The sequence below is a fragment of the Janthinobacterium sp. FW305-128 genome (genome assembly GCF_020858135.1).
GTDB lineage: Bacteria > Pseudomonadota > Gammaproteobacteria > Burkholderiales > Burkholderiaceae_D > Janthinobacterium.
The window spans coordinates 338152-395822 of the sequence record NZ_JACYMK010000001.1; the positions used below are offsets into that span (position 1 = coordinate 338152).

Below are 57671 nucleotides of genomic sequence, written 5' to 3' on the forward strand. Positions count from 1 at the left end.
ATGCACGAGGAAGTGCGCGACGCGCTTGCGCAAGTGAACGCCGACAGTTCCGTTCGCGTCTTCGTGCTGACGGGCGCGGGCCGCGGCTTTTGCGCGGGCCAGGATTTGTCCGACCGCGCCGTGGAACCGGGCTCGAAGGGCGTGGACCTGGGCGAATCGGTGGAAAAGAACTACGCGCCGCTGGTGCTGGCCTTGAAAGCCCTGGCTATGCCCGTGATCTGCGCCGTCAACGGCGTGGCCGCCGGCGCGGGCGCCAACCTGGCGCTGGCTTGCGACATCGTCATCGCCGGCAAGTCGGCCAGTTTCGTCGAAGTGTTCTGCAAGCTGGGCCTGATTCCGGATACGGGCGGTACCTTTTTCCTGCCACGGCTGATCGGTTCCGCGCGCGCCATGGGACTGGCCATGCTCGGCGAAAAACTGACGGCGGAAAAGGCCGAGGACTGGGGTTTGATCTGGAAATGCGTGGATGACGCGCAGCTGGCGGAAGAGACGCGCAAGCTGGCCGTGCACTTTTCTACCGCACCGACCAAGGGCCTGGCGTACACCAAGCAGGCGCTGGCTCTCAGTGGCGCCAATACCCTGCCGCAGCAGCTTGCGCTGGAAGCGCGCATGATGAGCGATCTCGGTAACAGCGACGATTACCGCGAAGGCGTGGCCGCCTTCATGGAAAAGCGCACACCGCAATTCAAGGGACACTGATATGGCAGCTTTGGACAACAACAGTATCGTCGCCGTCATCGGCAGCGGCGCCATGGGCGCCGGCATCGCGCAGGTGGCCGCTGCCGCCGGCTACAGAGTCAAACTGTACGACACGCGCGCGGAAGCGGTGAGCAAGGCTTTGCTTGATATCGGCAAGATGTATGCGAAGCTGGCCGAGAAGGGCCGCATGACGTTGGACGAAGCCACGGCCGCCACGGCGCGCCTGCAGGCGGCCGGCAGCCTGGCCGATGTGAGCGATTGCGCCCTGGTGGTGGAAGCCATCGTGGAAAACCTCGACGTCAAGCGCGGCCTGTTCGCCGAACTCGAAGCGTTGGTCAGCGACGACTGCATCCTGGCGACGAATACCTCGTCGATCTCCGTCACGGCCATCGCCGCCAAGCTGCGCCGGCCGGAACGCCTGGTCGGCATGCATTTCTTTAATCCCGTGCCCCTGATGGCGCTGGTGGAGGTGATCAGCGGGCTGGCCACCAGCGAGCAGGTCGCTGCCACCGTGTATGACACGTCCATCGCCTGGGGCAAGAACCCCGTGCATGCGAAATCGACACCGGGCTTCATCGTCAACCGGGTCGCCCGTCCGTTCTATGCGGAAGGCTGGCGCTTGCTGAATGAACAGGCGGGCGATGCCGCCACCATCGATGCCGTGCTGCGCGAAGCGGGCGGCTTCCGCATGGGGCCATTCGAACTGATGGACCTGATCGGCCACGACGTGAATTTCTCCGTCACCCAGTCCGTGTTCGGCGCCTATTTCAACGACCCGCGCTTCACGCCGTCCGTGCTGCAGCAGGAAATGGTCAACGCGGGTTTCCTGGGCCGCAAATCGGGCCGGGGATTTTACCTGTACGGTGAAGGCGCCAGCGCTCCTGTCGCGCAGGCGGAAGGCGCGCAAGCGACCCCGGAATTCGTCGCCCTGTCGGCGGCCATCGGCGGCGATGGCCGTGGCCACAGCGGCATCATCCGCAGCCTGGTGCAGCGGCTGGAGCAGGCGGGCGTCACCGTCAGCCGCCGCGTGACGCAGGAAGGCCAGGCGCATGACGAGGCACCGGCCCTGCATTGCCATGGCGCCGCGATCTATCTGACCGATGGGCGCAGCGCCACCCAGCGCGCGCACGACAACCAGCATCCGGACACGGTGCTGTTCGACCTGGCGCTCGATTACGCCAGTGCAAAGCGCATCGCCGTGGCCCGTGCCGACCAGTGCAGCGACGACGCCTATGCGGCCGTCGTCGGCCTGTTCCAGGCGGCCGGTTTCACCGTCACGCGCCTGGACGACGTGCCTGGCCTGGCCGTCATGCGCACCGTCGCCATGCTGGCCAACGAGGCGGCCGACGCCGTCAACCAGGGCGTGTGCACGGCGGATGCCGTCGATATCGCCATGCAGAAGGGCGTCAATTATCCGCGCGGACCGCTGGCCTGGGCCGATGCGGTAGGCGTTCAACAGATCGTGACCGTGCTGCACCACCTGGCGCAAGGCTATGGCGAAGACCGCTACAGGGTCTCGCCGCTGCTGCGCCGCAAACTCGCCAATGGAGCACCGTTTCATGCATAAGGAAGACCATATTCACGCTGCCCAGGCTTTGGCCGAAGCGGCTGCCGCCTCCATGCTGTCGCGCGATAACGCCACCGCCGCCATGGGCATCGCCCTGGCCGACGTGGGTCCCGGCCATGCGCGCATGACGATGACGGTGCGCGCCGACATGCTCAATGGCCACCAGACCTGCCACGGCGGTTTCATTTTTGCCCTGGCCGACAGCGCCTTCGCCTTCGCCTGCAACAGCTACAACATGAATACCGTGGGCGCCGGCTGCACCATCGACTACCTGGCGCCGGGCCGCGAAGGCGACGTGCTGACGGCGCACGCCGTCGAGCAGGCGCTGGCGGGCAAGAGCGGCGTCTATGACGTCAAGGTCAGCAACCAGGAAGGCCGCGCCGTCGCGCTCTTCCGGGGCAAGTCGATCCGCGTGGCGGGCGAAGTCATACAAGAGCAGGCTTGAACTGCCGGAACCGATTGAATAGTTAAAGAATTAAACAGGAGACAATGATGGTCCAACGTACGCCTTCCCCGAATGACCTCGAGCCGATCGAGCGCGCCAGCAAGGATGAACTGCAGGCGCTGCAGCTCGAACGCATGAAATGGACGCTCAAGCACGCTTATGACAACGTGCCCCATTACCGTGCCGCCTTTGACGAAGCGGGCGTGCATCCGGACGATCTCAAATCCTTGTCCGATCTTTCCAAATTCCCGTTCACGGACAAAAAAGTCTTGCGCGACAATTACCCGTTCGGCCTGTTTGCCGTGCCGCGCGAGCAGGTGGTGCGTATCCACGCCTCGAGCGGCACCACGGGCAAGGCCACGGTGGTCGGCTACACGCAGAACGATATCGACACCTGGGCCAATGTGGTGGCGCGCTCGATCCGCGCCGGCGGCGGCCGCGCGGGCGACATGGTGCATATCTCGTATGGCTACGGCCTGTTCACGGGCGGCCTGGGCGCGCACTACGGCGCCGAGCGCCTCGGCTGCACGGTCATCCCGATGTCCGGCGGCCAGACGGAAAAGCAGGTGCAGCTGATCCAGGATTTCAAGCCGTCCATCATCATGGTCACGCCTTCCTACATGCTCAACATCATCGAGGAATTCACGCGCCAGGGCCTGGACCCGGCCGAATCGTCGCTGAAGGTGGGCATTTTCGGCGCCGAACCGTGGACGGACGCCATGCGTTCGGAAATCGAAGCGCGCGCCGGCATCGACGCCGTCGACATCTACGGTCTGTCCGAAGTGATGGGGCCTGGCGTGGCGTCCGAATGCATCGAGAGCAAGGACGGTCCCGTCATCTGGGAAGACCATTTTTACCCCGAGATCATCGATCCGGAAACGGGCGAAGTGCTGCCGGACGGCGAAGAGGGCGAACTGGTGTTTACCTCCTTGTCGAAAGAGGCGCTGCCCATCATCCGCTACCGCACGCGCGACCTGACCCGCTTGCTGCCGCCGACCTCGCGGGCCATGCGCCGCATCGGCAAGATCACGGGCCGCTCCGACGACATGCTGATCATCCGCGGCGTGAACGTCTTCCCCACGCAGATCGAAGAGCTGATCCTCAAAATGCCGAAGCTGGCGCCGCAGTACCAGCTGGTCGTCACGCGCGACGGCCACCTCGACAAGCTCGAAGTGATCGCCGAGCTGCGCATCGACCTGACGGCCACCATCTCGGCCAGCGAAACGGATGCCCTGGCGCGCGAGCTGGAACACCGCATCAAGACGCACGTGGGCGTGAGCACGCGCGTACGCCTGGTGGCCGCCGCCGGCATCGAACGCACACTGACGGGCAAGGCCCGCCGCGTGGTCGACCAGCGCCCGAAGATTTTCTCCTGATAGCCCGAACAAGGAAGCAAACATGAATGAAGCCTTTATCTGTGACGCCGTGCGCACACCTTTCGGCCGCTACGGCGGTGCCTTGTCCAGCGTGCGCGCCGACGACCTGGGCGCGCTGCCGATCGCCGCGCTGATCGCCCGCAACCCGTCCGTCGACTGGTCCGCCATCGACGACGTGTTCTACGGCTGCGCCAACCAGGCGGGCGAAGACAACCGCAACGTGGGCCGCATGGCCGCGCTGCTGGCGGGCTTGCCGGCGGCAGTGCCGGCCAATACCATCAACCGCCTGTGCGGCTCCAGCCTGGACGCCGTGGGTATGGCCGCCCGCTCGATCAAGGCGGGCGAGGCGGAGCTGATCATCGCCGGCGGCGTGGAAAGCATGACGCGCGCGCCTTTCGTGATGGGCAAGGCCGACAGCGCGTTCTCGCGCGCGGCGAAAATCGAAGACACGACCCTGGGCTGGCGCTTCGTCAACGGCAAAATGAAGGCGCAGTACGGCATCGATACCATGCCGGAAACGGCGGAAAACGTGGCCGTGGAATTTGGCATCAGCCGCGCCGACCAGGACGCGCTGGCCTTGCGCAGCCAGCAGCGCTGGGCCGCCGCCAACGCGGCCGGCGTGTTCGATCGCGAAATCGTGCCCGTCGCCGTGCCGCAAAAAAAGGGCGAGCCGAAGATGGTGACGATGGATGAACATCCGCGTCCGGACACCTCGCTGGAAATGCTGGCGAAACTGAAAGGCGTGGTGAAGGCGGATGGCACGGTCACGGCCGGCAACGCCTCGGGCTTGAACGACGGCGCCTGCGCGATCTTGCTCGCGTCCGCCGCCGCCGTGGATAAATACAAATTGACGCCGCGCGCAAAAGTGCTGGGCATGGCCACGGCGGGCCTGGCGCCGCGCATCATGGGCTTTGGTCCCTCGCCGGCGTCGCGCAAGGTACTGGCGCAGACCGGCCTCACCATTGAGCAGATGGACGTGATCGAACTCAATGAAGCGTTTGCCGCGCAGGCGCTGGCCGTCACGCGCGACCTGGGCCTGGCCGACGATGCGGCCCACGTGAACCCGAATGGCGGGGCGATTGCCATCGGCCACCCGCTGGGCGCATCGGGCGCGCGCCTGGTGATGGCGGCGCTGAACCAGCTGGAACGCACGGGCGGGCGCTATGCGCTGTGCACCATGTGCATCGGCGTGGGGCAGGGTATTGCTGTCGTCATTGAACGCGTATAAAAAAGTAAAACAACAAAAAAGGCGCAGGCTTGCAAAAAAGCGCCAACCATAATTGACCGTAGTGCCAACCTGGTGGAGACCATAATGATTGCCAATATCTTCAAGAAAACCCTGATCGCCGGCGTGCTGGCCATGACTGCCGCGGGTGCGTACGCGGCCGACAACATCAAGATCGGTTCCGTGCTGTCCGTCACGGGTCCGGCCGCCTTCCTGGGCGACCCGGAACTGAAAACCCTGCAGCTGTATATCGAGAAAATCAATGCGGCCGGCGGCGTCCTGGGACGCAAGCTGGAACTGGTGCACTACGACGACGGCAGCGATGCGGCCAAGGCCAACGGTTTTACCAAGCGCCTGATCGAGTCGGACAAGGTCGACGTGCTGATCGGCGGCACCACCACCGGCGCGACGATGGCGATGGCGCCGCTGGTGGAGCGCGCCAGCATGCCGTTCATCTCGCTGGCGGGCGCCGTGGTCATCATCGATCCGGTCAAGAAGTGGGTGTTCAAGACGCCGCATACGGACCGCATGGCGGCCGAGAAGGTGTTCGAGGACATGAAGAAGCGCGGCATCAGCAAGGTGGGCCTGCTGTCGGAAACGAGCGGCTTCGGCGCCTCGGGCCGCAAGGAGTCGCAGATCGTCGCTTCCAAATATGGCATCACCCTGGTGGCCGATGAAACCTACGGCCCGAAGGACACGGACATCACGGCGCAGCTCACGCGCATCAAGAATACGGCCGGCGTGCAGGCCGTCTTCGTCTTCGGCCTGGGCCAGGGCCCGGCCGTCGTGACCAAGAACTACGGCCAGCTGGGCATGGCCGCGCTGCCGCTGTACCAGTCGCATGGCGTGGCGTCGGACGAATACCTTAAGCTGTCGGGCAAGGCTGCCGAAGGCGTGCGCCTGCCGACGCCGGCCCTGTTGATCGGCGCCATGCTGCCCGACAGCGACGCGCAGAAGGCCGTCGTCGTCGGCTACGACAAGACGTATAAAGAGCGCTACAAGATCGATCCGTCGACCTTTGGCGGCTATGCGCTCGACGCCCTGAACCTGTCGGTGGACGCCATCAAGCGCGCCGGCGGTACGGACCGCGAAAAAGTGCGCACGGCGCTGGAGCAGACCAAGGGTTTTGTGGGCACGACCGGCGTGTTCAACATGTCGGCCAAAGACCACATGGGCCTGGACCTGTCGGCTTTCCGCATGGTGGAAGTGAAGAACGGCGAATGGCAATTGTCGAAGTGATGTAAGCCAGAGTACTGCGCGAGGCCGCCCTCGAAGGCGGCCCGCGCATAGCCGAACATAATGGAGACACCATGGAAGTCGCACAATTTCTACAATTTCTGTATTCCGGGATGACGGTCGGTTCCGCCTACGCGCTGGCGGCGCTGGGCTTTACCATCATCTACAACACCAGCGGCGTGATCAATTTCGCGCAGGGCGAATTCATCATGCTGGGCGGGATGCTGGCCGCCGTGATGTCGGCCGCCGGCGTGCCGCTGCCGCTGGCCATCATCCTGGCCGTCATCGCCACCGGCACCGTTGGCCTGTTGATGGAAAAAGCCGTGATCGAACCGGCGCAAAACGCGCAGGTCATCACCCTCTTGATCATCACCATCGGCGCGTCGCTCGTGCTGCGCGGCCTCGTGCAAATCTGGCTGGGCAAGGATACGCACTCGCTGCCGGCCTTTTCCGGCGACGCGCCGATCGAATTTCTGGGCGCCAGCCTGCTGCCGCAAAGCCTGTGGGTGCTGGGCGTGACCGTCGTCATCGTGCTGGTGCTGGGCTGGTTCTTCGGCCGCACGCTGATGGGCAAGGCCATGCTGGCCACCTCGCACAACAAGCTGGCCGCGCAACTGGTGGGCATCAACACGCGCAAGGTCCTGCTGTTCTCGTTCGGCCTGTCGGCCCTGCTGGGCGCGGCGGGCGGCATCCTCGTCGCACCGATCACGTATACATCGTATGACGCGGGCATCATGCTGGGCCTGAAAGGTTTTGTCGCCGCCGTATTGGGTGGCCTCGGTGGCGGCGCAGGCGCGATTGCCGGCGGCCTGATCCTCGGCATCGCCGAAGCCATGACGGCAGGTTACATCTCCTCCGCCTACAAGGATGCGGTCCCGTTCGTGCTGATTTTATTGATCCTGTTCTTCCTGCCGCAAGGCTTGTTTGGCGCTAAAAATTCGGAGCGTGTATGAAGAATTTCCTTACCCGCTCGCGCCATGGCGGCTTGCTGGTGCTGGCCCTGGTGCTGGCCATTTTGCCCCTGTTCCTCAGCAATGCGTTCTACTATGACGTGGCGATCCGCATCGCGCTGAACGCCATCGTCGTCATCGGCCTGAACCTCTTGATGGGCTATACGGGCCAGATCAGCCTCGGTCACGCGGGCTTCTATGGCCTGGGCGCGTATGCGTCGGCCGTGCTGACCACGCATTATGGCTGGCCGCCGCTGGCCGCCCTGGCCGCCGGCGCCGTCGCCACGGGCCTGCTGGCGCTGCTGCTGGCGCGTCCCGTACTGAAACTCAAGGGCCATACCCTGGCCATGGCGACGCTGGGACTGGGCATCATCATTTCCATCGTCATCAACAACGAGACGCAATGGACGGGCGGTCCAGACGGCATCGGCGTCTCCGCCTTCAGTGTCGCCGGCCTGGAAATCGCCGGCGAAAAATCGTGGTACCTGGTGTGCGCCGTGCTGCTGTTGCTGGTCACGTGGCTGGCCCTGAACCTCATCGATTCGCCTGTCGGCCGCGCGTTGCAGGCCATCCACGGTTCGGAAGTGGCGGCCCGCGTCGTCGGCGTCGATACGACGCGCTTCAAGGTGCGCGTGTTCGTGCTGTCGGCGGTGATTGCCAGCATCGCGGGCAGCATCAGCGCCCATTACATCGGTTTCATCACGCCCAACCTGGCCGGCTTCTTCCACTCGATCGAGCTGGTGACGATGGTGGTGGTGGGCGGCATGGCGTCGATCTTCGGTTCCATCATCGGCGCCGCGCTGCTGACGATTTTGCCGCAACTGCTGTCCAGTTTTGAAGGCTGGGAAACGGTGGTGTTCGGCGTGATCCTGATGGCGACCATGATCTTCATGCCCAAGGGCCTGGTGCCGAGCCTGGCCAGCCGTTCGCGCAAGCGTTCTGCCACGCCGAAAGCACCGCCTCAATCTGCACGGGAGGTGTGAGATGCTGACGATTAACAACCTGAGCAAGAGCTTCGGCGGCGTGCATGCGGTGCAGGACGTGAGCTTTACCGTCAAGGAAGGCAATATCCACTCCGTGATCGGGCCGAACGGCGCCGGCAAGACGACCCTGTTCAACCTGATCACCGGTGTCTATACGCCGACCAAAGGCGAGATCCTGCTCAATGGCGAGAACGTGGCCGCCATGTCGCCCGATGCGCTGGCGCGGCGCGGCATGAGCCGCACCTTCCAGAATCTGCAGGTATGCATGAACATGACGGCCATCGACAATGTGATGGTGGGCGCGCACCTGCGCCTGAACCAGAACCTGTTCGCCTCCATGCTGCGTTTGCCGTCCGTGCGCCGCGCCGATGCGGCCTGCCGCGACGAGGCGGCGGGCCTGATGGAATTTGTCGGCGTGGGCCGCCACATCGGCGACGAGGCGGGGCAGATGTCGTATGGCGCATTAAAACGCCTGGAAATCGCCCGTGCGCTGGCGGCCAAGCCGAAGGTGCTGCTGCTCGATGAGCCGGCGGCGGGCCTGAACCACACGGAGACGGGCGAGATCGAAGCCCTGATCCGCAAGGTGGCGCAATCGGGCGTGACGGTGGTGCTGGTCGAGCATGACATGAAACTGGTGATGAATTTGTCGGACCATATCCTGGTGCTCGACTATGGCAAGAAGCTGGCCGAAGGGACCGCCGCCGAAGTGCGCGCCAATCCCGACGTGGTGGCGGCATACCTGGGAGTGGCGGCATGATGAAGATGGAAAAACCTCAGACACCGCTGGTGCTCGATATCGCCGGCCTGACCAGCCATTACGGCCGCATCCAGGCCCTGCACGGCATCGACCTGCAGGTGCGCCAGGGCCAGCTGGTGGCGCTGGTGGGCGCCAATGGCGCCGGCAAGACGACCTTGCTGCGGGCGATCTCCGGCGTGCAGCCGATCAGCGCCGGCAGCATCGCCTTCGCCGGCCAGGACGTGAGCCGCATGAGCGCCGACAAGCGCGTGCGCGCCGGCATCTGCCAGGTGCCGGAAGGGCGGCAAGTGTTCGGCCCCATGACGGTGGAAGACAATCTGCGCCTGGGCGCGTTTACACGCCCCGCACAGGACGTGGCGGGCGACATGGAGCGCATGTACGGCCTGTTTCCGATCCTGAAGGAAAAGCGCCTGCTGCTGGCCGGCACGCTCTCCGGAGGACAGCAGCAGATGCTGGCCATGGCGCGCGCGCTGATGGGCCGCCCGCAACTGCTGCTGCTCGATGAACCGAGCATGGGCCTGGCGCCGCTCCTGATCGCGGAAATCTTCCGCATCGTGGCCGAGCTGCGCGACCAGGGCATCACCATCTTCCTCGTCGAGCAGAACGCGCACGCCGCCTTGTCGATCGCGGACGTGGGCTATGTGATCGAGACGGGCGCGATTACCCTGTCCGGTCCCGGCCCCGAATTGCTGCACAACGAGCAGGTACAGAGCGCGTACCTGGGTATGTGAAGACAGCAGCGGAGGGCCGGGGTCAGACCCGCCGGGTCTGACCCCAGTTTTCCGCTGCGTCTAGTAATAGCGTGCATGGCGCGCAGATGAATAGGAGTTTGCATGGTCAAAGTCTACGAAATCAACGGCGTCACCCCCGTCGTCCACCCCAGCGCCTATGTGCACCCATCGGCCGTGCTGATCGGCGACGTGATCGTCGGTCCGCGCTGCTATATCGGTCCGCTCGCTTCGATCCGCGGCGACTTCGGCCGATTGATCCTGGAAGAGGGGGCGAACCTGCAGGACACGTGCGTCATGCACGGCTTCCCCGGCTGCGACACGGTAGTCGAAGTCGATGGCCATATCGGCCATGGCGCCGTGCTGCACGGCTGCCGCATCGGCCGCAATGCGCTCGTCGGCATGAACGCCGTGGTGATGGACAACGCCGTCATCGGCGAGGAATCCATCGTCGCCGCCATGAGTTTCGTGAAGGCAGGCATGGTCGTCGCACCGCGCAGCATGGTGGTGGGCACGCCCGCCAAGGTGATCCGCACGCTGACCGACGATGAAATCAAATGGAAAAGCTCGGGCACGGGCCAGTACCACGAACTGGCCGTGCGCTCGATGCAGACGATGCGCGAAGTGGAAGCGCTGACGCAAGTCGAGGCGAACCGCCAGCGCCTCAATTTCGAATCGGCCTTGCCGCTGCATTTGCACAAGAACGCTGCTGCGCAATAACCTTTAACCCTTTAAATGCTGGGGTCAGACCCGACGGGTCTGACCCCTAACGGAGAAACCACATGGCTCACATATCCACCCTGCAAAGCTTGATCGCCGGCCGCTGGCTGGGCGAAAGCGCCGCCGTGCCCCTGCACAGTGCCTTGAACAACCGCGTCATCTATCATACGCATGCGGAAAAGATCGACTTCGACGAAGCCGTCACGTATGCGCGCAAGACGGGCGTGCCGGGCCTGATGGCGCTCGATTTCCAGCAGCGCGCCGCGCGCCTGAAGGCGCTGGCCCTGTACCTGGTCGAGCGCAAGGAAGAACTGTATGCGATCTCGCACCTGTCGGGCGCCACGCGCGCCGACAGCTGGGTCGACATCGAAGGCGGCACGGGAACGCTGTTCGCCTACGCCAGCATGGGCAGCAACGAGCTGCCGTCGTCGAACGTGCTGCACGAAGGCCCGGCCATCGCGCTCGGTAAAAAAGGCGGCTTCGCCGGCACGCACATCCTGGTGCCGCGCGGCGGCCTGGCCGTGCACATCAACGCCTTCAACTTCCCCATCTGGGGTCTGCTGGAAAAATTCGCGCCCAGCTTCCTGGCGGCCATGCCCTGCATCGCCAAGCCGGCCACGGCGACCAGCTATCTGACGCAGGCCGTCGTGCACATGATGCATGAATCGGGCTTGCTGCCGGCCGGCAGCTTGCAGCTGGTGATCGGTTCCACGGGCGACTTGCTGGACCGCCTGAATGGCCAGGATTTCGTCACGTTTACAGGGTCGGCCGCCACGGCCGCCAAGCTGCGCACGAATTCCAACCTGATCGCCCAGTCCGTGCCTTTCAACGGCGAAGCCGATTCGCTCAATTGCGCTATCCTGGCACCGGACGTCACGCCCGACGACGTGGAATTCGACCTGTTCGTCAAGGAAGTCGTGCGCGAAATGACGGGCAAGTCGGGCCAGAAGTGCACGGCGATCCGCCGCATCATCGTGCCCGAGCACCTGATGGACGCCGTCGGCACGCGCCTGCGCGAGCGCCTGGCCAAGGTGGTGGTGGGCGACCCGTCCATCGAAGGCGTGCGCATGGGCGCGCTGGCGTCGAAAGAGCAGCAGAACGACGTGGCCGAACGGGTCGCCACCCTGTCGCAGGGTAATGAAGTGGTGTTCGGTGTGGCCGACGGATTCAATCCGCTCGGCGATGGCGCGCAGGACGGCAGTTTCTTCTCGCCGACCCTGCTGCTGTGCCGCGATGCCTTCGGCAACGATGCCGTGCATGACGTGGAAGCGTTCGGCCCCGTCAGCACCATGATGGGTTACAAGGATATCGATGAAGCGCTGGCCCTGGCCGCGCGCGGCAAGGGCAGCCTGGTGAGCACCCTGGTGACGCGCGATCCGAAGATCGCCGCGCGCGTGGTGCCGCAGGTGGCGGCTACGCATGGCCGCGTGCACGTGCTCGAGCGCGTGGCTTCCGTCGATTCGACGGGCCATGGCTCGCCCCTGCCGCAGCTGAAGCATGGCGGCCCTGGCCGCGCGGGCGGCGGCGAGGAACTGGGCGGCGTGCGCGCCGTGCGCCACTACCTGCAACGGGCGGCCGTGCAAGGCTCGCCGACCATGCTGGCGGCCATCACGGGCGAATACGTGCGCGGCGCGGACGTCAACGAAAGTCCGATCCACCCGTTCCGCAAGCACTTCGAGGACTTGAAGACGGGCGACTCGCTGCTCACGCACCGCCGCACGGTCAGCGAAGCGGACATCGTCGCCTTCGGCGGCATCTCGGGCGACTTCTTCTACATGCACTTCGATGAAATCGCGGCCAAGGAATCGCAGTTCGGCAAGCGCATCGCCCACGGCTACTTCGTGCTGTCCGCCGCCGCCGGCCTGTTCGTCTCGCCCGGTGTCGGTCCCGTGCTGGCCAACTACGGTCTGGACAACCTGCGCTTCGTCGCTCCCGTCGCCATCGGCGACACCATCCGCGCGCGCCTCACGTGCAAGCGCAAGGTCGACCGCAACCGCAAGGACGTCTTTGGCGTGGGCCAGGGCGTGGTCGCGTGGGACGTGCAGGTGACCAACCAGAACGAGGAGCTGGTGGCCAGCTACGACATCCTGACCCTGGTGTCGAAGCGCGAGTAAGTCCGAGAGTAAGCGTCTCCGGCAGGACCGGTGTGAATGGCGCCACCCGCGAACTTCGCGCGGGTGGCGCTTTTTTTATGGGGGTTCTTTTGGTCTTGAATTATCCATAAGTGTATGAAAAATATAGGCTAAGTGTGGTTTTGCACAGCGTGCTATTTAGATAAACCCCTCTAGAACGCGTGCTTTTTTCATCAAAAGCGGCGAATTCGCTCATTGCCGCAAGAAAACTTTCCAACGTAAAACCTTTTCTATGTAGCATGGTTTTACTCACTGGTCACGCCGCCATGCACGCCCAAGGCGATGGCGGCGCGAAAAAAACGGACCCGGCCTTTTACGGCCGGTGAGCCCTCGACCGCGAGTTCCATTCCACGATTAACGTTCACCGCTACGGGTATTTAATTACTATGAATAAACACGTCCTGATTTTCCTGTTGGCCATGCCCCTGGCCATCAGCCATGCCTACGCCGAAGAGGCCGTTGGCCCCGCCGTCAAGATCAGTGGTTACGGCACGGCCGCCCTGACCATGGCCGATACCGACAACGCGCAGTTCGCGCGCCCGAACCAGGCTGCCGGCGCCGGCCGCACCGCCCGCACGGGCGTCGATTCCAACCTGGGCTTGCAAGCCAATGTCACCGTCAACCCGTGGCTGTCGGCCACCGTGCAGGGCCTGGCGCGCAAGGATGGCGAAGATGATGTCGGCGCCGAACTGGCGTGGGCCTTCGCCAAGGCCAAGGTGTCGGACAGCTTCAGCGTGCGCGTCGGCCGCATGGGCCTGCCCGTCTTCATGATTTCCGATTATCGCAATGTGGGCTATGCCAACACCATGCTGCGCCCGCCCGGCGAAATGTATTCGCAGGTGCCCCTCAATAGCATCGACGGCATCGACGGCACCTACCAGTTCAGCGCGGGCGACACCAGCATCACCACGCAGCTGGCGCTGGGCCGCACCAAGGCCACCCTGGCCACGGGTCCCGCTTCGACTGTGCAGGTGGAAGGCAAGTCCATCGTCGCCTTGAACGTGGTGGCTGAACATGGCCCCGTCACCGTGCGCTTCGGCCGGGCCGAGACCAGGTTGACGATCAACGATTCGCCGAGCCTGAACACCTTGATGGGCAGCTTGCGCGCGGCCGGCAGCGGCTACCGGATCGCCCAGCTGGGCGCCCTGGCCGATGCGCTGGAAGTCAAGGACAAGAAGGCGTCGTTTACCTCCGTGGGCCTGGGCCTGGACTGGAACAATGTGCTGCTGCAGTCGGAATATGCGAAGCGCAAGACGGACAGCTATGTCAGCGACAGCACCTCGTGGTATGTGATGGGCGGCTACCGCATCGGTGGTTTCCTGCCCTACTACAGCCACGCCAGCCTGAAGGCCGATGGCCGCGTGAACAACACCGTGCCCGCATCCTGCCCTGCCGGCTATCCGGCCGCCTGTACGCCGACCCTGCGCGCCCTGTCGGCCGGCGTCGAGACCCTGGCCACCATGCGCAACCAGCTCGAGCAATCGACGGACAGCATCGGCGTGCGCTGGGACTTCCACCGTTCGGCCGCGCTGAAAGTGCAGATCGACCGCATCAAGCCGAAGAATGGCCCTGGCCTGTTCGTGCAAGCCAAGCCGGGCTTCCATGGCCCCGTCACGGTGGCTGCCGCCGCCATCGATTTCGTTTTCTGAGGAGCGCCGCATGAAACCATTGATCTTGAATGTGGCTGCCTTGCTGGCGCTGTCGACCGCCGTTCCCGCCATGGCCGAAGTGGTCGTGGTGGTCAATCCGAAAAGCGCCGCCGGCGCCATGACGAATGAACAGGTGGCGCAATTCTTCCTCGGCAAATCGACGGCCATGACGCCGATCGACCAGCCGGAAAGCGCCCCCGTGCGCGCCGAGTTCTACAAGAAGGTGACGGACAAGGAACCGTCGCAAGCGAAGGCCCTGTGGTCCAAGCTGGTCTTCACGGGCAAGGCCACCTTGCCGAAGGAAGTGGCCAATAGCGCCGACGTGAAGAAGGCCGTGGCTGCCGATCCGAAAGCCATCGGCTATATCGAAAAGAGTGCCGTCGACGCCAGCGTCAAAGTGGTGCTGACGGCGCCATAAAGCCGGCCCGGGCCGCACGCCATGCGGCGGCCCGATAATTCATCAGAATCAGGAGACAGCAATGAGCATCAAACGCAAGATATGGGCGCTGCCTGTCGTCTCGGCCGTGATTTTCGGGCTGGGACTGGCCGTCAGCGCCTACCTGTCCACGGCCACGCTCAATTCCATCCACGCCACGGAAAGCGCGGACTATCCCGTGCTTGACATGGCCAAGTCGCTGACCCTGGACGTGGCCGCCGTCGGCGACGCCCTGCGCGACGCCGTCAGCGAAGGCGACAAGGAACGCATCGGGCAAGTCGGCGGCCAGGCCGTCAAGCTGCGCGAAAAACTGGCCGCCTTTGCGGCGATCCCCGGCCAGCGCGAGCACGGCGCGCGGCTGGCCAAGGAATTCGATGCCTACTATGCGCCGGCCCTGAGCGCGGCGCGCATCATGCTGGAAATGGAAGAGGGCGACCCGCAGGCGACCGTGGCGCGCATGCAGGGCGCGCTGGCGGTGCTCAATGCCGACCTGGCAAAGACCAACGAACAGGCGCAAGCGCAGTTCAGGCAGGGCATCGAACGCAGCGCGGCCAATGTGCGCAATGCGCTCAATACCAGCATCGCCGTGGCGCTGGCCGTCATCGTTTGCCTGGTGGCCGTGTCGCATTTCGTCGTGCGCGCCATCTGGCAGCAACTGGGCGGCGAACCCGAATATGCGCGCCAGATCGCGCGCGCCGTGGCCGATGGCGACCTGTCGATGCACATCGTGACCGAGGCGGGCGACCAGGACAGCCTGCTGGCGGCGCTGAAGGACATGCGCGCCAAGCTTGGCGGCATGGTCTCCGATATCAAGGCGTCGGCCGAAACCATTCAGGTGGCCAGCGCGGAAATCGCCCAGGGCAATGCGGACCTGGCCGCGCGCACGGAATCGCAGGCGGGCAGCCTGGACCAGACGGCGCGCAGCATGGACAGTCTGACCTCCACCGTGCGCGACAACGCCGCCAACGCGGGCCAGGCGCATGCGCTGGTGGTGTCGGCATCGTCGGTTGCCGTGAAGGGCGGGCAGGTGGTCAGCCAGGTCGTGACCACCATGGGCGAGATCAACGATGCATCCAAACGCATCGTCGACATCATCGGCGTCATCGATGGCATCGCCTTCCAGACGAATATCCTGGCCTTGAATGCGGCCGTGGAAGCGGCGCGCGCCGGCGAACAGGGGCGCGGCTTTGCCGTGGTGGCGTCCGAAGTGCGCAATCTGGCGCAGCGCAGCGCGGCAGCGGCGCGCGAGATCAAACAACTGATCGGCGATTCGGTGGCCAGGGTGAATGTCGGCTCGAAGCTGGTCGACGAGGCGGGTCTGACCATGGGCCAGATCGTCGATTCCGTGAAAAAGGTGGCCGACATCATGGCCGAGATCAGTGCCGCGAGCCAGGCGCAGAGTGCCGGCATTGGCGACATCGGCGTGGCCATCGGCAGCATGGATCAGATGACGCAGCAGAATTCCGCGCTGGTGGAAGAAGCGTCGGCGGCGGCTGAATCGCTGCAGGAACAGGCCGTGCAGCTGGGTACGGCGCTGGCCGTGTTCAAGCTGGCGCAGGGTGCTGTGTCGGATTACGCGCTGCGCGCTAATCCGACCTACCAGGTATTGGCGTATGCGTAGGTTGGATTAGCGCAGCGTAATCCAACACAGGAGCGCCGGCTTATGCGCGCAAGCCGAACGGATCGTCGATGCTGTGCGCCGGTTGCGTGAACCAGCGCGGTCCGTTTTCCGTCATGTAGAAATGGTCCTCGTGGCGGATGCCGAATTCGCCGGGGATGCAGATCATCGGCTCGTTCGAGAAGCACATGCCCACGTCGAGCGGCGTCGTGTCGTTGCCCACCAGGTAAGGCCACTCGTGGATATCGAGGCCGATGCCGTGGCCCGTGCGGTGCGGCAGGCCGGGCAGCTTGTAGCCGGGGCCGTAGCCGTCCGCTTCCAGCGAGACGCGCGCGGCGCGGTCCACGTCGCCGCACGGCACGCCCAGTTGGGCGGCCGCGAATGCGGCGGCTTGCGCGGCTTTTTCGCTGTTCCATACGCTGCGCTGGCGTTCGCTGATCTGTCCGAAAACATAGGTGCGCGTGATGTCGGAGATGTAGTTCATTACCTGGCAGCCCGTGTCGATCAGCACCGTGTCGCCCGCCTTCAGGGTTTGCACGTAGTTGACGCCATGCGGATAGGCGGTCGCCTCGCCGAACAGCACGATGCAGAAGTACGAGCGGGGCGCGCCCACTTTGCGGTGCGCGCGCTGGATGAATTCCTCCACTTCCACCGTCGTGATGCCTTCGTACAGCATGCTGGCCGTGGCCACATGCACGGCCAGGGTCATGTCCATCACGCGCTGTATCAGGGCGATTTCCGCCTGTGATTTTCTGCTGCGGCAGTACGCTGTCACGGTGCGCGCGTTTTCCAGCGCGTAGCCGGGCGCCAGCGGCTTGATGCCGTCATAGATGAAGAAGGCGGCGCTTTCGCAGATGCCCACGCGCGGCGGTTGATTCGCGTCCTGGGCGATTCCCATGCGCGCCAGCACATCGACGAACAGCTGGTACGGGCTTTCATGCTCTTCCCAGCAATTGACCTTGCCCTCGATGAGCATGAAGCCTTGCAGGGTGCTTTCCTCGAAGGCGGGAGCGATGTATTCGATGTCGCCGCTGGCCGGCAGGATGGCGCCCACCATGCGTTCGCTGGCATACCATTTGGTGCCCGTGAAATAGGTGAGGTTGGCGCCCGCGTTCAGGTAGATGGCGGCGATGCCCTGTTCGCGCATGAACGCTTGCGCCTTGGCGATGCGTTGCGCATGTTCCTCCTTGCCGATGGCGACCATGCCGCCCGTCATGTCCGACAGCGATGCCAATGCCTGTTCGATGGAAGTGCCACCTATGCTCATGCCTGCTCCTTTGCTCGATGCTGAATATGGAATGCGGGCATGATATCAGTTCGCGCCTTTCGGCTTGAGGCCGGGCGTGCCGCCGGCCGCATCGGGCGGAGCCAGCACCAGGTCGTGCGGATACGTGAATTGCCAGTCCGCGTAGCGCTGCTTGCGGCGCAGGCTGGCGTCTTCGTCAAGGAAGTTGTCCTGCTTGATGGGCAGCTGCGGCGACAGCGAATGGATGCCGACGATGCGTCCCTCCTGCCGCAGCAGCCCCCATTCCGCCTTGCCCGTGACGGGGTCCGCATACAGGCGGCGCAAATGGCGCCGGGCGTTGGCAAAGCGCGGGTCGCGCAGCAGTTCCTGCAGGGTCAAGGGATAGCGGGGCCGCCCGTCGGCCGGCGTGCTGTCGTAGTAGCGGCCCAGCGCGTTGCGGAATTCATGGCCGATGAACAGCAGCTCGCGTTCCTTCTCGCGCCGCGCGGCCGTGGCAAACAGTTCGCTGGCCAGCACCAGGCCCACGCCCATGAATGCCACCAGCATCAGGGTCCAGATATACGCGAAGCCCCGTGCGCGGCGCCGGAAACTAGAGCTGTTCAAACGGAATGCCCTCGCGCGTCTTGCCCTTGGCGCCGCTGCGCACGTCGGCCACGCCGCCGATCTCGCCATTGGGCGAAGGGATCAATTGCCAGGTGGCGGCCGACTCCGTGACGGGGTCCAGCGGCACGCTGCGGAAGTAATGGTGGGTCACCAGGTCGGCCAGCGCGGCCGGGTATTCTCCCTTGTCGGCATAGTATTTATCGAGGCCGCTCCTGAGCACCTGCAGGTTTTCCTTCAGGGCGACTTCCTTCGATTTTTCCACCGAGCCGAAATAGCGGGGGATGGCGATCGTCAGCAGCAGCGAGATGATCGCCAGCACCACCAGCAGTTCGACCAGGGTAAAGCCGCGGCGTATGGTCGGGGTATGCATGGCGGTCACCATTGATTGAGCGGCACGCCGTTCAGGCCCACCTTGGTCGAGCGCGAGGCGACGTCGAACACGTCTTCGCCTTCGCTGGGATTGTCGGGCGGCGAGGCATAGGCGCGCTTGCTCCAGCTGTCGGCCGCGCTGCCGGCTTCCCTGGGCTGGAACGGGTCGCGCGGCAGGCGGCGCAAAAAGTAGATGTTCTGCTTCGACGGGCTGCGCTGGTCAGGCACGCCCTCGACCAGTTCCTCGAGTTTTTTCGGATAGCCCGATGCGCCCAGCGACAGCTTGATGCGGCCATTGTCCGACGCGCGCTTGTAGGCGTCGATCGCTTCGCGCATCTCGATCAGGGCGCTGCGCAATTGCTGCTCCTTGGCCCGTTGCAAGGCCACCTGCGCCATCGGCACGGCCACCGTGGCCAGGGTCGCCATGATGGCCAGGGTGATCATCAGTTCGATGAAGGTAAAGCCTTTATGCTTCACTGGCCACCTTTGCTTGTCTTGTCGGCGGCGGGCGCCTCGTCGCCGCCCGTCATGGGCGAGCCGGCGCGTGGCGCGGCCTGCTCGGGCGCGGCGATGGCTTCCGGCGTGCCGCCCACGCTGGCGCGCTCGCCCACGGACGCCTCGGTGCCCGAGTTGAATTCGGCCGTCATCAGGTCCGGGCGGCGGATGCTGCGCAGCAGGCGCGGCGTGATCGACAGCACGATCTCGCTGCGCATGGCGTCATCCTTCTGGCTGCCGAACAGGCGGTTCAGCACGGGCAGTTCGCCCACGCCGGGTACCTTGTTGGCCGTGCCCCGGTCTTCGTCGCTGATCAGACCCGCCAGCACCTGCGTCTCGCCATCTTTCAAACGCAACACGGTCGAGGCGCTGCGCGTGCCGATCTGGTAAGCCTGCGTGCCCGTTTTGCTGATCACTTCCTTGACGACGTTCGATACTTCCAGGTTGATCTTGATGGCCACCTCGTCATCCAGGTAGACGTTCGGTTCCACGTCGAGTTTCAGGCCCACGTCGATGTAGTTGACGCTGTCGGAACTGACGCCGTTGTTCGTCGTGACGGTAATGACGGGCACGCGGTCGCCGATGAGGATCTTCGCCTTTTCCTTGTTGCGCACGCGGATGCGCGGGTTGGCCAGGATATTGCTGTCGCTGTCCGTCTTGTTGGCGTTGAGGGTGACGCCGCCGATGCCCAGGTTGATATTGTCGCCATTGATGCGGTGCAGGTCCGCCACCTTCAGGCCGCCCAGGCCTCCCGTGCTGCCTGCGACGCCGGCCAGGGTCAGGCTGGCCTGGTCGGGCCAGCGCACGCCCAGTTCCATCAGGCGCGTGCGCTTGACTTCCAGCACCTCGACTTCCAGCATCACTTCCGGGTCGGCCAGGTCCTGCACGTTGATGATGCGCTCGGCCATGCGCACCATTTCCGGCGTATCGCGCAGCATGATGATGCCCAGCCGTTCGTCGGTGACGACATCCTTGGCCTTGAGCAGGGTCTTGATGGAGAACGCCACCGTCTTGACGTCCGCATTGGCGAGGAAAAAAGTGCGTACCACCAGCTGCTGGTAATCCTTTACCTTTTGCGGCGTGTTCGGGTAGATCGTGATCGACTTGTCGCTGGTGACGCTTTGCTCGAGCTGGTTCGCGCCCAGCAGCATGGCGATCGCTTCTTCGATGCTGGTGTCGCGCACGGAAATGGTGGCGCGCAGGGCGGGATCGACTTCCTTGTCGAAGACGAAGTTCAGGCCCGACACCTTGCTGAGAAGATCGAACACGGAGCGCAGGGGCGCGTCGCGAAACTCGAGCGTCACGGGTTTGCGGTAGGCAGCCGCCAGCTTGCCGCCGGCCGGACGGCTTTTGGCCAGCTCGTCGCCGATGCGGCCCTTCAGGGCCAGCGCCTCGCGCTGCGCGGGACGCTCCTGCAGCACCTGGCGCAAGGCTTCCTGCGCCTGCGCGACATTCGCTTCGCCGCCGCGCTGGTAGCTGGACTGCGCCTCCTGCACCAGCTTGCGGTGCCGTTCATCCTGCGCCACGCCGGCCAGGCCCCGCTGCGCCACGTCGTTGCTGGCGTCCAGCGCCAGCGCCTGCTGGTACAGCGCTTGCGCTTCGGGCAGCTTGCCCTGCTGGCGCAGCGCCTCGGCGCGGCTATTGAGGTTGTTGAGCGCGCGCATCCTGCCGTTGGTGACGGCGATGCGGTACTTGGCGTTGGTCGGTTCGGCCTGCGCCGCCTGTTCCAGCAGGGCCAGTCCCTGTTCCGTGCGGCCGGCGCCCAGCATGGCCTGGCCGTCGGTATAGGCCTGGTTGCCGGCGCAGGCGGCCAGCAGGGACAGCATCGGCAGCAGGGTGATGCCAGTACGTGGTGTGCGTCGTTTCAATTGATATCCCCTACGGCGAGTGTCTGTTTCAGGTTGAGCGGCAGATAGGTAAATTGCAGGGCTCCCTGCACCACGCCGTCGAAGCGATAACGCTCTTCGAGCGTGTCGCCGGGGCGCGCCACCACGTTGCGTTCGCCCGCCTGCAGGAAATAGGCGGCCTTGCCTTCGTCGACGAAACGGCCAAGGAACTGGAAGGGCAAAGGCGGCGGTGCGTTCGCGTCGACGGCGGCGACAGTGCGCGTGGCCTGCGCGGCCTGCTGGTCGAGCATGATCTTTTTCGGTGTCTCCGGCTGCCAGCTTTGCTTGGCGAACAGGGTGGCCGCTTCTTCGTCGTCGAGCACCCGGCGCGGTTCGATGGCCAGTGCGCGATTGGCTGGCGCAGCGGCAGTGGCGGCGACGAGGGGCGCGACCGCCACCCGTTCCACCTGGCGCGGCGTGGCCGTGGCCGGCCCCACGATGCTGCCTTCGTCCTCCGGGGCGAAGAGGGCGGCCAGCAAGGTCGCCACGGCGGCGCCCCCCAGTACGGCTTTTTTCATCGGCGCGCCTCCGGCTTCTTGACCAGCAGGATGAACTGGATGCGCGCATCGATCTCGCCCGCTTCGATCTGCTCGCGTTTGAACAGCACGGAGTCGAGCGTCAGCGTGGGCAACGCTTGCAGGGCGTCGACGATAAAGGTTTGCAGCTGCGCGTATTCGGCTTTTACCGGCAAGGTGATCTGGTAGCGCAAAAAGGCCGTGTTGCCGTCTTCCTGCGGCTTGTAGTCGGCCTTGGCCAGGGTGACGCCGCTCTTTTGCGCCACTTCCAGCAAGGCCTTCAGCTGCTCGGGAATGCTGTCGTGCGCGGGCAGGTAGGCGTGAAAGGCGGCCAGGCTGTCCGCATCGGCGTCGAGCGTGACGGGCGCCGGCGGCAGCGCCGCCTGTTTCGCCATCACGGCCAGTTGCGCGCGCAATGGCTGCTGGCGTCCGGCCAGCGCCTCGCCCTGCTGCATGGCGACGGCGGCCAGCGCCAGGCTTGCCGCGCCGATGGCGCTGGGCCAGCCCAGGGCACGCCACAGACGCGCCGTTTCCCACGCCAGGCGCGGGGGCAGGCGCAGTTGCAGGCGCGGCCGGGCCACGGGCGTGCCGGCTTTTAACACGGGTTTTATTGCCGCCATTGCGCCTCCAGCTGAAAACGGTAAGGGTGTGCGGGCGCGTTCGCGTTACTGTTCATCTCGTGCTTGAGCAGATACACGGAACTGAACATGGGCTGCTGGTTCAGGAAGGCCAGGTAATTGAGCATGTCCTGCGGGGTTTCCGCCTCGGCGGCGATTTTCAGCACGCTGGCGCCATCCTGTCCCTGCTGCGCGTTCAGGTCCAGCCCCAGGAGGGCCACGCGCACGTCGCGCGGCGCCTGCACCGTCCTGACCAGGCGCGTGACGGGCAGGTTGAGCTGGCGCACGGCGGCGGCCACCTGTTTCAGTTCGAGGTCGCGCTCGCGCTGCTGGTTCGCCGAGAGCGGAGCACGCACGGGACGCGCGGGCTGCAGCTGCGCCAGCTGCGCTTCCAGGCGCCGCGTTTCCTGCGCCTGCACCAGCCAGTACACAGCGGCCGGCAGCAGCATCAAGCCGCCCGCCAGGCACAGGGCCAGGCGCCAGCCCTTGAACGTCTGCGCGGCGCCGGGCGGCAGGAATTCCAGGCGGCTCAGGCCCATGCGGCCTCCCGCATCAGGTGGGCGGGGCCGGCCACGGCGATGGGCGCGAAGCGTTCGGGCACGTTCGCCTGCGGCGCGCCGCTCAAGTCGATCAGGGCCACGTGTTCGATGGCGTCGAGCTGCGGCGCGCGCAAGTTCCAGCGCCGCCATGCCCGGTCCAGTTCATCGCCCCAGGCCGCGGCGCAGGACTGGCTGTGCAGGGCCGTGATGCGTCCGCCGCCCGTCGTTGCCAGCAGCAGCCGGCCCGCTTCCACCAGGGCGAAGGCGTCGGGCTTGGCACCGGCGATGCTGCGCCAGGCCGCTCCGGCGATCGGTTCGATGGACAGGCAGCGCCGGCCATGCGCGGCCGCCGCGTCCTGCACGCCTTGCAGCAGGGCCGTATCGATGCCGCAGGCCAGGCGCGGCGTGCCGTATGGGGCGTCGTCGGCGACCAGGCGCCAGGCGCGCGCACCCTCGCCATACACGGCGCCGAACTGGCTGTGCAGGAAGCGCTGGGCGCTGCTCCGGTCGAGCAAGGCACCGCTCCACGGTACCATCAGCATGGCGCACCAGCGGCTGGCCAGGCTGACGGCCAGCGGAATTTTTTTGCCGCCATCGTGTTCAAGCCAGCCGCGCAGGGCGGCCAGCGCCACTTCCCAGCTGGCGTCGGGATTCGCAATGGGCAGGTGGAAGGCGCTGTCGGGCAGGGGACGGCCGGCGCGGCGCTGCACGCCGTGCAGCCCGTGCGGGGCGAGGTGCAGGCACACGGTGGCGCGGGTAAGGCGTTCAATAAGTGACACGATTGAGCTCCGCTAAAGTGGTTTCGCCGCGCCGCACGAGGTCGAGGCCCGCCTCGCGCGCCAGGCGGAAGCCGTTGCGCGCCGCCTCTTCCTTCATCTGGCTCAGGGGCGCGCGCGTGCAGATCATTTCGCGCATCGTATCGCTGAGCATCAAGACCTCGGCGACGGCCTTGCGGCCCTTGTAGCCGGTGCCGCGGCAGTGGCCGCAGCCCTTGCCGGCCATGAATTGCCAGTCCTGCACCTGATGCAGGGCCAGGCCGCTGTCGCGCAGCTGCTGCGCGTCGGCCAGCACCTCAGCGCTGGCGTCGACGGCGCAATGGGCGCAATTGAGGCGCAGCAGGCGCTGCGCCACGATGCCGTTCAGGGCGGCCGCAAAGCTGTAGGCATCGACGCCCATGTGCAGGAAGCGGCCGACCACATCGAACACGTTGTTCGCGTGCACGGTGGTAAATACCAGGTGGCCCGTGAGCGCCGCCTGCACGGCGATCTGCGCCGTTTCGTCGTCGCGGATTTCGCCGATCATGATCTTGTCGGGATCGTGGCGCAGGATGGAGCGCAGGCCGCGCGCGAACGTCAGCCCCTTCTTTTCGTTGACGGGTATCTGCAGCACGCGCGGCAGCCGGTACTCGACGGGGTCTTCGATGGTGACGATCTTGTCGCGGCCCGTGTTGATTTCCGTGATGGCCGCGTACAAGGTGGTGGTCTTGCCCGAGCCCGTGGGGCCCGTCACCAGCAGCATGCCGTGCGGCTTGGCGGCCAGGCGGCGGATCTGTTCGATGGCATCCTCGTTCAGGCCCAGGCTTTCCAGGCGCAGCGCCTGCGCCGCTTCCGTCAGCGCGCGCCGGTCGAGCAGGCGCAACACGGCATCCTCGCCAAAGATATTGGGCATGATGGAAACGCGAAAGTCGATCTCCGCCCCCTTTACGCGCACCTTGAAGCGGCCGTCCTGCGGGATGCGGCGCTCGGCGATGTCGAGGTCGGCCATCACCTTGATGCGCGAGATGATCTGCTCGGCCATCTGCAGCCCCTGCACCTGGCCCGCCTGCACCAGCACGCCGTCGACGCGGTATTTGATGACCAGGCTGGCCACGTCGCATTCGAGGTGGATGTCGCTGGCCTGGAATTTCAGGGCATCGTAGATGGTGGAGTTCACCAGTTTCACGACCGGGCTGCTGTCTTCGCTGATGCGGATGAGCGAGATGTCTTCGATGCTCTGGTCGAGGCCCGGCAGATCATCACCGTGCTGCATTTCCTGCATCGCCTGCTGCACGCTTTCCTGCTGCTGCAGGTAGGCGACCAGGTCGTCCGGATGCGCCAGCGCCACCGTGAAGGGCGTGGACAGGGCGAAGTCGGCCCATTGCAGCAGGTCCTCGCTGAAGGGATTGCCGATGACGAGCACGGGCGGCGCGCCCGGGGCATCGGGCTGCAGCAGCACGCAGTCGCGCTGGGCGCAATCGGTGTAGGGCAGCAGGGAAAAGGCGGGCAGGGCGGCCTGCAGTTCGGCCATCGTCCAGGCCGGGTAGCGGAACAGGGCGGCCAGCTGGCGCAAAAACACTTCGGGCGGCAGGGCCGCCGTTTCCTGCAGCACGGCCATCTGCGGGCGGCCCTGTTCCAGCGCACTGGCATGGGCGCGGCGCAGCATGGCCGCATCGAGCACGGCCCGTTCTTCGTCGCGCGCGTTCATGGCAGCACCTTCACGATAAGGTTCAAGACAAGCTCCCCGCCAGTTCAAAGATCGGCATGTACATCAGCACCACCACGCCGCCGATCACCACGCCGATGATGGTCATCAAGAGCGGCTCGAGCAGGCGCGAAGCCCAGTCCACCCAGCGGGCGAATTCCTCGTCGTGGAACTTGGCCGAGCGTTCCAGCATGTCGCCCAGGCGGCCCGTATTTTCTCCCACCTTCAGCAGCGATTGCGCCACCGGCGTGGCCATGCCGGCCTGTTCCAGCGCGGTGGAAAACGGCATGCCTTCCTGCACCGCGCGGCGCGCCTGCGCCAGCTGCTCCTGCTGCGCCGGCAGCAGCATGGGGCCGACCATGGCCAGCGCTTTATGCAGCGGGATGCCCGCGTGCAGCAGCAGGCTCAGGGCGCGGTAGAAGCGGGCCAGGCGGAATTCGGCCGCCTTCTCCGCCAGTACGGGCAGGCGCAAGAGGCGCAGCACCAGCGCCATGCGCATGGCGCGGTTGGCGACGCCGAAGACCACGGCGCCGACGGCGGCGGCCAGCGCGCCGGCGCACAGCAGCGGATGCGCGGCCAGGGTCTGGCCAAAACCGAGCAGCATTTGCGACATCCAGGGAATTTCGCGGCCCGAGCTTTCGTAGACGACGCTGAATTTGGGCACCACATAGCCGAGCAGGAACAGGGTCACCAGGCCGCCGACGACGAGCAGCATGCACGGGTAGATGGCGGCGGAAATGAGTTTTTTGCGGATGGCGTCGAACTGCAGCTGGTAGGCGACGAAGCGCGCCAGCGCCTCGGGCAGGTTGCCCGAGCGTTCGGCCGCGTGCACGGTGGCGATGTAAATGTCGGGGAAGATGTCGGGAAAACCGGCCAGGGTGTCGGAGAAGCTTTGCCCCTGCTGCAGGGTGAGCACGATGGCGGCCAGGGTGCTCCTCGCGCCCGGGCGCGTTTCCTTGTTGTGGAGGGTGGCCATGGCTTCGCCCAGGTTCAGGCCCGCTTCGAGCAGGGCCAGCAGCTCCTGGCTGAATTGCAGCAGGGGCAAGCCCTGTTTGCCGGGGCGCAGCGCGGCGCCCGCGTCCGGCGCGGCGTCGTCATCGACGGCCAGCACGCGCCAGCCGCGGCGCACGGCCGCACGGATCGCCTCGGCCTCGCTGGCGGCGTCGATGGCCAGCGCCTGGCTGCCCGCCGGGCCCTGCACCTGGAGGTGGAACTGCATGGCCGGCTCAGGCGAGCATGGTGGCAGGCGTAAAAATGGACAGGCTGGAATGGGGGAAAGCGCGTGCGGACAAGGTCGAAGTAGGCATCGGTCAGGAACCATCCAAAAAAGTTCAATTCGTCGCGGGTACCGGCAGCAGGCAAGATGCAATCACTGCCTCAGGGTAGACTGGAATTGCCAGGAAATCAATCGTGCTGTGCGGGCAAGCCTCGTTTCGATGGCTTGCCCGCATGTTCAGCCGCTTACTGGGTAACCAGGCTGACCTTGTCGATCACGAACGAGGTTTGCAGCGACGCGTCCTCGGTGGCGGCGAACGAGATCTGCACGGTCTGGCCCTTGTAGGCGATCAGGTCGAAAGTGCGGATCTGGTAGCCGGCCGCCTTGTTCACGTTCGAGTACGAGGCCAGGGTGCCCAGCACCGTGCCGGCGCTGTTCTTCACGGTGACGACCAGCTTGTCGTACAGGGTATTGCCCGTTTCCGCCGTGTCGATATGCAGCGCGAAGCTCAAGCTGGCGGACGTGGCGGCGGCCGGAATGGCCACGCTTTGCGTCAGCGATTCGCTGGCCGTGACGCCATTGCCGCCCAGCCAGGCGTACTGCGTGCCTTCGTACGCGGTTTGCCCCGTAAATGTGCCGATGGCGCCCGTGGTGCCGCTCCAGCCCGTGGCGCCGGCCTCGAAGCCGCCGTTCGTCACTCTTTCGGTGGCGCTGCTGGTGCCCACCGTCAAGGTGGCGTTGTTCGACGTGGCCGTCACGGCGGGCGACGAGGAATCCGTCACCGTGGCCTTGAAGACGGCGCCGCTGTCGGCCGCCACGGCCGTGAAGCTGTAGGCCGGCGACGTGGCGCCGCTGATCACGGCGCCGTTGCGGTACCACTTGTAGGTGTACGGCGCCGTGCCGCCACCCGCGCCCACGGCGAACGAGGCGGTGGCGCCCGGTGCGACGGTGATGCTGGCCGGCTGGCTGGTGATGGTTACCGCGCCGCCCGTCGTCGATTCATCGACGTCGGTACCCACGTTGATGGCCGCATACGCGCGCTTGACGGCGATCGATTCCGCGCTGCCCACGCCATACAGTTCCTCGGCTGCCTGCAGCACCTTGTTGCGCGCGTCGGCATAGTTGGTCGACGAGGTGAACTTGGTGGTGGCGGCCTTGAACCAGATGCGGTAAGCCTTGTCGCTGCCGATACCGGTCATGGCCAGCGGGCTTTTGTTCAGGTAGGAGCTGTAGTAGTCGCTGCTGGACGTGGAATTCGAGCCTTGCGACAGGAAGTAGAACATGCGGTTGTTCGGGCCGCTGCTGTAGTGGACGTCGAGGTTCTTGATGGTGCTGCTCCACGCATTCGGGCTGCTGCCATCCTTGCTCGGCTTGTACAGCCAGCGCAGCGGCTGGCCGTTCTTGGCGATCTCCTTGCCCGTCATCCAATCGTTGCCCGTGTTCGGAATCGTGGTGCCCGTGCCGCCGGCGCGCGCATACGCTTCCACCATCTCGCCGGCGATGTCCGAGCTCGATTCGTTCAAGCCGCCCGACTCCTGCGAGTAGATCAGGCCCGAGGTGGCGTCCGTGATGCCGTGACCCATCTCATGGCCGATCACGTCGATGGAGCCGAGGTTGTTGAACGCGCTGCCGCCGTCGCCGATGTACATGCATTTGCAGTTGCTGTCGTAATAGGCGTTGTCGTAGGCCGTGTTGACGTGGGCGGCGATGTGGGTGGCCGTGTTGTTGCCGTCCAGGCTGGACCAGCCCAGCACGTTCTTGTGCGTGTCGTAGGTGTTCATCAAGCCCCACATCGCATTGACGGCCGCCGTCTGACCGTTGGCGTTGGTGGTGCTGCCGCCGCTGATGTATTGCTGGCCGTCGCCCCAGGTATTGCTGGTGTTGCTGTACACGCTGCCCGAGGTGGTGCCGTGGTTGGCATTCGTGATGGCCATGCCGCCGAAGCTGCCGCCCGTGCCGCGGCTGGGGTCCTTCATGGTGTAGGTGCTGCCCGTGAGCGTGGTGTTGAGCGGCACCTGGCCGTTGTACTGGCTGTTGCCGATGCCGGCGACGGTTTTCAGGGCTTTCCATTGGCGCAGGATGCGGCCATCCCGGGCGCTGACGATGGTGTCGTAGTAGACGGGCTTGCTGCCGCTGATCATGCGCGTCTGCACCAGGTAGGCCAGCTCGTAGTGGTCGACCACGTCCTGCACGTCGAGGGCGTTCAGCGCGGCTTCCGATTTGTTCTCGGCGCCGGCCACGCGCACGGTTTTCATCACGGGATAGATCAGCAGCTGCGCATGCGGCGGCACATGGTCGACGGCCGGCACGCCGATGCTTTTTACGGCAGCGGCGATGGCGGCGGCGGCGCTGACGGCCGGCGTGGTGTCGATATCGGTGGTGGCGCTGCGGGTGACGGAATTGACGCCGCCGCTGCCGAGGCCGGACGCGCGGTCCGACACGGATTCGCTGACGATGTCGCCGGCGCTGTTGCTGACCACCACCGTCTCGGAACCGAAGACGGGCAAGCCCTTGTAGGTGTGCTGTACGCGGCTCACGCGCGTGCCGCTGACGCCCGGATGCTGGGCGCCGACGGCAAAGCCATGCTCGGTATTCAGACCGCGGCTGCGTGCCTGCGCGGCCAGCTTGTTGACCAGGCTGGCGGTCTCTTGTGGAGAAGCCAGGGCGACCGGCGCGGCCATCAGGGTCTGTGGCAGCGGGGTGGCGGCATCGGCCGTGGTGGCCATCAGCGGCAGGGCGGCGATGGATGCGGCAACTATCGTCAAACGTAAATTCATTTCTGCTCCATGGTATCGGTTAAGGAAATGGTGAATGAGCTGGCCGCGATGCCTGATGGCCACCCCGGCGCGCCTGGCGGTGGGCGGATAGCCTGCCGTTTTGTGGTGGCATGACGCCGGGTAGGGGGACACTAAACTTGTCGAGATCGCCATGTCAAAAAATTCAAGAAATGGGTCATCAGGCGATTTTTTGTTAAGAATTGAACATTTATCGGCATCGCATCGTTGGAAAGTTTGATCTACCACAAGCTGCAACTTTTGTTTTGGACTACTACCCCTATTGGCGCGCTCTGTTGGAAAAACACTGTTGCCTTTTCTAAATGTTGCGATCTACACTAGCTCTTCGCATTGCTCCCAGCGGAGCACGCGAAGACAAAAAAAGCGCACGCGGCAATGACCGCGTCCAGATACAGCGCATCGGGAAAAAAATCGGGAGTTTCACATGACGTCAGTTCTGTTTTCTGCTGTTGGTTTCAGCCATTTCCCCTCTGGAGCGGCACTCATGCTGCATCCGCCTTCCTAGCGGCCGCCAGCCGGCTCTTCCCCCGCGAGGGGATTCTTTTCTGTAAGTCCGACCGCGCCGCCCGGCGCGGCCGCTGGCGCAGTGCATCTTTTTTTCAGGAAGGGTTGCCGGCTCCTGGTGCGTGCACCGGAATCACCGGCCCGACGAACTATGCTTTCGATAGCGACCAAAGTGGAACAGATCGTGATGGAATCGGCCTTTCTCAGCGAGGGATTGGGCCGTGGCTTGCTCAACCTGTCGGAGCTGGCGCGCCAGCTGCAGCCGCAATTGCAGACCGACTTATGGAAACCGGTGGGGCAGGCCGCCGTGGTGATGGCGCTGCGCCGCCTGGCCGAGCGGATGCCGCAGCAGAAAAACGGCGAGATTGTGCTGGCGCACCGCGCGGGCGAACTGTCCACGCGCAGCGAATTGATGGTTGTTACCTACCGCTATTCCGACCAGACGTATGCCTGCCAGCGCCAGTTGCTGGCGCTGGCAGCGCCGCAGCGGGGCACATTCATCACCATTACGCGCGGCGTCAACGAGGTGATGGTGATCTGCAGCCGTTCGCTGCACGCGCTGGTGGAGGAGGTGTTCGGTGAAGAGCAGGAACTGGCGCGCCTGGAGCGGGTGACGGCCGTCACCCTGCACCTGGCGGCTGAAACCTGCTATACGCCGGGCGTGTATCACGCCATCCTCAAGCGCCTGGCCTGGGAGCGCATCAACCTGATCAACATCATTTGCACGTATACGGAACTGACCTTGCTGCTGGAAGCATCGCAGACGGGCGCGGCCTTTTCCGTATTGTCGAAAATCGTCGCGCAATGAAAAGGCTCTGTCCCCGTTAAGTAGGGGAAGTTCAGGAATCTTCCTGTATCCCTGCTGTCTGACTGTGCATCGCAGACAAACGGGAGCCTTTCATGCAGATAGCTCAATGGAAAACCTTCATCGCCCAGTTCGCCGTACTGAACCGTCGCCAGCGCCTGGCGGGCATCGCTCTGCTGCGAGGAAGCGCACCGCAGGGCGCTGCCGCGGCACTGATCGAAAGCGTGGCCCGGCAGCGGTTGCACTGTCCTGCCTGCAATAGCAGTCATGCTCACCTGCATGGCCATGCGCACGGACTGCAGCGCTACCGTTGCGTGCCGTGCGGCCGCACCTTCAATGCACTCACCGGCACGCCGCTGGCGCGCTTGCGCCATAAATCACTGTGGCTTGATTACGCCGATTGCCTGCTGGCATCAGATTCCGTGCGCAAGGCGGCGTTACAACTGGGCGTGCACCGCAACACCACCTTTCGCTGGCGCCACCGGTTTTTAAGCCTGGCCAAGACGGACCGGCCCCATTGCCTGCATGGCATCGCCGAAGCGGACGAGCTGTATGTGTTGGAGTCGGAAAAGGGATCGCGGCATCTGACCCGTCCGGCGCGCCGCCGTGGCGGTCATGCCCGCCGGCGTGGCATTTCCAATGAGCAGGTCTGCATCCTGGTGGCGCGCGACCGTACGGGACAAACCCTCGATTTCGTCACCGGAAAAGGGGCGCTGACGAAGGCGCAGGTGCGCCATTATTTATTGCCCATGATCGACAAGGACATTTTGCTGGTCACCGACGGCCACGCTGCCTATCGCGCCTTCGCGCGTGAAGCGGGCATCAGTCACCAGGCCGTCAATTTGCGCGCAGGCATCCGCGTGCAGGGCGCCGCGCATGTACAGAACGTCAATGCATATCACAGCCGCCTGCGGGCATGGCTACGCCCCTTTCACGGCGTGGCGACGCGCTACCTGCCGAATTACCTGGGCTGGCGCTGGATACTGGACGCCGGGCGCATCCGCTCCCCGGAAACATTATTGAAGGCAACGCTGGGAGCATTCCCACATCTGATGGTGACATAGCCAATGAAAAAGGCCCCGCTGCATCGCTGCAGCGGGGCGCTTGCCGGCAAGAACCGGTTTTATTTTTCCAGCTGCGTGCGCACGCGGGCGATCGCTTCGCGTACCTGGCGTGGCGCGGTGCCGCCCACGTGGTCGCGCGCGGCAACGGAGCCTTCCAGGGTCAGCACCTCGAATACGTCTTCGCCGGTCAGCGGCGAAAACGCGCGCAGCTGCTCCAAAGACAGGTCGGCCAGGTCGCAACCGGCGTCGACGCAGGCGCGCACGGCCAGGGCCACCGCTTCATGGGCGTCGCGGAACGGCAAGCCTTTCTTGACCAGATAGTCGGCCAGGTCGGTCGCCGTGGCGTAGCCTTGCAGGGCCGCCGCGCGCATCGCTTCCGGTTTCACCGTGATGCCGCCGGCCATGTCGGCGAAGATGCGCAGTGTGTCGATGACGGTATCGACGGTGTCGAACAGCGGTTCCTTGTCTTCCTGGTTGTCCTTGTTGTAGGCCAGCGGCTGGCCTTTCATCAGGGTCAAGAGGCCAATCAGGTGGCCGTAGACGCGGCCCGTCTTGCCACGCGCCAGTTCCGGCACGTCCGGGTTTTTCTTTTGCGGCATGATCGACGAGCCGGTGCAGAAGCGGTCGGCGATGTCGATGAAGCCGATGCGTGGGCTCATCCAGATCACCAGCTCTTCGGCCATGCGCGACACGTGCATCATCAGCACGGCGGAGGCGGCGCAAAATTCGATGGCGAAGTCGCGGTCCGAGACGGCGTCGAGCGAGTTGTGGCACACGTCGTCAAAGCCCAGCGTTTTTGCCACGCGCAGGCGGTCGATGGGGAAGGTGGTGCCGGCCAGGGCGGCGGCGCCCAGCGGCAGGCGGTTGACGCGCTTGCGGCAGTCGGCCATGCGCTCGGCGTCGCGGCCGAACATTTCGACATACGCCAGCATGTGGTGGCCGAAAGTGATCGGCTGGGCCACCTGCATGTGGGTGAAGCCCGGCATGATGGTGTCGGCATGCTGCTCGGCCAGGTCCGTCAGCGCGCTGCGCAACGTCGCCAGCAGGGCGCTGATGTCGTCGATGGCGGAACGCACGTACAGGCGGATGTCGGTGGCCACCTGGTCGTTGCGCGAACGGCCCGTGTGCAGGCGCTTGCCCGCATCGCCTACCAGTTCGGTCAGGCGTTTTTCGATATTCAGGTGGACATCTTCCAGGTCCAGCAGCCATTCGAACTGGCCGGCGGCGATTTCCTGCGAGATTTGCGCCATGCCGCGCTGGATTTCCGCGTAGTCGGCCGGGCTGATGATGGCTTGCGCATGCAGCATTTCCGCATGGGCCAGCGAACCTTCGATGTCGAACAGCGCCAGGCGCTTGTCAAAAAATACAGAAGCTGTGTAGCGCTTGACGAGGTCCGAGACCGGTTCGGAAAACCGGGCCGACCAGGCTTCGCCCTTTTTGGAGAATTGATCAGTCATGAAAGAAGTCCTTTAGTGTACGGCGATTATAAACAAGGTTGGCCGGCGGTAGGGCTTTTAGGGGCTTGCAGGGCGCTGAAATGGCCAGGAATGGGGCTGGCAAGCCTCAAATGCCACGGCGATGACCTGTTGTGCGTTTCATCCGGGCTTTTTGTATTCTGTCCCGCGAATCGTGCGTTTGGTCGCAATCCGATGGCAGTTCAGGGGCGATCGGCCTACAGTTCAATCATCGCAGCACACAACCAGCCACCCAAAGGACACCATCATGAACATCGCTAAAAACATGGAAGCCATCTTCGTTGCCATCATCGCCGTCGCCGCCGCCACCAGCCTGGCCACCGCTGCCGTGCCGAAGTTCCGCGCCGCGCCGGCCCCCATCGCCGCCAGCGCCGATCAAGCCACCATGCACACCGTGTACGTCAGCGCCAAGCGTTTGAGCGCCGAAGAAAAAGCTGCCCTGTAAGCGTGGCGATGGGATTGCAGGCAGTACAAGAAGCATCGGCAGCAAACAGCAACACCGCATCACGGACAGGCAGAACGGGCGGCGCCCCCGGTTCTATCGAGCCCTGGTGACAGCCGCAGCAAAAAGGCCGATGATCGTGTTTTTCAACGATAGCAGGGCCAGCGCGATGTCACATTTGATGATCAGCACCGACAAGGCGGAACTCGACGTTCCAGCCATTCACCATTTTCTCAGCACGCAATCGACATGGGCCATCGGCATCCCGTTGGCCACCGTACAGCGCGCGATCGACCATTCGCTCTGCTTTGGCGGCACGCTGGACGGCCGTCAGGTGGCGTTCGCCCGCGTGGTCACCGACTACGCCACGTTTGCCTATCTGGTCGACGTGTATGTGCTGGAAGAATACCGCGGCCGCGGCTACAGCCAGCGCCTGATGGAGGCCGTGACGGCGCATCCCGGCTTGCAGGGCCTGCGCCGTTTCATGCTGGCCACCAGCACGGCGCATGATTTGTATGCGCGCTACGGCTTTACGGCGCCGCTCAGGCCGGAGACGCTGATGGAGCGGTATGTGCCGGATATCTACCAGCGTTGATTGCCTGAGCAGCTGGACCGGCGCTCACTGCCAGTGCATCAGGCACGGCGGAATCAAGAGCAGCAGCGCCAGCACCAGGTAGATCAGCTGCAGCGGGATCATCCACTTGGCCCACGTGATCCAGGGCACGCGCGCCAGCGCCAGCACGCCGACGGTGATGCCGGACGTGGGGATCATCGGCGTGGTGAATTCGCCGAACTGGAAGGCCAGGATGGCCGTCTGGCGCGTCACGCCGACCAGGTCGGCCAGCGGCGCCATGATGGGCATGGTCAGCGCCGCCTGGCCGCTGCCCGAGTGGATGAAGAAGTTGATCACCGACTGCATGAAGAACATCTTTTGCGCGGCGAAGACGGGGCTCGACGAGGCCACCAGGGGCGTCAATGCATGCAGTATGGTGTCGATGATCTGCGCGTCGCGCGCCAGGATCATGGTGCCGCGCGCCAGCGCGATGACCAGCGCCACGCTGACCATGTCGCGCGCGCCCTGCACGAAGGAGGCGACCAGGCTGTCCATGTCGAGCCGGCCGACCAGGCCGACGATGATGGCCATCACCAGGAACAACGCGGCGATTTCATCGATGAACCAGTCGTACTTGACGACGCCGACGACCATCGTCAGCAAGGTCGCCATGAAGATCCACAGCACGGCGCGGTGCGTGCGCGTCATACCGGCAAAGCTGTCCAGGTCCATCGAATGTTCGCTGCGCTTTTCGATATCGAGCAGGTAGGTCGGGCTTTTTTCCGGATGGCGCTTGATGCGCGCCGCATACCACATCAAAAACACGATGCTGACGGCCGTGGCGATGGCCCACACGATCAGGCGGTAGCCGATGCCGGAAAAGATCGGCACGCCCGCGATGCCCTGCGCGATGCCGACGTTGAACGGATTTAAAAAGGCGGCGGAAAAGCCCACCTGCGAGCCGATGAAGGGTATCGACACGCCCGTGATGGTGTCGTAGCCCAGGGCCAGGGCCAGCGGCACGAAGATCAGGATGAAGGGAATCGCTTCCTCGTTCATGCCGAAGGTGGCGCCGCCCAGCGAAAACATGGTGAAAAAGACGGGGATGATGGCGGCGCGCACGAAGCGCGAACTGGTATGGGCCTTGGCGATGGCCTTGATCAGCGAATCGAAGGCTTCCGTTTTTTGCAGCACGGCGAAGGCGCCGCCGACGATCAGCACGAAGCCGATGATCAGGCTGGCGTCGACGAAGCCCTTGATGGGCGCCATCATCAGCGCGGCCAGGCCCTGCGGCTTGTTGGCTACGTAATGAAACGTGCCGGGGATGATCAGCTGCTTGCCGTTGACCAGCTGGGTGTCGAATTTCCCGCCCGGTACCAGCCAGGTCGCCAGGGCGATCATAGCCAGGATGGCGCACAGCAGGACGAAGGTATTGGGGAGCTTGAATGTTCTCATGGCGCTTTTTTGTGACATCTATTGGCTCAGCAGGCTGCCGCCGCGGAAGGCGATGCTGCCTGCGACCTTGCCGACGTTCATGCCGCGCAGGACGTGGCGGTGGGCGCTGCGCGCAAAAAAGACGCCGGCGACGGTGCAGCGCAAGGTTGTCGTCTCGCCGCTGACGGGGTCGATCAGGTCGGCCACCGCGTCGCCGGCGGCCAATACGTCGCCCATTTCCCGCAGGTAGACCAGCACGCCGTGATGCGGCGCGAGAATCGGTTCCACGCCCGCCAGCGGCGTTGGCGTACATTGCGGCGCGGGCAGGTCGTCGCCGGCGCCGGCGATGTCCAGCACGCCCTCGATGGCGAGAAAGCGCAGCAGGGCGGCGGCGTCGCGTTCGGCCAGGGCGTAGCTCACCTCCACCTCGCCGCGCAGTTCGACGGTGGTCGACAGGCAGGCGGCGGGAATCGGATAGCGGCCGCCGAAGTGCGCGTCGAGATCCCACCACAAGCGGCTGCAGGCTTCGTCGAACGGCTCTTCGCCTGCCGCCAGTTCCAGCAGCACGGCGCGCGCACCCAGGAGCGCGGACAGGGGCGCGATCTGTGCCGCCAGCGGCGTGCCCGTATAGATGTGCAGGGCTGCCTCGTTATCGCAATGCAGGTCGAGCACGATGTCGGCGTCGATGGCCATGCCCAGCAGGGTTTTCTTCAGCGTCTCCGCATCCGTGCCCGGCCGCCAGGCGGCGACGGCGGCGCGCGCGTGCTCGCGTATCAGCGCCACGTTGGCTTGCGCATCCTGCCCCAGCTGGCCATCGAGCGTGGTTTTCAATTCATCAGCCACGTGGCGGTAGGCGCGGTTGAAGTTGATGCCGGTGGTCAGGTCGAAACGGCCGAACGGCGCGCCATGGATGGCTTGCGCCAGGCCGATCGGGTTGGCGGCCGGTACCAGGATGATTTCGCCGTGCACCTTGCCGGCCGCTTCCAGCGCCAGCAGTTCGCGGCGCAAAAATTGCGACACCAGCATGCCCGGTACCTCGTCCGCGTGCAGGGCCGCCTGGATGTAGACCTTCTTGCCGCTGCGGCTGGTGGCGGCCGCGGTGCCGAAGTGGAAGCTGCTCAATTGGCATGACATGCTGGCGTGCGCGGTGGAGATGGAATGCTGCTGTACTTGCATGGTGGGCGCCCCGAAAAGGTGCATGGTTGATGGATTCCGGTCGATTATGTAGCAATATTTTCACGAAGTAAATCAATGAAAATCCTTTTACAAATATTTGTTGAGTTTTCTTTTTGATATGAGTACAGTAAGTTCCAGCGACCCGATTTCCCCCTCCGCCAGTGATCAGCAGTGCCCAAGAATACAGGCCGCCAGTGATATGAGAGCATCCGCCAGTCCTGCCAGAAGCAGCGCCCCCACGCCACTTGCCACCTCGCTGGCGTCGCCCGATGCCGCCTTCGCGCAATCGCCGCTGGGGCAGGCGCTGATGCACGTGCTGGCCGGCGGCTCGGCTTCGCAGCGGCAGATCGCCGATTACCTGCTGCGCAACCAGATGCGCGTGACGGCGCTGGGCATCGAGGAACTGGCCGACAGCTGCCAGGTATCGACGGCCACCATCAGTCGCTTCGCGCGCGATATCGGTCAGAAGAATTACTCGGCCATGCGCGGCGCCATGGCCGAAACCCTGCAATCGCTGCTGCAGCCGGTCGACAAACTGCGCCGCACGATAGAACGGCGCGCGCGCGCCACCTCGCCCATCACGGAAAGCCTGGAATATGCGGCCGCGAACATCGCCGCCACGTCCGATGCCCTGTCGCCGCCCGCCATGCTGGCCGTGGTGCGCCGCCTGACGCGCGCCAAGGTCGTGTACGTGATGGGTTTCGGCCTGTCGGCCAACCTGGCGGGCATGCTGGTGCAGCATCTGCAGCCGTTTTGCCCGCACGTGGTGGAAGTGGTGGGCATCGGCGGCTCGGAAGTGGCAGCCGGTCACCTGGTCAACCTGACGGCGCAGGACGTGCTCGTGGTGATCTCGTTCCCCCGCTACACGCTCGACTGCATCGGCCTGGCCAGCTTTGCGCGCGACCGCGGCGCCTGCATCGTGGCGCTTACCGACTCGCCCGCGTCGCCCCTGGCCGAACTGGCCGACCACGCGCTGTATGCGCAAAGCACGCATCCCGTCCTGCCCAGCAGCGCCAGCACGGCGCTGGCGATGATCGAGGCGCTGGCCGTGGCGCTGATGGTATCGAACAGGAAGAACGTAGAAAAAGCGGCCCGCTTGAGCGAAGTCATCTCCGCCTATCTGTATGGCGGCGAACATGGCGTGCAAGGCGCGCGGAAAACAGCTTCAAAGCAACGCAAGGCAGTCCCAAAATCATTATAAAAATCAGGCATCAACATCCGGGGAGAATGACAATGCAGATGAAAAAACAGGACGGCGGCTCCTTGCCGCGCGAATCGGTGCTGGCGCAAGGCGTGCGGCTGGCGCTGGGGGCCCTGAGCGTGTCGGCGGCGCTGGGCATGCTGGCCGGCGGCGCGCAGGCGCAAGAGCAGGGGCCGGATGTGGAGCCGGCGCCGAAAAAAATGCAGCGCGTGGAAATCACGGGGTCGGCCATCAAGCGGCTGGAGTCGGAGACGGCGCTGCCCGTGCAGATCATCACGCGGGCCGAGATCGAAAAGGCGGGCGTGACGACGGCGGCCGAGCTGATGGCGCGCGTGTCGGCCAACGTGGGCGGCCTGACCGATGGCGTCAGCATCAACGTGGGCGGCGACCAGCGCGGCTTCAACAGCGCCAATCTGCGCGGCGTGGGCACCTCGTCGACCCTGGTGCTGCTCAATGGCCGGCGCATGGCCAACTTTGCCTCGCCCGGCGACGATGCGGGCGTGGACCTCAATAACATTCCCGCCGCCGCCCTGCAGCGTGTGGAAGTGCTGCTCGACGGCGCCTCGGCCCTGTACGGCACGGACGCCATCGGCGGCGTCATCAATTTTATTACGCGCAAGGATTACCAGGGCGTGGAGCTGAACGCCTACGGCAGCGGCACGCAGGAAGGCGGCGCCGGCAAGCGCACGGCCAGCATCACGGCCGGCACGGGCGACCTGGCCACGGATGGCTACAATATCTTTGCCGTGGTCGACCTGCAAAAAACCGACCGTCTGAGCACCTCGCAGCGCAAGTTCATTCCGCACCTGCAGGTGCCGGAACGCCTCGGCCATTTGCTGTCCAGTTACACCAGTCCGGCAAATATCCGCCTCTCCAGCGACCAGCGCGACTACCTGCAGGAGCAGGGCTTCCTGCTCAATGGCCAGCCGATCACGAATCGCCTGATTAATCTGTCGATTCCGGGCTGCAGCGGACCGGCCAATGTGTACCTGCCTGCCGGCACGGGCGGCGTCGATGCGTGTACCTATAACTACATGGGCGACACCGAGCTGTATCCGAAAACGGACAAGCAGAACCTGCTCACACGCGGCGTGCTGAAACTGAATAACGATCACCAATTGTATGCGGAGGTGGCGCTGAGCCGCTCGCGCAGCTATTACGTGGGATCGACAGCGCGGCCGGATGGCGAAATCGACGCCAGCATGGTGCCGCAGCTGAACGCTGCCGGGTTGACCGGCACGCTGGCCCTGCGCATCCGCCTGAACGAAGCGGGCATGCGCACCAGCGAATTGACCAGCGAAAGCCAGCGTTACGTGGTGGGCGCCACCGGCACCGTGGGCGGCTGGGATTACGACGTGGGCTTGAATCACAGTGTCAATGTGGTCAGGGACAAGGACACGCACGGCTACCTCCTGGCAGACCAGCTACAAAAGGGCATCACGGATGGCACCATCAATCCCTTCGGCCCCTCCAGTGCGGCGGGCAAGGCGCTGCTCGAGAGCATCCAGGTCAACGACGAAGTGCGGCACGCGCGCGGCGTCATGGATGCGCTCGATTTCAAGGTGTCGCGTGCCTTGATGTCCATGGGCGGCGGCGACATGGCGTTGGCGGTGGGCGGCGAAGTGCGGCGCGAGCGCACGGATTTCCGGCCATCCGCATTGCTAATGAGCGGTAACATCACCAACGATGACGCGCCCGAAGGCGGCGTGGCCACCAGCGACAGCCGCAACGTGCAGGCCATCTATAGTGAATTGCTATTGCCGTTTAGCAAGCAATGGCAGGCGCAGCTGTCCGGCCGCTATGACCATTACCAGCAAGTGGGCGGCGCCCTCAGTCCGAAGATCGGCCTGACCTACATGCCCAGCAAGGAGGTGCTGCTGCGCGCCTCGGCTGGCAAGGGCTTCCGCGCGCCGTCGATGTCGGACCTGCATCGGCCCACTGTCTACAGCCAGACGGCGACCCTGCCTGATCCCGTGTACTGCGAAGCCGAGAACAACGACTACTCCGTCTGCGCCGACAACTGGCGTACGCGCCGCTACAGCAACGACAAGCTGAAACCGGAGCGCAGCCGCCAGTTCACGGCCGGCGTGGTGCTCGAGCCCGGCCAGCACTGGACCTTCAGTGCCGACTACTGGAACATCAGGCGCACGGATTTGATCAGCGAAATCGGCGATGACATCATCCTGTCCAACCTGTCCAAGTACGGCAATCTCGTACACCGCGACGAAGACAATGGAATCCGCTACATCGAGCTGCGCAAGGAAAACCGCGGTGCGCAAAAAGCCTCGGGCATCGATATCACGGCCGACCTGCATGGCGTGAAAACGGCGTGGGGACGCTTTGGCGGACATCTGAGCGGCACCTATGTGCTCGGCTCAAAAATCCAGACCAGCCCTGGCGATGTCTTCATCAGCAATCTGAACAAGTTTGTCACGGACGGCGTGGTGCAGCGCTGGCGCCATACGATCACCCTCGACTGGGACAATGGCCCGTATTCGGCCAGCCTGTCGAATACGTATTCGAGCGGCTACGATGACCAGAACTCGGCCATCAACACGGACGACGGCAGCGTGGTCAAGCCGAACCGGGTGAAGGCCTACACGCTGTGGGACATGTCGGGCGCGTATGCGGTCAGCCAGCAGTTCAAGCTGCGCGCCGGCATACAGAATCTGTTCAATACCAGTCCGCCATACTCAAACCAGGCCTACTATTTCCTCTCCGGCTATGACCCGACCTACGCGGACCCGCGCGGCCGACGCTTCTACGCCAGCGCCAATTACAGCTTCAAGTAAGCAGTTTTACATAGAAGCGTGGAGATAGCGCAACAACGCTGTCATATGCGGCAAGTAGTATCGTAGTTCGATGCAGTTGGGTGGCAGGCAGCAGTTTTGGCAGCAAGGGCGCGCGCCGGTATCAACAAGTGCGCGCCCCTTTCCTTGTATTCGAAAGGCATCATGAAATTATTCTCAAGCCGGTACCACACCTTTTGCGCCGCGCTGCTGTTCGCGCTGGCATTGTGCAGCTTCCATGCCGTGGCGGCGCCCGGCGGCAGCGCCATCGGCAGCGCGCCGCAGGGCACGCTCGTCATCATCGGCGGCGGCCTGCGCGCCGACAATGCCGAAGTGTGGCAGCGCATCGTCAAGTTGTCGGGCGGTCCGGGCGCGCGCATCGCCGTGCTGGCCTCGGCCGCGATGAACCCGGAAAAATCGGGTGAAAGCATCATCAGGAAGCTCAATCAATATGGTGCGGACGCCTTTTTCGTGCCGCTGGCCGTCAAGCTGGCCAATCGCGATTACCGCAAGGCGGCCGAAGATCCGGCCATCGTCACGCAGATCAAGTCGGCCACCGGCATCTATTTTGCCGGCGGCGACCAGGGGCGCATCACGCAAGCGTTGCTGCGCCCGGACGGCAGCCGCACGGCCGCGCTGGAAGCCATCTGGTCGGTCTACCGCAACGGCGGCGTGATCGCCGGCTCCAGTGCCGGCGCGGCCATCATGAGCACCACCATGTTCTACGATGCCAAACCCGTGCTCGACATGCTCAAGATGGGCGTCACGGATGGCCGCGAGATCGCGCCCGGACTGGGCTTCATCGGCAGCGACGTTTTTGTGGACCAGCATCTGCTGGTGCGCGGGCGCTTTGCGCGCATGATTCCCGTGATGCTGAAAAAAGGCTATCACCTGGGACTGGGTATCGATGAAAACAGCGCCATGGTGGTCGACGCCATGCGCGACGTGGAAGTGATCGGCTACAGCGGCGCCCTGCTGATCGACCTGTCGGGCGCCATCAGCGACCGCGGCGTGAAAAATTTCAATATCAGCAATGCTGCCATCAGCTATCTGGACCGGGGCGACAAATTCAACCTCGTCACGCGCGTGTTTACGCCCTCGCCGGACAAGGCCGACAACAAGCTCGATCCGAACCAGCCCGACATGCGCGAACCCGTGTTTACCAACGATATCCTCGGCAACAACGCCGTGCTCGACCTGATGGGCAACCTGATCGACAACGCGCAGCAGGAAGCCATCGGCATCGCCTTCGGCAACCCGCGCGACCCGTACCCGGAGCTGGGCTTCGAGTTCCGCTTCAGTAAAACGGTCAACAGCGTCGGCTACAGCTCGACCGAGGCGGAAGCGTATTCGGTGCTCAAGCTGCGCCTCGACATCCGCCCCATCCAGCTGCGCCAGCCGCTGTACCGCTACAAGTAGCTTGCACTGGCGCGCCGCCAGCGCGGCCACGCGGCGATCGTCAGGGCCCGCAGCAGCCATTCGACGGGGCCATAGGCGTGGCCGCGCAGCCACCAGCGGCTCAGGGGCAGCTGCAGGCTGAAGATGATGAGGGCCAGCGCCAGTGCGCCGAGCGGCGAGACGCTGCCCATCAAGCGTGCGCCATACGCGAGGAACAGCCAGGCGCAGACGGCTGACTGCAGCAGGTAGTTCGACAGGGCCATGCGGCCCGTATCGGCCAGCAGCGCAAACAGCGTGCCGTCGCGCAGCCGTTCGAACAGGGTCAGCGCGCATGCCAGGTAGGCGCCCGCCAGCAGCGGCGCGCTCGCCAGGCCCACGGCCAGTCCCGCCACCTGCCATGCCTGGCTCTCGCCATACACGGAGGTCCACGCATATACGGCGGCGCCGGGCAGGCCTGCCAGCGCGCCGGCCCACAGCAGGCGGCGGCGCAGCGGCAGATAGTCGGCCGCGTGCAGCAGCATCTCGCGCTTGCCGGCGGCCAGGCCGCACAGGAACATGGCCAGCGCGCACGGTGCCTGCACCAGCAGCAGGACGATCCAGATGTCGCTCAGTTCGCGCAAGTGCTGACTGACGACGGCGGCCGGCGTGGCGCGGTAGGCGGCCAGCGCCGTTGCCGCCTTTTGCGCCATCGCCACGGCGTTGTCCGCCGCGTCGCCCGCCGGCTGCAGGCTTTGCAGCCAGGCCATGCCTGCCCAGAACGCGGCGCAGACGGTGACGAGCACCAGGGCCAGGCACAGTGCCTGGCGTTCGCCGCAACGGTGCAGCGCCAGCAGCACGATGCCCAGCACGGCGTAGGTGGTCAGTATGTCGCCATGAAAAAGGAACACGGCATGCAGGGCGCCGATCAGCCACAGGCCCGCCTGCCGGCGCAGCATGCGCGGCACGAACGGCGCATCGGCGCGCGCGGCCGCCTGCATCTGCAAGGTGAAGCTGTAGCCGAACAGGAAGGAAAACAGCAGGTAGAACTTGGTCTCGAACAGCAGCGCGACAAGAAAATGCGTAGCGTGGTCGACGCCGCCGTGAAAGGCGGGATCGGTCATGCCCAGACCGAACCAGGGCGTGGCGAAGGCGCCGATATTGACGGCCAAAATGCCGAACAGGGCGCAGCCGCGCAGGGCGTCGACGTCGGCAATGCGCGCGGGCGGGGTTGGCATGGCGGCGCTCATGCCAGGGCAGGGCGCAGGAAGCGCGCCAGCAGCAGGTGCAAACTGGCGCGCTGCGCCAGCGGTGCATAATCGGGATCGACGGCGACCCGGTTGAAGATGCCGTCGATCAGCGCGGCGATCCAGCCAGCCGTTTGCGCGGCGTCCAGCGCGGCGTCGATCTGGCCTGCCGCCGCCGCCTCTGCCAGCAAGGTTTGCAGGCCGCCGCGCAGGCTGGCGTCGTTGCGCGCCACCCTGGCCGCGATGTCCGTGTCGCGCATCGCCTCGGCGGCAATGTCCAGCGCCAGTCCCGCAAAGTCCCCGTCGGCCGCCAGCGCCAGCACCAGGTCCATGAAGTCGAGCAGGGCGCCGTACGCATCGGCGCTGCCTTGCACGCCGGCGAAATAGGCGGCCGTCTCGCTGCCTTCCTGGTCGACGATGGCGGCGATGATGGCTTGCTTGGTGGGGAAATAGTGAAACAGGTTGCCAGGACTCATGCCCGCCTGCGCGCAGATGGCGGCGGTGCTGGTCTGGTGAAAGCCCTTGCGCGCGAAGCAGTGGCGCGCGGCGGCGAGAATGGCGTCGCGGCGGGCCGCGTGTTTATCGGGATCGATGGTGCGCATGGTGGTTGGCTGTCCTTTTGTTTAATCGACTAGTCAGTCTAATATAAATGGATTGCGCGGCGCGGTCAAGCGGGGCGTGAAATGGATGCTTTGCAGTGCCGATTCCTGTCGCTACAATGTGCCGCACCGGATTTTTCCATGCCCGCCGCTGGCGCCGCTGTTTGTTCGGAAAACCGCTTCTTTTACCCGTTTTTCTACCGTGTTAGGAATGAGATGCAGCAGACCCCGATTCGATCCTTCCTGTGCGCGCTGGCGCTGGCCGCCGGCATCGTCCCTGCCGCGCAAGCGGCCAATGCTGCCCAGCCGGCCACCATGCGCCTCGATTACCAGCACAGCGGCAATGCGCTGGGCGAGCACTATGCGGTCGAACGCGTGCTGGTCGAGCCCCTGCCATGGGCCGGTAACCTGGCGCGTCCCATCGACGACAGCAACCGCGGCAACAATATGCTGGAAGTGGTCGACATCAAGTCGGGCAAGGTGCTGTACTCGCGCGGCTTTTCCACCATCTTCGGCGAGTGGGCCAGCACCGACGAAGCGAAAACCACCACGCGCGCGTTTCAGGAATCCGTGCGCTTCCCGCAGCCCGAGCACCCCGTGCGCGTGCGCATCCTCAAGCGCGACGAGCGTGGCCTGTTTTCCATTGTGTGGAGCACCGACGTCGATCCTGCCGCGCAGGACGTGATCCGCAAGCAGCCGCCGGCGCCCGTCAAGCCGATCCCGATCCGTGTCGAAGGCCCCTCGTCCGAGAAGGTCGATCTCCTGATCATGGGCGATGGCTACACGGCCGCCGAAATGGGCAAGTTCGAAGCGACGGCGCGCAAATTGGCCGAGCACCTGTTTACCGTCTCGCCGTTTCGCGAGCGGGCCAAAGATTTCAACGTCTGGGCCATGGCCGCGCCGACGCCGGAATCGGGCGTGTCGCGCCCATCGACGGGCGTGCATCACGCCTCGCCGCTGGGCACGCGCTACGACATCTTCGGCAGCGAGCGCTATGTGCTGACGACGGACAACCGCGCATTGCGCGACCTGGCGCAGTACGCGCCGTACGAATTCATCGAAATCCTCGTCAATAACGATACCTACGGCGGTGGCGGCATCTTCGGCCAGTTCAGCACGGCGGCAGCGAACAACGACTGGGCCAACTACCTGTTCGTGCATGAATTCGGCCACCATTTCGCCGGCCTGGCCGACGAGTACTACACTTCGCCTGTGGCCTACCAGTCGAACGGTGAGCGCCAGGAGCCGTGGGAGCCGAACGCCACGGCGCTGCGCGATCCGTCCAAGCTGAAATGGAAGAGCCACGTCAAGGCCGGCACGCCGCTGCCGACACCCTGGCCGAAGGAAGCGTACGACAGCCATGCGCGTGAATACCAGAAGCAGCGCGCCGCCCTGCGCGCGGCCAACCGCCCGGAAAGCGAGATGAGCGGCTTGTTCAAGGCCGACCTGGCATACACGCAGCAGCTGTTCTCGAAGGCGCCGCAGCGCCATGCGGTGGGCGCCTTCGAAGGCGCGAACTATGAATCGTCCGGCTATTACCGGCCCGAGATGCAGTGCATCATGTTCGACCGCAGCGAGACCTTCTGTTCCGTATGCCAGGATGGCATCAGCACCATCATCGACCTGTATTCGCGTCCCGCCACGGTGCCGGGAAAATAATGCCGTTCATATCGTTGGAATAAGCATGGTGGGCCATGTTGCATCGCAATAGCATGGCCCCCCGTTTCACCGTTCCCCGCCTTGCGCCGCGCGCCACGGCGCCGCGTAGTTTGTTTTTCAGGCAATTCCCCCTTCTTTTGCTCGGCCGCCTTTCTGTGCGCCAGCCCCGCGATATTATCAAATAAGCACCGCGATTCGATTGCTTGTCAATTAGTTCATTTAAATAATATTGATGTAGAATTTGATGTATATCAATGTTGCATCGCCGCAATCGCACTTATAGTTGACCTAGCTCAAAAACGATAAGCATGCGGACCGGACTCATCGCGAATCACGTATCTAAATGCTGTAGAGTAATTTTCGCCCTGTACCAGTTCCCCGAGAATGCACTGGTGCCGGCCTCGAATTTCAGTGACGGAAGCCGATTCATGAAGATGCAGACCCCCGCGCCTGACGCGTGCAATACCCTCCATCCCCACACACCGATTGCCTTGCCGTATGCGCGCGCCGGCGGCGTGACCCTGGCCATGAGCGCGGCCGCCACGCGTGCCGGCGCGGTGCGCTGCGTGCAGGCGGCCACGCCGTGGCCCGCCTTGCGTCCGGTCCAGGCATGACGGCCGGCTTGCACCCGCACTTGCCTTTGCAGGGCAAGCGTGGGCTGGTGGTGGGCATCGCCAATGCGCAAAGCATCGCCTGGGGCTGCGCCAGCGCGCTGCGCGCGGCCGGTGCCGAACTGGCCGTGACCTGGCTTAATGACAAGGCCAGAGCGCACGTGGAGCCGCTGGCGCAGCAAGTGCAGGCGGCCATCATGGCGCCGCTCGACGTGGCCGTGCCGGGTCAATTGGAGGCGCTGTTCGCGCAGATCGGACGGCAGTGGGGCGCCATCGATTTCGTCGTCCATTCCATTGCCTACGCGCCGAAACAGGATTTGCATGGCAGGGTCACGGACAGTTCGGCCGACGGTTTCGCGCAGGCCATGGATGTCTCCTGCCATTCCTTCATGCGCATGGCGAAGCTGGCCGAACCCCTGATGCGGGACGGCGGCAGCCTGATGACCATGAGCTACCTGGGCGCCGAGGAAGTCATCGCCGACTACGGCCTGATGGGGCCCGTAAAGGCGGCGCTGGAAGCGTCGGTGCGCTACCTGGCCGCCGAACTGGGGCCGCAAGGCATCCGCGTCAACGCCATTTCGCCGGGCCCACTGGAGACGCGGGCCGCTTCCGGCATCGCCCATTTCGACCGCCTGATGGCCGATGCCATCGAACGCTCGCCCATGCGCCGCCTGGCCACCATCGAGGACGTGGGCGCGCTGTGCGCCTTCCTCGCCGGCGACGGCGCGCGCGCCATCACGGGCGGCACCCTGTATGTCGATGGCGGCTACAACATTCTGAATTGACTGGAAGAAGATGACCATGGCTGTTTCTACTTTGTCCAACCGCGCCAGGACGGCCGCGCTGGCCACCGCGCTGGCCCTGGCCGGCTGCGCCTCGCTGGCGCCGCCGTACGCGCCGCCGCCGCTGCCCGTGGCGGCGCAGTATCCGGAAGCCGATCCGGCCGGCGCGCAGGCGCCCGACGTCGCCTGGCAAGCCTACTTTGCCGACCCGCGCCTGCAGGCGCTCATTGCGCAGGCGCTGGCCGGCAACCGCGACATCCGCATCGCCGCCCTGCGCGTGGAAGAAGCGCGCGCCGCGTATGGCATCCAGCGCGCGGAGCAATTCCCCACCATCGCGCTGGGCGCCTCCGGCAGCCGCGCGCGCGTGCCAGACGACCTGAGTCCGACGGGCCGCGCCATGACGAGCGCGCAGTACCAGGCGGGCTTGAACGTGAGCGCCTGGGAACTCGATTTCTGGGGCAGGGTGCGCAGCCTGAAGGACAGCGCGCTGCAAACCCTGCTGGCCAGCGACGAGGCGCGCCGCGCCGTCGGCGTGGCCCTGGTGGCGCAGGTGGCCAATGGCTACCTGGGCTTGCGCGAACTCGACGAGCGCGTGGAACTGGCGCGCGCCACGGTCGACAGCCGCGCCGAATCGCTGCGCATCTTCACGCGCCGCTTCGAGGTGGGGTCGATTTCCAAGCTGGACCTGACGCAGGTGGAAACCCTGCTCAGCCAGGCCCTGTCGCTGTCGGCCCAGCTGGAGCAGGCGCGCGCCGTGCAGGCGCATGCGCTGGCCCAGCTGGTGGGCGGTCCCGTCGACCTGACGCCAGTGGCTGGCGAGATGCGCCGCTTCGACGACTCCAGCGTGCTGCAGCCGCTGCATGCGGGCCTGCCTTCGGCCTTGCTCACGCAGCGTCCCGACCTGATCGCGGCCGAGCACCAGCTGCGGGCCGCGCAAGCCAATATCGGCGCCGCGCGCGCCGCCTTCTTCCCCGCCATTTCGCTGACGGCGGCTTATGGCACGGCCAGCGCGGAATTGAGCGGCCTGTTCGACTCGGGCAGCGGCGCCTGGAATTTCGCGCCGCGCCTGGTGCTGCCGATCTTTGACGCGGGCCGCATCCGCGCCAATATGGATCTGGCCGAGGTACGCCGCGACGTGGCCGTGGCCAATTATGAAAAGAGCGTGCAGGGCGCCTTCCGCGAAGTGGCCGACGCGCTGTCGAACCGGCGCTGGCTGGCGCTGCAGGTCGATATCGGCAAGACCACCTTGGCCGCGCAGAGCGAACGCGCGCGCCTGGCCAAGCTGCGCTACGACAATGGCGCCGCGCCCTACCTGGAAGTGCTCGATGCACAGCGCGACCTGCTGACGGTCGAGCAGCAGCTGGTGCAGACGCGCCGCGCGCTGCTGTCCAGCCAGGTCAGCCTGTACGCGGCCCTGGGCGGCGGCGCACCCGCACCCGCCGCCGCTTCCACTCACTAATTTGATCGCCCCGATACCATGAATGCTCAACTGAAGAAAAAACTCATCCCCGCGGCGCTCGTCGTGGCCGTGCTCGTGCTGGGCTACGTGGCCTGGCAAAAAATGCGCCCCACGGGCCCTGGCGAAGGTTTTGTCAGCGGCAATGGCCGCATCGAAGCGACGGAAGTCGACGTCGCCACCAAGCTGGCCGGCCGGGTCAAGGAGATCCTCGTGCGCGAGGGCGACTTCGTCAAGGCGGGCCAGCCGCTGGCCACCATGCAGGTCGACTCGCTGACGGCCCAGCGCGACGAGGCGCGCGCGCGCCAGCAGCAGGCGTCCGATGCCGTGGTCGGCGCGCAGGCGCAGGTGGCCGTGCGCGAAAGCGACAAGGCGGCCGCGCTGGCCATGGTGGCGCAGCGCGAAAGCGAACTCGATGCGGCCAAGCGCCGCCTGGCCCGTTCCGAAACCCTGTCGAAGGAAGGCGCTTCCTCGGTGCAGGAACTCGACGACGACCGCGCCCGCGTGCGCAGCGTGGCCGCCGCCCTGAATGCGGCCAAGGCGCAGGTGACGGCGGCGCAGGCGGCCATCGATGCGGCAAAAGCGCAGGTGGTCGGTTCGCGTTCCGCCGTCGTAGCCGCCGAGGCGACCACGGCGCGCATCGATTCCGACCTGGCCGATGGCCAGCTGACGGCGCCGCGCGACGGCCGCGTGCAATACCTGGTGGCGCAACAGGGCGAAGTATTGGCCGGCGGCGGCAAGGTGCTCAACTTGGTCGACCTGTCGGACGTCTACATGACCTTCTTCCTGCCCGAGACGGCGGCCGGCAAGGTGGCGATGGGTGGCGAGGTGCGCCTCATCCTCGACGCGGCGCCCAATTACGTGATTCCCGCGACGATTTCGTTTGTCGCCGCCAGCGCGCAGTTCACGCCGAAGACGGTGGAAACGGCCAGCGAGCGCCAGAAGCTGATGTTCCGCGTGAAGGCGCAGATCAGCCGCGAGCTGCTGCAAAAGCACCTGGCCCTGGTCAAAGTGGGTTTGCCCGGCGTGGCCTGGGTGCGCCTCGATGCGAAGCAGCCCTGGCCCGCTGAACTGACGGCGAAGGTTCCGCAGTGAGCATGGACGTGACTTCCTTTGTCGTCAGCATCAAGGGCGTCAGCCAGCATTACGGCAAGACGGTGGCGCTCGACGGCATCGACCTCGACGTGCCGGCCGGCCGCATGGTGGGGCTGATCGGCCCCGATGGCGTGGGCAAATCGAGCCTGCTGTCGCTGGTGGCCGGCGCGCGCGCCGTGCAGCAGGGCAGCGTGATGGCGCTGGGCGGCGACATGCGCGATGCGCGCCACCGCGACGATGTCTGCCCGCGCATCGCCTACATGCCGCAAGGCCTGGGCAAGAATCTGTATCCGACCCTGTCGGTCGAGGAAAACCTGCAGTTTTTCGCGCGCCTGTTCGGCCATGACGCGGCCGAGCGCCGTCGCCGCATCGACCAGCTGACCCGCAGCACGGGCTTGCAGCCCTTCCTCGCGCGCCCGGCGGGCAAGCTGTCGGGCGGCATGAAGCAGAAGCTGGGCCTGTGCTGCGCCCTGATCCACGATCCCGACCTGCTCATTCTCGATGAGCCGACCACCGGCGTCGATCCCCTGGCGCGCGCCCAGTTCTGGGACCTGATCGCCGGCATCCGCGTGCAGCGCCCGCAGATGAGCGTGATGGTGGCCACCGCCTACATGGACGAGGCGCAGCGCTTCGACTGGTTAGTCGCCATGGATGACGGCAAGGTGCTCGATACGGGCACGCCGGCCGAACTGCTGGCGCGCACCGAAAGCGGCAACCTGGAAGCGGCCTTCATCAAGCTGCTGCCCGAAGCCAAGCGCGCCGGCCACCAGCCCGTCGTGATCACGCCGCTGGACGCCGCCAGCGCGCAGGACGTCGCCATCGAGGCCAAAGACCTGACCATGCGCTTCGGCGATTTTACCGCCGTCGACCATGTGAATTTTCGCATCGGCCGCGGCGAGATCTTCGGTTTTCTCGGTTCGAACGGCTGCGGCAAGTCGACCACCATGAAGATGCTCACGGGTCTGCTGCCGGCCACGGAAGGCAAGGCCTGGCTGTTCGGCAAGGAAGTCGATTCCAACGACATCGACACGCGCCGCAGGGTCGGCTACATGTCGCAGGCGTTTTCCCTGTACAGCGAACTGACGGTGCGCCAGAACCTGGTGCTGCACGCGCGCCTGTTCCACGTGCCGGAGGGCGAGATCCCGGCGAGGATCGACGAAATGGCGCAGCGCTTCGACTTGCGCGCCGTGATGGACGACTTGCCCGACAGCCTGCCGCTGGGCATACGCCAGCGGCTGTCGCTGGCCGTGGCCATGGTGCACAAGCCGGAAATGCTGATCCTCGACGAACCGACGTCCGGCGTCGACCCCATCGCGCGCGACAATTTCTGGCGCCTGATGATCGAACTGGCGCGGCGCGACCGCGTCACCATCTTCATTTCCACCCACTTCATGAACGAGGCCGAGCGCTGCGACCGCATCTCGCTGATGCACGCGGGTAAAGTGCTGGTCAGCGATGCGCCGGCCGAACTGGTGCGCAAGAAGGGCGCGCCGTCGCTGGAGGCGGCCTTCATCGCCTACCTGGAAGAGGCGGGCGGCGGCACGGCAGCGGCGACAGTGCAGGAAACGCCGGCGTCCGTGCCGCAGGAAGCGGCACCGGCACCGCAGCACCGCCGCAGCCGTTTCAGCGTGAGCCGCATGCTCAGCTACATGTGGCGCGAGGCGCTGGAATTGCGCCGCGACCCCGTGCGCCTGACCCTGGCGCTGGGCGGCTCCGTGCTGCTGCTGTTCGTCATCGGCTTCGGCATCAGTCTGGACGTCGAAGACTTGAGCTATGCGGTGCTCGACCACGACCAGACGACCCTGAGCCAGAATTACACGAACAACCTGGCCGGCTCGCGCTACTTCGTCGAGCGCCCGCCGTTGCGCGACTATGCCGATATCGACAAGCGCATGCGCAGCGGCGAACTGTCGCTGGCCATCGAGATCCCGCCCGGCTTCGCGCGCGACGTGCAGCGCGGCGCGCCGGCGCAGGTGGGCGCGTGGATCGACGGCGCCATGCCGATGCGCGCCGAAACCGTGCAGGGCTATGTGCAGGGCATGCATCAGCTGTGGCTGGCCGACCAGGCCTTGCACCGCTATGGCATCACGATGAGCAATCCCGTCGCCATCCAGACGCGCTACCGCTACAACCCGGACGTGAAAAGCCTGCCCGCCATGGTGCCGGCCGTGATTCCCTTGCTGCTGCTGATGCTGCCGGCCATGCTGGCGGCGCTGTCCGTGGTGCGCGAAAAGGAACTCGGTTCCATCATCAACCTGTACGTGACGCCCGTCACGCGCCTGGAATTCTTGCTCGGCAAGCAGGTGCCCTACGTCGTGCTGGCCATGTTCAACTTCGTCCTCATGGCCCTGCTGGCCGTCACGGCCTTCGGCGTGCCGATCAAGGGCAGCCTGCCGACCCTGATCGGCGCCACCTTCATCTTCAATATCTGCGCCACCGGCATCGGCCTGTTCGCCTCGACCTTTACGCGCAGCCAGATCGCGGCCCTGTTCGTGACCATGATCGGCACCATGATCCCGGCCATCCAGTTTTCCGGCCTGCTCAATCCCGTCTCGTCGATGGAAGGCGTGGGCAAGGCCATCGGCCTGATGTACCCGGCCACGCACATGCTCAACATCAGCCGCGGCGTATTCAACAAGGCGCTGGGCTTCGGCGACCTGCACGCCTCGTTCTGGCCCCTGCTCGTCGCCATTCCCGTGATCCTCGGCGTGACGGTGGCGCTGCTGAAGAAACAGGAGAGCTGACATGCGCCACCTTGAAAACATCTACCGCCTGGGCGTGAAGGAAATCTGGAGCCTGATCCGCGACCCGATGATGCTGATCCTGATCCTCTACACGTTCACTTTGGCCATCTACGTGGCCGCCACGGCCAAGCCGGAAACCTTGCACATGGCCTCGATCGCCATCGTCGACGAGGATGGCTCGCCGCTGTCCGCGCGCATCGCCTCGGCCTTCTTCCCGCCCCAGTTCACGCCGCCGGCCATGATCAACCAGAGCCAGGTCGATGCGGGCCTCGACGCGGGCCGGTACACCTTCGTGCTGACGATCCCGCCCAAGCTGCAGGCCGACGTGCTGGGCGGGCGCCAGGCGGAATTGCAGCTGAACGTCGACGCCACGCGCATGAGCCAGGCCTTCAGCGGCAGCGGCTACATCCAGCAGATTGTCGCTGGCGAGATATCGGAATTCGCCAAGCGCTACCGGGGCGCGACCGTCTCGCCCGTGGAGCTGGTGATGCGCGCGCGCTTCAATCCCTCGCTGAGCCAGGCGTGGTTTGGCTCGCTGATGGAGCTGATCAACCAGGTGACGATGCTGTCGATCATCCTCACGGGCGCGGCCCTGATACGCGAGCGCGAACACGGCACCATCGAGCATTTGCTGGTGATGCCCGTGACGCCGGCCGAGATCATGCTGGGCAAGGTCTGGTCGATGGGCCTGGTGGTGCTGCTGGCCGCCGCCCTGTCACTGAACCTGGTGGTGCGCGGCATGCTGCACGTGCCGATCGAAGGCTCGATCGCGCTGTTCCTGTGCGGCGCGGCCCTGCACCTGTTTGCCACCACCTCGATGGGGATTTTCCTGGCCACCGTGGCGCGCAGCATGCCGCAGTTCGGCATGCTCCTGATCCTCGTGCTGCTGCCGCTGCAGATGCTCTCGGGCGGCAGCACGCCGCGCGAAAGCATGCCCGAGCTGGTGCAGAACATCATGCTGATCGCCCCGACCACGCATTTCGTCGAATTGAGCCAGGCGATCCTGTACCGGGGCGCCGGCATCGACGTGGTGTGGAAACCGTTCCTGGCCTTGCTGGCCATCGGCACGGCCCTGTTTACCTTCGCGCTGGCGCGCTTTCGCAAGACCATCAGCCAGATGGCGTAGCCCCCGCGCCGGAATGGTCCGGCGTTTTTTTGCATGAAAAGGATAGCCATGACAACCGAAGCTGCACCATTTTTCTCCACCGGCGGCTTGCCGTCCCTGGGCATGCTGGGCGATTATGCGCGCGACTCGTGGCAGCGCATCGTGCTGTACGCGGACGTGATGCGCCGGCGCGGCAACCAGTACCAGGAGCACCTGGCCGAGGAAGTGCCGAACGTGCTCGACTTCCCCGCCGAACTGGTGATGTCGGGCCTGGAGCTGGCGCGCCCCGTCAACTACGGCCTGGCGCGCATTTTGACGCCCGATGCGCCCGAACCTGAGCCATCGAAACGGCCGTTTGTCGTCGTCGATCCGCGCGCCGGCCACGGTCCCGGCATCGGCGGCTTCAAGGCCGAGAGCGAGATCGGCGTGGCCCTGCGCGCCGGCCACCCGTGCTACTTCATCGGCTTCCTGCCCGATCCCGTGCCGGGACAGACGGTGGAAGACGTGATGCATGCCGAGGCGGCCTTCCTGGAAAAAGTCATCGCCCTGCATCCGCTCAGCGAAGGCAAGCCCGTCGTCATCGGCAATTGCCAGGCGGGCTGGCAAATCCTCATGACGGCGGCCATGCGCCCGGAATTGTTCGGTCCCATCATCGTGGCCGGCGCGCCCGTGTCCTATTGGGCCGGCTGGCATGGCCGCAACCCGATGCGCTACGCTGGCGGCCTGATGGGCGGCAGCTGGGCCACGGCGCTGGCGGGCGACCTGGGCAACGGCCGTTTCGACGGCGCCAGCCTGGTGCAGAATTTCGAAAAGCTCAACCCGGCCAATACCCTGTGGAGCAAGCAGTACAACCTGTACGCGAACATCGATACGGAAGCGCCCCGCTACCTGGAATTTGAAAAATACTGGGGCGGCCATGTGTTCCTCAACGACGTCGAGATGCAGTACATCGTCGACAATCTGTTCATCGGCAACCGCCTGGCCACGGCCGAATTGATCACCTCCGACGGCGTGCGCCTGGACTTGCGCAATATCCGTTCGCCCATCGTTGTGTTCTGCTCGAATGGCGACAACATCACGCCGCCGCCGCAGGCGTTGGGCTGGATCACGGACCTGTACCGCGACGACAAGGATGTGCTGATGCACGATCAGACCATCGTCTATGCCGTGCATGACAGCATCGGCCACCTGGGCATCTTCGTCTCGGCCAAGGTGGGGCACAAGGAACACCAGAAATTCGCCAGCAATATCGACCTGATCAACCTGCTGCCGGCCGGTATCTACGAAGCGCGGATCGTCGACAAGACGCCCGACACGCCGAATGCCGACCTGGCCAGCGGCGATTATGTGCTGCAGGTCGAGCACCGCGGCATCGAGGACGTGCGCGCCATCGTGCAGCCGAGCGTGGAAAACGACCGCAAGTTCGCCGCCGCCGCGCGCGTATCCGAGGTCAACCTGGCCCTGTACCGCACGTTCGCGCAGCCGTGGGTGCGCGCCATGGTCACGCCGCAGACCGCGCGCTTCCTGCAGCTTGCGCATCCGCTGCGCGTGTCGTACGAGCGCTGGACCGACCACAATCCGCTGGCCAGGCTGGTGGCCAGGGAGGCGGAAAAGGTGCGCGCCCACCGCCAGCCGGTATCGCCCGACAACCCGCTGCTGGCCATGCAGGAAGCCGTCTCCGGCGCCATCACGGCCGGCTTGAACGGCTGGCGCGACTGGCGCGACATGCTGCAGGAAACCACCTTCGACCTGGTGTACGGCTCGCCCCTGGTGCAGGCGCTGACGGGACAGTCCATCGGCGATGCTGCGCCGCCGCGCCCCCATCCCGGCATCTCGCCCGAGCATTGCGAATATGTGCGCTGCGAAACGCGCAAGATGGACGAGGACATGCAGCGGGGCGGCCTGGTGGAAGCGGCCGTGCGCGCGCTGTTCTACATCTACCGCTTCCGCATGATCGCCGACGAGCGCAGGGTCAACCTGGCCCTCAAATTGATCAAGCCGCAATACCGGCAGGAGGTCAGCATGGAGGAATTCCGCGGCATCGTGCGCCAGCAGGCGCGCCTGATGCTGCATGATTTCGATGCCGCCATCGCCGCCTTGCCGGCCTTGCTGTCGCGCGCCGATCCGGACGACATCGGCGCGCTGGCCGAATGGCTGCAGCAAGTGCTGCAGGTGCCCGAGCCGCCGACGCCGGACGAGGAAGCAAGCCTGCAACAGATGCTGGACGTCTTCGACCGCGCAGTCAAGCAGCAGGCGCAGGCGCAGGCGCTGCCGCCGGACGCGCGCGCATCCCATGCCGGACCCAAAGCCAAACCGGCCAAACATATTACCTCTGCCTAGAAGACCACGATGACTACTACCCAAGACGATGATCTGCATATCGTGCGTAACCGCACCTTCGACCAGATCGCCATCGGCGATACCGCCAGCATCACGCGCACCCTGAGCATGGACGATATCGCCCTGTTCGCGGTGATGTCGGGCGATGACAACCCGCAGCACCTCGATACGGAATTTGCCGCCGCCACCCGCTACCAAGGCGTGATCGCGCACGGCATGTGGGGCGCTTCCCTCATATCCGCCGTGCTGGGCACGCGCCTGCCCGGCGCCGGCACCGTCTACACGGGCCAGACCCTGCGTTTTTTGCAACCCGTGCGCGTGGGCGATACCTTGGCCATCAGCGTTACCGTCACGGCGCGCGAGCCGCGCAGCCGCCACGTGACCCTGGCTTGCCGCTGCGTCAACCAGCATGGCGCCGTGGTGCTCGACGGCGAGGCGCAGGTGATCGCGCCGGCCGAGCAGATCGAGCGGGCGCGCGCCACCTTGCCCGAAGTGCGCCTGCATAACGGCGACGGCACGCGGCGCCTGCTCGAGCACGCACGTACGCTGGGGCCGATCCGGGTCGCCGTGATCCACCCCTGCGATGAATTGAGCCTGTCGGGCGCGCTGGACGCGCATGCGGCCGGCCTGATCACGCCCGTGCTGGTGGCGCCGCGCGCGCGCCTGGAAGCGGTGGCGGCCGAAGCGGGCCTGAGCCTGGCCGGCATCGCCATCGAGGACGTCGAGCATAGCCATGCTGCCGCCGCGCGCGGCGCCGAGCTGGCGGGCAAGGGCGAAGTGGAGGCGCTGATGAAGGGCAGCCTGCATACGGACGAACTGATGTCGGCCGTGCTGTCGGCCAGCGCCGGCCTGCGCACCAAGCGCCGCATCAGCCACTGCTTCCTGATGCAGACGCCCGCCTATCCGCGCCCTTTCATCATCACGGATGCCGCCATCAATATCGCGCCCAACCTGGCCATGAAGGCCGACATCGTGCGCAACGCCATCGACCTGGCGCACGTGATCGGCGTGGCCTGCCCGCGCGTGGCCATCCTGGCCGCCGTGGAAACGGTGAATGCGGACATGCCGGCGACTTTGGACGCGGCCGCCCTGTGCAAGATGGCCGACCGCGGACAGATCACGGGCGCGATCCTCGACGGCCCGCTGGCTTTTGATAACGCCGTGTCGATCGCCGCCGCCACCGTCAAGGGCATCGTCTCGGAAGTGGCGGGCCGCGCCGACATCCTGCTGGTGCCAGACCTGGAAAGCGGCAACATGCTGGCCAAGCAGCTCGAGTACATGGGCGACGCGGACAGCGCCGGCATCGTGCTGGGCGCGAAGATCCCCGTCATCCTCACCAGCCGCGCCGATTCGCGCGCCAGCCGCATCGCCTCGTGCGCCATCGCCGTGATGCTGGCCAACCATTACCGGAGCACGCCGCCATGAACGCGCCAATCACCCACGCCGACGGTGCCTTGATCCTGGTGCTCAATTGCGGCTCGTCGAGCATCAAGTTCGCCCTGTTCGAGCAGGCGGGCGGCGTGCTGCCGCAGCAGGCGCAATGGAGCGGCAAGGTCGAAGGCATCGGCCGCGAAAGCGCCACCTACCGCGCCGGCGGCCTGCCGGCGGTGGCCTTGCAGCTCGATGCGGAGCAGCCGCATCATGCGGCGCTCGAATACATCCGCGCGCAAGTGGTGGCGCAGCTGGACGGGCGTGCGCTGCGCGCCGTGGCGCACCGCGTGGTGCATGGCGGCAGCAAGTACTTCGCCCCCGTGCGCATCGATTTCACCGTGCTGGCCGACCTGAAAAGCTATGTGCCGCTGGCGCCCCTGCACCAGCCGTTCGCGCTCGAGGCGATCGAGGTGCTGCTCACATCGCGGCCCGACATCGCCCAGGTGGCGTGCTTCGACACGGCCTTCCACCACACGGTGCCGCAGGTCGAGCAGATGCTGGCCCTGCCTTACGATGCGTGGGA

The 57671-nt window shown here is 65.1% G+C and carries 49 protein-coding genes (2 of these 49 only partly in view); 32 read left to right on the forward strand and 17 right to left on the reverse strand.

The window, feature by feature from the left end:
• The 15 genes from paaG to IGS60_RS01650 all read left to right on the forward strand — a co-directional run.
• On the forward strand, positions 1 to 699 hold the 3' portion of the coding sequence (gene paaG, locus IGS60_RS01580; RefSeq protein ID WP_121670501.1) for a 2-(1,2-epoxy-1,2-dihydrophenyl)acetyl-CoA isomerase PaaG. It extends 93 nt beyond the left edge of the window; the window shows 699 of its 792 coding nt (coding positions 94–792); its start codon lies off the left edge, out of view; the stop codon is at positions 697 to 699.
• A 1-nt stretch (position 700) separates the two neighbouring features.
• Positions 701 to 2266 (forward strand): 3-hydroxyacyl-CoA dehydrogenase PaaH, encoded by a 1566-nt coding sequence (gene paaH, locus IGS60_RS01585; RefSeq protein ID WP_230501984.1) that lies wholly within the window; start codon positions 701 to 703, stop codon positions 2264 to 2266.
• Entirely contained in the window at positions 2259 to 2711 is a 453-nt protein-coding gene (gene paaI, locus IGS60_RS01590; protein WP_070224245.1) for a hydroxyphenylacetyl-CoA thioesterase PaaI, read from the forward strand. Before paaH ends, paaI begins: the two co-directional genes overlap by 8 nt.
• 47 nt (positions 2712 to 2758) lie before the next feature.
• Positions 2759 to 4087 (forward strand): phenylacetate--CoA ligase PaaK, encoded by a 1329-nt coding sequence (gene paaK, locus IGS60_RS01595; RefSeq protein WP_230502666.1) that lies wholly within the window; start codon positions 2759 to 2761, stop codon positions 4085 to 4087.
• 22 nt (positions 4088 to 4109) lie between these two features.
• The gene (gene pcaF / locus IGS60_RS01600) at positions 4110 to 5315 is read left to right on the forward strand and encodes a 3-oxoadipyl-CoA thiolase (protein WP_070291034.1); all 1206 of its coding nucleotides are present in this window, start codon (positions 4110 to 4112) and stop codon (positions 5313 to 5315) included.
• Positions 5316 to 5399: 84 nt separating this feature from the next.
• Positions 5400 to 6551: an ABC transporter substrate-binding protein gene (locus tag IGS60_RS01605; RefSeq protein WP_230501986.1), complete on the forward strand. Its 1152-nt coding sequence runs from the start codon at positions 5400 to 5402 to the stop codon at positions 6549 to 6551.
• Between the two features lie 71 nt (positions 6552 to 6622).
• On the forward strand, positions 6623 to 7501 hold the full coding sequence (locus tag IGS60_RS01610) for a branched-chain amino acid ABC transporter permease (protein ID WP_230501989.1): 879 nt from the start codon (positions 6623 to 6625) through the stop codon (positions 7499 to 7501).
• Positions 7498 to 8481, forward strand: coding sequence for a branched-chain amino acid ABC transporter permease (locus IGS60_RS01615; RefSeq protein WP_230501991.1), 984 nt, complete (start codon positions 7498 to 7500; stop codon positions 8479 to 8481). The genes IGS60_RS01610 and IGS60_RS01615 overlap by 4 nt, the downstream gene beginning before the upstream one ends.
• A gap of 1 nt (position 8482) precedes the next feature.
• The gene (locus IGS60_RS01620) at positions 8483 to 9238 is read left to right on the forward strand and encodes an ABC transporter ATP-binding protein (protein WP_070224251.1); all 756 of its coding nucleotides are present in this window, start codon (positions 8483 to 8485) and stop codon (positions 9236 to 9238) included.
• Positions 9238 to 9969 (forward strand): ABC transporter ATP-binding protein, encoded by a 732-nt coding sequence (locus IGS60_RS01625; protein WP_070291038.1) that lies wholly within the window; start codon positions 9238 to 9240, stop codon positions 9967 to 9969. Before IGS60_RS01620 ends, IGS60_RS01625 begins: the two co-directional genes overlap by 1 nt.
• A gap of 102 nt (positions 9970 to 10071) precedes the next feature.
• Complete coding sequence (gene paaY / locus IGS60_RS01630) at positions 10072 to 10686, forward strand: phenylacetic acid degradation protein PaaY (protein WP_230501993.1); 615 nt, start codon at positions 10072 to 10074, stop codon at positions 10684 to 10686.
• 62 nt (positions 10687 to 10748) lie between these two features.
• Entirely contained in the window at positions 10749 to 12800 is a 2052-nt protein-coding gene (paaZ, locus tag IGS60_RS01635; RefSeq protein ID WP_230501995.1) for a phenylacetic acid degradation bifunctional protein PaaZ, read from the forward strand.
• A gap of 404 nt (positions 12801 to 13204) precedes the next feature.
• A complete protein-coding gene (locus IGS60_RS01640) occupies positions 13205 to 14467 on the forward strand; it encodes a hypothetical protein (protein WP_230501997.1) in 1263 nt (420 codons plus the stop codon).
• Between the two features lie 10 nt (positions 14468 to 14477).
• Positions 14478 to 14885, forward strand: coding sequence for a hypothetical protein (locus IGS60_RS01645; protein WP_070224256.1), 408 nt, complete (start codon positions 14478 to 14480; stop codon positions 14883 to 14885).
• A gap of 61 nt (positions 14886 to 14946) precedes the next feature.
• Entirely contained in the window at positions 14947 to 16524 is a 1578-nt protein-coding gene (locus tag IGS60_RS01650; RefSeq protein WP_230501999.1) for a methyl-accepting chemotaxis protein, read from the forward strand.
• Between the two features lie 40 nt (positions 16525 to 16564).
• Here IGS60_RS01650 and IGS60_RS01655 read toward each other — a convergent pair whose 3' ends face one another.
• The 12 genes from IGS60_RS01655 to IGS60_RS01710 all read right to left on the reverse strand — a co-directional run bounded on the left by IGS60_RS01655 (position 16565) and on the right by IGS60_RS01710 (position 29244).
• Positions 16565 to 17788 (reverse strand): Xaa-Pro peptidase family protein, encoded by a 1224-nt coding sequence (locus IGS60_RS01655; protein ID WP_230502001.1) that lies wholly within the window; start codon positions 17786 to 17788, stop codon positions 16565 to 16567.
• Positions 17789 to 17833: 45 nt separating this feature from the next.
• A complete protein-coding gene (locus IGS60_RS01660) occupies positions 17834 to 18370 on the reverse strand; it encodes a type II secretion system protein (protein ID WP_230502004.1) in 537 nt (178 codons plus the stop codon).
• The gene (locus IGS60_RS01665; RefSeq protein ID WP_230502007.1) at positions 18357 to 18740 is read right to left on the reverse strand and encodes a type IV pilin protein; all 384 of its coding nucleotides are present in this window, start codon (positions 18738 to 18740) and stop codon (positions 18357 to 18359) included. The genes IGS60_RS01660 and IGS60_RS01665 overlap by 14 nt, the downstream gene beginning before the upstream one ends.
• A gap of 5 nt (positions 18741 to 18745) precedes the next feature.
• Positions 18746 to 19216: a type II secretion system protein gene (locus IGS60_RS01670; protein WP_071650276.1), complete on the reverse strand. Its 471-nt coding sequence runs from the start codon at positions 19214 to 19216 to the stop codon at positions 18746 to 18748.
• On the reverse strand, positions 19213 to 21102 hold the full coding sequence (locus IGS60_RS01675; protein WP_230502008.1) for a secretin and TonB N-terminal domain-containing protein: 1890 nt from the start codon (positions 21100 to 21102) through the stop codon (positions 19213 to 19215). The genes IGS60_RS01670 and IGS60_RS01675 overlap by 4 nt, the downstream gene beginning before the upstream one ends.
• Positions 21099 to 21638 carry a hypothetical protein gene (locus tag IGS60_RS01680; protein ID WP_230502010.1) on the reverse strand — a complete coding sequence of 180 codons (540 nt, stop codon included), beginning with the start codon at positions 21636 to 21638 and terminating at the stop codon, positions 21099 to 21101. Before IGS60_RS01680 ends, IGS60_RS01675 begins: the two co-directional genes overlap by 4 nt.
• Positions 21635 to 22255 carry a type 4a pilus biogenesis protein PilO gene (gene pilO / locus IGS60_RS01685; protein ID WP_230502012.1) on the reverse strand — a complete coding sequence of 207 codons (621 nt, stop codon included), beginning with the start codon at positions 22253 to 22255 and terminating at the stop codon, positions 21635 to 21637. Before pilO ends, IGS60_RS01680 begins: the two co-directional genes overlap by 4 nt.
• The gene (locus IGS60_RS01690) at positions 22243 to 22791 is read right to left on the reverse strand and encodes a hypothetical protein (RefSeq protein WP_230502015.1); all 549 of its coding nucleotides are present in this window, start codon (positions 22789 to 22791) and stop codon (positions 22243 to 22245) included. Before IGS60_RS01690 ends, pilO begins: the two co-directional genes overlap by 13 nt.
• Complete coding sequence (locus IGS60_RS01695) at positions 22782 to 23570, reverse strand: hypothetical protein (protein ID WP_230502017.1); 789 nt, start codon at positions 23568 to 23570, stop codon at positions 22782 to 22784. The genes IGS60_RS01690 and IGS60_RS01695 overlap by 10 nt, the downstream gene beginning before the upstream one ends.
• Positions 23557 to 25254: a GspE/PulE family protein gene (locus tag IGS60_RS01700; protein WP_230502019.1), complete on the reverse strand. Its 1698-nt coding sequence runs from the start codon at positions 25252 to 25254 to the stop codon at positions 23557 to 23559. Before IGS60_RS01700 ends, IGS60_RS01695 begins: the two co-directional genes overlap by 14 nt.
• 22 nt (positions 25255 to 25276) lie before the next feature.
• Positions 25277 to 26470, reverse strand: coding sequence for a type II secretion system F family protein (locus tag IGS60_RS01705; RefSeq protein ID WP_230502022.1), 1194 nt, complete (start codon positions 26468 to 26470; stop codon positions 25277 to 25279).
• Positions 26471 to 26712: 242 nt separating this feature from the next.
• Positions 26713 to 29244 (reverse strand): M4 family metallopeptidase, encoded by a 2532-nt coding sequence (locus tag IGS60_RS01710; RefSeq protein WP_230502024.1) that lies wholly within the window; start codon positions 29242 to 29244, stop codon positions 26713 to 26715.
• Positions 29245 to 29917: 673 nt separating this feature from the next.
• Here IGS60_RS01710 and IGS60_RS01715 point away from each other — a divergent pair.
• Together IGS60_RS01715 and IGS60_RS01720 are read left to right on the forward strand one after the other, a co-directional pair.
• Positions 29918 to 30574 (forward strand): hypothetical protein, encoded by a 657-nt coding sequence (locus tag IGS60_RS01715; RefSeq protein WP_070224268.1) that lies wholly within the window; start codon positions 29918 to 29920, stop codon positions 30572 to 30574.
• A gap of 92 nt (positions 30575 to 30666) precedes the next feature.
• Positions 30667 to 31635 carry an IS1595 family transposase gene (locus tag IGS60_RS01720; protein ID WP_230502026.1) on the forward strand — a complete coding sequence of 323 codons (969 nt, stop codon included), beginning with the start codon at positions 30667 to 30669 and terminating at the stop codon, positions 31633 to 31635.
• Positions 31636 to 31694: 59 nt separating this feature from the next.
• Here IGS60_RS01720 and argH read toward each other — a convergent pair whose 3' ends face one another.
• Positions 31695 to 33092 carry an argininosuccinate lyase gene (argH, locus tag IGS60_RS01725; protein WP_070288641.1) on the reverse strand — a complete coding sequence of 466 codons (1398 nt, stop codon included), beginning with the start codon at positions 33090 to 33092 and terminating at the stop codon, positions 31695 to 31697.
• Between the two features lie 265 nt (positions 33093 to 33357).
• On the opposite strand from argH, the gene IGS60_RS01730 reads away from it, so the two are divergent.
• Together IGS60_RS01730 and IGS60_RS01735 are read left to right on the forward strand one after the other, a co-directional pair.
• The gene (locus IGS60_RS01730) at positions 33358 to 33555 is read left to right on the forward strand and encodes a hypothetical protein (protein ID WP_070288640.1); all 198 of its coding nucleotides are present in this window, start codon (positions 33358 to 33360) and stop codon (positions 33553 to 33555) included.
• A gap of 166 nt (positions 33556 to 33721) precedes the next feature.
• On the forward strand, positions 33722 to 34147 hold the full coding sequence (locus IGS60_RS01735; RefSeq protein ID WP_070311750.1) for a GNAT family N-acetyltransferase: 426 nt from the start codon (positions 33722 to 33724) through the stop codon (positions 34145 to 34147).
• A gap of 24 nt (positions 34148 to 34171) precedes the next feature.
• On the opposite strand, the gene IGS60_RS01740 is transcribed toward IGS60_RS01735, so the two are convergent.
• Positions 34172 to 35560, reverse strand: coding sequence for a YfcC family protein (locus tag IGS60_RS01740; protein WP_162995779.1), 1389 nt, complete (start codon positions 35558 to 35560; stop codon positions 34172 to 34174).
• 18 nt (positions 35561 to 35578) lie between these two features.
• A complete protein-coding gene (locus tag IGS60_RS01745) occupies positions 35579 to 36739 on the reverse strand; it encodes a succinylglutamate desuccinylase/aspartoacylase family protein (protein ID WP_230502028.1) in 1161 nt (386 codons plus the stop codon).
• A gap of 175 nt (positions 36740 to 36914) precedes the next feature.
• Here IGS60_RS01745 and IGS60_RS01750 point away from each other — a divergent pair, with 175 nt between their 5' ends.
• The 3 genes from IGS60_RS01750 (at position 36915) to IGS60_RS01760 (ending at position 42124) form a co-directional block, all read left to right on the forward strand.
• Positions 36915 to 37916: a MurR/RpiR family transcriptional regulator gene (locus IGS60_RS01750; protein WP_230502030.1), complete on the forward strand. Its 1002-nt coding sequence runs from the start codon at positions 36915 to 36917 to the stop codon at positions 37914 to 37916.
• Positions 37917 to 37948: 32 nt separating this feature from the next.
• Entirely contained in the window at positions 37949 to 40708 is a 2760-nt protein-coding gene (locus tag IGS60_RS01755; protein WP_230502032.1) for a TonB-dependent receptor, read from the forward strand.
• Positions 40709 to 40870: 162 nt separating this feature from the next.
• The gene (locus IGS60_RS01760) at positions 40871 to 42124 is read left to right on the forward strand and encodes a cyanophycinase (RefSeq protein ID WP_099409200.1); all 1254 of its coding nucleotides are present in this window, start codon (positions 40871 to 40873) and stop codon (positions 42122 to 42124) included.
• On the opposite strand, the gene IGS60_RS01765 is transcribed toward IGS60_RS01760, so the two are convergent.
• Both IGS60_RS01765 and IGS60_RS01770 read right to left on the reverse strand, forming a co-directional pair.
• Positions 42115 to 43317 carry a DUF418 domain-containing protein gene (locus IGS60_RS01765; protein ID WP_230502034.1) on the reverse strand — a complete coding sequence of 401 codons (1203 nt, stop codon included), beginning with the start codon at positions 43315 to 43317 and terminating at the stop codon, positions 42115 to 42117. The genes IGS60_RS01760 and IGS60_RS01765 overlap by 10 nt on opposite strands.
• An 8-nt stretch (positions 43318 to 43325) precedes the next feature.
• Positions 43326 to 43928, reverse strand: coding sequence for a TetR/AcrR family transcriptional regulator (locus tag IGS60_RS01770; RefSeq protein ID WP_230502036.1), 603 nt, complete (start codon positions 43926 to 43928; stop codon positions 43326 to 43328).
• A 213-nt stretch (positions 43929 to 44141) separates the two neighbouring features.
• Here IGS60_RS01770 and IGS60_RS01775 point away from each other — a divergent pair, with 213 nt between their 5' ends.
• The 10 genes from IGS60_RS01775 to IGS60_RS01820 form a co-directional block, all read left to right on the forward strand.
• Positions 44142 to 45584 carry an IgA Peptidase M64 gene (locus tag IGS60_RS01775; RefSeq protein WP_230502038.1) on the forward strand — a complete coding sequence of 481 codons (1443 nt, stop codon included), beginning with the start codon at positions 44142 to 44144 and terminating at the stop codon, positions 45582 to 45584.
• Positions 45585 to 46012: 428 nt separating this feature from the next.
• Positions 46013 to 46198, forward strand: coding sequence for a hypothetical protein (locus IGS60_RS01780; protein WP_070224279.1), 186 nt, complete (start codon positions 46013 to 46015; stop codon positions 46196 to 46198).
• The gene (gene fabI / locus IGS60_RS01785) at positions 46195 to 46980 is read left to right on the forward strand and encodes an enoyl-ACP reductase FabI (protein ID WP_230502669.1); all 786 of its coding nucleotides are present in this window, start codon (positions 46195 to 46197) and stop codon (positions 46978 to 46980) included. The genes IGS60_RS01780 and fabI overlap by 4 nt, the downstream gene beginning before the upstream one ends.
• Before the next feature lie 16 nt (positions 46981 to 46996).
• Positions 46997 to 48436, forward strand: a complete 1440-nt coding sequence (locus IGS60_RS01790; protein WP_230502040.1) for an efflux transporter outer membrane subunit — start codon at positions 46997 to 46999, stop codon at positions 48434 to 48436.
• Positions 48437 to 48454: 18 nt separating this feature from the next.
• Complete coding sequence (locus IGS60_RS01795) at positions 48455 to 49528, forward strand: HlyD family secretion protein (protein ID WP_099409171.1); 1074 nt, start codon at positions 48455 to 48457, stop codon at positions 49526 to 49528.
• 2 nt (positions 49529 to 49530) lie between these two features.
• Positions 49531 to 52272 (forward strand): ribosome-associated ATPase/putative transporter RbbA, encoded by a 2742-nt coding sequence (rbbA, locus tag IGS60_RS01800; protein WP_230502042.1) that lies wholly within the window; start codon positions 49531 to 49533, stop codon positions 52270 to 52272.
• A 1-nt stretch (position 52273) separates the two neighbouring features.
• Positions 52274 to 53398, forward strand: a complete 1125-nt coding sequence (locus tag IGS60_RS01805) for an ABC transporter permease (protein ID WP_070224284.1) — start codon at positions 52274 to 52276, stop codon at positions 53396 to 53398.
• Positions 53399 to 53500: 102 nt separating this feature from the next.
• Positions 53501 to 55717 carry a DUF3141 domain-containing protein gene (locus IGS60_RS01810; protein WP_230502671.1) on the forward strand — a complete coding sequence of 739 codons (2217 nt, stop codon included), beginning with the start codon at positions 53501 to 53503 and terminating at the stop codon, positions 55715 to 55717.
• Between the two features lie 9 nt (positions 55718 to 55726).
• Positions 55727 to 57142, forward strand: a complete 1416-nt coding sequence (locus IGS60_RS01815) for a bifunctional enoyl-CoA hydratase/phosphate acetyltransferase (RefSeq protein ID WP_070224286.1) — start codon at positions 55727 to 55729, stop codon at positions 57140 to 57142.
• Positions 57139 to 57671: the start of an acetate/propionate family kinase gene (locus IGS60_RS01820; RefSeq protein WP_230502044.1), read on the forward strand. 685 nt of this gene lie beyond the right edge of the window; the window shows 533 of its 1218 coding nt (coding positions 1–533); the start codon lies at positions 57139 to 57141; the stop codon falls past the right edge of the window. Before IGS60_RS01815 ends, IGS60_RS01820 begins: the two co-directional genes overlap by 4 nt.

Bases quoted from the DNA above. Each gene is read 5' to 3' on its own strand.
- paaH (WP_230501984.1), top strand. From the start codon at position 701: ATGGCAGCTTTGGACAACAACAGTATCGTCGCCGTCATCGGCAGCGGC.
- paaI (WP_070224245.1), top strand. From the start codon at position 2,259: ATGCATAAGGAAGACCATATTCACGCTGCCCAGGCTTTGGCCGAAGCG.
- paaK (WP_230502666.1), top strand. From the start codon at position 2,759: ATGGTCCAACGTACGCCTTCCCCGAATGACCTCGAGCCGATCGAGCGC.
- pcaF (WP_070291034.1), top strand. From the start codon at position 4,110: ATGAATGAAGCCTTTATCTGTGACGCCGTGCGCACACCTTTCGGCCGC.
- IGS60_RS01605 (WP_230501986.1), top strand. From the start codon at position 5,400: ATGATTGCCAATATCTTCAAGAAAACCCTGATCGCCGGCGTGCTGGCC.
- IGS60_RS01610 (WP_230501989.1), top strand. From the start codon at position 6,623: ATGGAAGTCGCACAATTTCTACAATTTCTGTATTCCGGGATGACGGTC.
- IGS60_RS01615 (WP_230501991.1), top strand. From the start codon at position 7,498: ATGAAGAATTTCCTTACCCGCTCGCGCCATGGCGGCTTGCTGGTGCTG.
- IGS60_RS01620 (WP_070224251.1), top strand. From the start codon at position 8,483: ATGCTGACGATTAACAACCTGAGCAAGAGCTTCGGCGGCGTGCATGCG.
- IGS60_RS01625 (WP_070291038.1), top strand. From the start codon at position 9,238: ATGAAGATGGAAAAACCTCAGACACCGCTGGTGCTCGATATCGCCGGC.
- paaY (WP_230501993.1), top strand. From the start codon at position 10,072: ATGGTCAAAGTCTACGAAATCAACGGCGTCACCCCCGTCGTCCACCCC.
- paaZ (WP_230501995.1), top strand. From the start codon at position 10,749: ATGGCTCACATATCCACCCTGCAAAGCTTGATCGCCGGCCGCTGGCTG.
- IGS60_RS01640 (WP_230501997.1), top strand. From the start codon at position 13,205: ATGAATAAACACGTCCTGATTTTCCTGTTGGCCATGCCCCTGGCCATC.
- IGS60_RS01645 (WP_070224256.1), top strand. From the start codon at position 14,478: ATGAAACCATTGATCTTGAATGTGGCTGCCTTGCTGGCGCTGTCGACC.
- IGS60_RS01650 (WP_230501999.1), top strand. From the start codon at position 14,947: ATGAGCATCAAACGCAAGATATGGGCGCTGCCTGTCGTCTCGGCCGTG.
- IGS60_RS01655 (WP_230502001.1), bottom strand. From the start codon at position 17,788: ATGAGCATAGGTGGCACTTCCATCGAACAGGCATTGGCATCGCTGTCG.
- IGS60_RS01665 (WP_230502007.1), bottom strand. From the start codon at position 18,740: ATGCATACCCCGACCATACGCCGCGGCTTTACCCTGGTCGAACTGCTG.
- IGS60_RS01680 (WP_230502010.1), bottom strand. From the start codon at position 21,638: ATGAAAAAAGCCGTACTGGGGGGCGCCGCCGTGGCGACCTTGCTGGCC.
- pilO (WP_230502012.1), bottom strand. From the start codon at position 22,255: ATGGCGGCAATAAAACCCGTGTTAAAAGCCGGCACGCCCGTGGCCCGG.
- IGS60_RS01690 (WP_230502015.1), bottom strand. From the start codon at position 22,791: ATGGGCCTGAGCCGCCTGGAATTCCTGCCGCCCGGCGCCGCGCAGACG.
- IGS60_RS01700 (WP_230502019.1), bottom strand. From the start codon at position 25,254: ATGAACGCGCGCGACGAAGAACGGGCCGTGCTCGATGCGGCCATGCTG.
- IGS60_RS01705 (WP_230502022.1), bottom strand. From the start codon at position 26,470: ATGCAGTTCCACCTCCAGGTGCAGGGCCCGGCGGGCAGCCAGGCGCTG.
- IGS60_RS01710 (WP_230502024.1), bottom strand. From the start codon at position 29,244: ATGAATTTACGTTTGACGATAGTTGCCGCATCCATCGCCGCCCTGCCG.
- IGS60_RS01715 (WP_070224268.1), top strand. From the start codon at position 29,918: ATGCTTTCGATAGCGACCAAAGTGGAACAGATCGTGATGGAATCGGCC.
- IGS60_RS01720 (WP_230502026.1), top strand. From the start codon at position 30,667: ATGCAGATAGCTCAATGGAAAACCTTCATCGCCCAGTTCGCCGTACTG.
- argH (WP_070288641.1), bottom strand. From the start codon at position 33,092: ATGACTGATCAATTCTCCAAAAAGGGCGAAGCCTGGTCGGCCCGGTTT.
- IGS60_RS01730 (WP_070288640.1), top strand. From the start codon at position 33,358: ATGAACATCGCTAAAAACATGGAAGCCATCTTCGTTGCCATCATCGCC.
- IGS60_RS01735 (WP_070311750.1), top strand. From the start codon at position 33,722: ATGTCACATTTGATGATCAGCACCGACAAGGCGGAACTCGACGTTCCA.
- IGS60_RS01740 (WP_162995779.1), bottom strand. From the start codon at position 35,560: ATGAGAACATTCAAGCTCCCCAATACCTTCGTCCTGCTGTGCGCCATC.
- IGS60_RS01745 (WP_230502028.1), bottom strand. From the start codon at position 36,739: ATGCACCTTTTCGGGGCGCCCACCATGCAAGTACAGCAGCATTCCATC.
- IGS60_RS01750 (WP_230502030.1), top strand. From the start codon at position 36,915: ATGAGAGCATCCGCCAGTCCTGCCAGAAGCAGCGCCCCCACGCCACTT.
- IGS60_RS01755 (WP_230502032.1), top strand. From the start codon at position 37,949: ATGCAGATGAAAAAACAGGACGGCGGCTCCTTGCCGCGCGAATCGGTG.
- IGS60_RS01760 (WP_099409200.1), top strand. From the start codon at position 40,871: ATGAAATTATTCTCAAGCCGGTACCACACCTTTTGCGCCGCGCTGCTG.
- IGS60_RS01765 (WP_230502034.1), bottom strand. From the start codon at position 43,317: ATGCCAACCCCGCCCGCGCGCATTGCCGACGTCGACGCCCTGCGCGGC.
- IGS60_RS01770 (WP_230502036.1), bottom strand. From the start codon at position 43,928: ATGCGCACCATCGATCCCGATAAACACGCGGCCCGCCGCGACGCCATT.
- IGS60_RS01775 (WP_230502038.1), top strand. From the start codon at position 44,142: ATGCAGCAGACCCCGATTCGATCCTTCCTGTGCGCGCTGGCGCTGGCC.
- IGS60_RS01780 (WP_070224279.1), top strand. From the start codon at position 46,013: ATGAAGATGCAGACCCCCGCGCCTGACGCGTGCAATACCCTCCATCCC.
- fabI (WP_230502669.1), top strand. From the start codon at position 46,195: ATGACGGCCGGCTTGCACCCGCACTTGCCTTTGCAGGGCAAGCGTGGG.
- IGS60_RS01790 (WP_230502040.1), top strand. From the start codon at position 46,997: ATGGCTGTTTCTACTTTGTCCAACCGCGCCAGGACGGCCGCGCTGGCC.
- IGS60_RS01795 (WP_099409171.1), top strand. From the start codon at position 48,455: ATGAATGCTCAACTGAAGAAAAAACTCATCCCCGCGGCGCTCGTCGTG.
- rbbA (WP_230502042.1), top strand. From the start codon at position 49,531: ATGGACGTGACTTCCTTTGTCGTCAGCATCAAGGGCGTCAGCCAGCAT.
- IGS60_RS01805 (WP_070224284.1), top strand. From the start codon at position 52,274: ATGCGCCACCTTGAAAACATCTACCGCCTGGGCGTGAAGGAAATCTGG.
- IGS60_RS01810 (WP_230502671.1), top strand. From the start codon at position 53,501: ATGCTGGGCGATTATGCGCGCGACTCGTGGCAGCGCATCGTGCTGTAC.
- IGS60_RS01815 (WP_070224286.1), top strand. From the start codon at position 55,727: ATGACTACTACCCAAGACGATGATCTGCATATCGTGCGTAACCGCACC.